23 protein-coding genes and 1 tRNA gene are annotated in these 41,070 nt (G+C 64.5%); 23 read left to right on the top strand and 1 reads right to left on the bottom strand.

Annotated features, from left to right (window positions below):
* From KHY18_RS17970 to KHY18_RS17930, 9 genes are all read left to right on the top strand, one after another.
* The coding region (locus KHY18_RS17970; protein WP_213302903.1) for an alpha/beta fold hydrolase at nucleotides 1–721 on the top strand (721 nt) is incomplete at its 5' end.
* On the top strand, nucleotides 718–2,958 hold the full coding sequence (locus KHY18_RS17965) for a RelA/SpoT family protein (RefSeq protein WP_213302901.1): 2,241 nt from the start codon (nucleotides 718–720) through the stop codon (nucleotides 2,956–2,958). The genes KHY18_RS17970 and KHY18_RS17965, both read left to right, overlap by 4 nt.
* 84 nt (nucleotides 2,959–3,042) lie before the next feature.
* A tRNA-Val gene (locus tag KHY18_RS17960) sits at nucleotides 3,043–3,119 on the top strand.
* Between the two features lie 311 nt (nucleotides 3,120–3,430).
* The gene (locus KHY18_RS17955; RefSeq protein ID WP_213302899.1) at nucleotides 3,431–4,129 is read left to right on the top strand and encodes a hypothetical protein; all 699 of its coding nucleotides are present in this window, start codon (nucleotides 3,431–3,433) and stop codon (nucleotides 4,127–4,129) included.
* Nucleotides 4,130–4,516: 387 nt separating this feature from the next.
* Entirely contained in the window at nucleotides 4,517–5,881 is a 1,365-nt protein-coding gene (locus KHY18_RS17950) for a sigma-70 family RNA polymerase sigma factor (RefSeq protein WP_213302897.1), read from the top strand.
* Nucleotides 5,882–5,967: 86 nt separating this feature from the next.
* Entirely contained in the window at nucleotides 5,968–8,394 is a 2,427-nt protein-coding gene (locus KHY18_RS17945) for a TonB-dependent siderophore receptor (protein WP_213302894.1), read from the top strand.
* Nucleotides 8,395–8,582: 188 nt separating this feature from the next.
* Nucleotides 8,583–9,122, top strand: coding sequence for an RNA polymerase sigma factor (locus tag KHY18_RS17940; RefSeq protein ID WP_213302890.1), 540 nt, complete (start codon nucleotides 8,583–8,585; stop codon nucleotides 9,120–9,122).
* Between the two features lie 75 nt (nucleotides 9,123–9,197).
* Nucleotides 9,198–10,247: a FecR family protein gene (locus KHY18_RS17935; RefSeq protein WP_213302887.1), complete on the top strand. Its 1,050-nt coding sequence runs from the start codon at nucleotides 9,198–9,200 to the stop codon at nucleotides 10,245–10,247.
* A 93-nt stretch (nucleotides 10,248–10,340) separates the two neighbouring features.
* Entirely contained in the window at nucleotides 10,341–12,713 is a 2,373-nt protein-coding gene (locus tag KHY18_RS17930) for a TonB-dependent siderophore receptor (protein WP_213302884.1), read from the top strand.
* A 6-nt stretch (nucleotides 12,714–12,719) separates the two neighbouring features.
* Here the strand turns inward: KHY18_RS17930 and KHY18_RS17925 are convergent, their stop codons facing one another.
* Entirely contained in the window at nucleotides 12,720–13,406 is a 687-nt protein-coding gene (locus tag KHY18_RS17925; protein ID WP_249729207.1) for an extensin-like domain-containing protein, read from the bottom strand.
* Between the two features lie 247 nt (nucleotides 13,407–13,653).
* On the opposite strand from KHY18_RS17925, the gene KHY18_RS17920 reads away from it, so the two are divergent.
* The 14 genes from KHY18_RS17920 to KHY18_RS17855 all read left to right on the top strand — a co-directional run.
* A complete protein-coding gene (locus KHY18_RS17920) occupies nucleotides 13,654–16,962 on the top strand; it encodes a bifunctional diguanylate cyclase/phosphodiesterase (protein ID WP_213302881.1) in 3,309 nt (1,102 codons plus the stop codon).
* A gap of 238 nt (nucleotides 16,963–17,200) precedes the next feature.
* Nucleotides 17,201–17,827: an RNA polymerase sigma factor gene (locus tag KHY18_RS17915; protein WP_213302878.1), complete on the top strand. Its 627-nt coding sequence runs from the start codon at nucleotides 17,201–17,203 to the stop codon at nucleotides 17,825–17,827.
* A complete protein-coding gene (locus tag KHY18_RS17910) occupies nucleotides 17,824–18,837 on the top strand; it encodes a FecR family protein (protein WP_213302875.1) in 1,014 nt (337 codons plus the stop codon). Before KHY18_RS17915 ends, KHY18_RS17910 begins: the two co-directional genes overlap by 4 nt.
* A 229-nt stretch (nucleotides 18,838–19,066) precedes the next feature.
* The gene (locus tag KHY18_RS17905; protein WP_249729206.1) at nucleotides 19,067–21,478 is read left to right on the top strand and encodes a TonB-dependent siderophore receptor; all 2,412 of its coding nucleotides are present in this window, start codon (nucleotides 19,067–19,069) and stop codon (nucleotides 21,476–21,478) included.
* A gap of 107 nt (nucleotides 21,479–21,585) precedes the next feature.
* A complete protein-coding gene (locus KHY18_RS17900; protein WP_213302872.1) occupies nucleotides 21,586–22,095 on the top strand; it encodes a sigma-70 family RNA polymerase sigma factor in 510 nt (169 codons plus the stop codon).
* A complete protein-coding gene (locus KHY18_RS17895; RefSeq protein ID WP_213302869.1) occupies nucleotides 22,092–23,057 on the top strand; it encodes a FecR domain-containing protein in 966 nt (321 codons plus the stop codon). Before KHY18_RS17900 ends, KHY18_RS17895 begins: the two co-directional genes overlap by 4 nt.
* A 124-nt stretch (nucleotides 23,058–23,181) precedes the next feature.
* Nucleotides 23,182–25,692, top strand: coding sequence for a TonB-dependent siderophore receptor (locus KHY18_RS17890; protein ID WP_249729205.1), 2,511 nt, complete (start codon nucleotides 23,182–23,184; stop codon nucleotides 25,690–25,692).
* 136 nt (nucleotides 25,693–25,828) lie between these two features.
* Nucleotides 25,829–26,161: a hypothetical protein gene (locus tag KHY18_RS17885; protein ID WP_213302866.1), complete on the top strand. Its 333-nt coding sequence runs from the start codon at nucleotides 25,829–25,831 to the stop codon at nucleotides 26,159–26,161.
* 936 nt (nucleotides 26,162–27,097) lie between these two features.
* The gene (locus KHY18_RS17880) at nucleotides 27,098–28,630 is read left to right on the top strand and encodes a TolC family outer membrane protein (protein WP_213302863.1); all 1,533 of its coding nucleotides are present in this window, start codon (nucleotides 27,098–27,100) and stop codon (nucleotides 28,628–28,630) included.
* Nucleotides 28,631–28,647: 17 nt separating this feature from the next.
* Entirely contained in the window at nucleotides 28,648–28,881 is a 234-nt protein-coding gene (locus KHY18_RS17875; protein WP_213302860.1) for a hypothetical protein, read from the top strand.
* Nucleotides 28,882–28,895: 14 nt separating this feature from the next.
* Nucleotides 28,896–31,151 (top strand): type I secretion system permease/ATPase, encoded by a 2,256-nt coding sequence (locus KHY18_RS17870; protein ID WP_213302857.1) that lies wholly within the window; start codon nucleotides 28,896–28,898, stop codon nucleotides 31,149–31,151.
* Entirely contained in the window at nucleotides 31,148–32,578 is a 1,431-nt protein-coding gene (locus tag KHY18_RS17865; protein WP_502769153.1) for an HlyD family type I secretion periplasmic adaptor subunit, read from the top strand. Before KHY18_RS17870 ends, KHY18_RS17865 begins: the two co-directional genes overlap by 4 nt.
* A gap of 33 nt (nucleotides 32,579–32,611) precedes the next feature.
* Complete coding sequence (locus KHY18_RS17860; RefSeq protein ID WP_213302854.1) at nucleotides 32,612–33,250, top strand: response regulator transcription factor; 639 nt, start codon at nucleotides 32,612–32,614, stop codon at nucleotides 33,248–33,250.
* Nucleotides 33,251–33,450: 200 nt separating this feature from the next.
* On the top strand, nucleotides 33,451–41,070 hold a 7,620-nt coding region (locus KHY18_RS17855; protein WP_213302851.1), incomplete at its 3' end, for a retention module-containing protein.

Raw genomic sequence — 41,070 nt, 5'->3', positions numbered from 1 at the left:
GGATTACGGCCTGCAGCGCTATGCGACCGACATGCAGACGCTGATCGCGCAACTGCACGCGCGCAGCCCGCTGCAGACGCTCGACTGGGTAGGCACCAGCATGGGCGGCCTGATCGGCATGCTGCTGGCCAGCGAGTCGCCATTCGCTTCGCCCGTGCCCATCCGGCGCCTGGTGCTCAACGATGTCGGCCCGCGCGTGCAATGGCAGGCGCTGCTGCGCATAGGCGAATATCTGGGCCAGCCGCTGGTCTTCACTTCGCTGCCGCAGGCCGCCGAGGCCCTGCGCCTGATTTCCACGGGCTTCGGCCCGCATACCGAACAGCAGTGGCTGGACCTGACCGCGCCCATGCTCAAGCCGCGCCTCGAAGGCGGGCTGCAGCTGCATTACGACCCCGACATCGCCATGCCTTTCCAGGCGATGAATCCCGACATGGCGCTCGCTGGCGAGGCCTTGCTGTGGGCCGCCTATGACAGCATTCGCGCGCAGACGCTGCTGATTCGCGGCGAGCAGTCCGACCTGTTGTCGGTCGAGACCGCGCAGGCCATGGTCGAGCGCGGCCCGCGCGCGCGCTGCGTGACGCTGCCGGGCTACGGCCATGCGCCCACGCTGGTCGCCGCGCCGCAGGTGGCACTGGTCGCAGGCTTTCTGTTGCCCGAATGGACGGACGATCAAGAAGACAAGGCGGCCGAGCCCGCGCTGGACAGCGGAGCACGCCCATGAAAAGCGCATTGACGATTGCCCCCTCGGCCGAAGGCACGCCCGCCGGCGGCATCCCCGAAGCCGTGCCGCAGCTGATCAAGGCCACGGCCAGCACCTTGCCCGAACAGGTCGACGCACTGGCGCGCGCGCGCTCCTTTGCCGAGCCGCTGCTGGCCAATGAATGCATGGCCTCGGGTGAAAACACGCTCGCGCACGCCGATGCGGTCGCCGCCATTCTCAAAGGCATAGGCGGCTCGGAGACGATGCAGGCCGCCTGCTATCTGGTGCATGCAAGCTTTCACCTGAACAAGCCGCAGGAAGTGATCTCCAAGGCGTTCGGCGAAAACTTCGCGACGCTGGCGGTCGAAACCACCAAGCTGATGCGCGTGCAGCAGCAGGCGCGCGACGCCGAAGTCACGTCCCAGCATGTCGACGGCGTGGCGGCGCAGACCGAGACCGTGCGCAAGATGCTGCTGGGCTTTTCGCGCGATCTGCGCGTGGTGCTGCTGCGCCTGGCGTCGCGCCTGCAGACGCTGCGCTACTACGCGGCCAGCAAGCACCCGGTCTCGCCGGGCATTGCGCGCGAAGCACTGCATGTGTTCGCGCCGCTGGCCAACCGCCTGGGCATCTGGCAGATCAAATGGGAACTTGAAGACCTGTCGTTCCGCTTTCTCGAGCCCGACACCTACCGCGAGATCGCGCGCCTGCTCGACGAGAAGCGCACCGAGCGCGAAGTCTTCATGGAGCAGCTGCGCGGTCGGCTGGAGAGCGATCTGCGCGGCTACAGCATCAGCGCCACCGTGCAGGGCCGGCCCAAGCATATCTACAGCATCGTCAAGAAGATGCGCGGCAAGTCGCTCGACTTCGATCAGGTGTTCGACATCCGCGCGCTGCGCGTGGTCGTGCCCACCATCAAGGACTGCTACACCGCGCTGTCCTGGGTGCATGAGCGCTTCACGCCCATCGAAGCCGAGTTCGACGACTACATCGCGCGCCCCAAGGCCAACGGCTACCAGTCGCTGCACACCGTCGTGCGCGACGAGAACGGCCGTGCGATCGAAATCCAGATCCGCACCCAGGCGATGCACGACCACGCCGAGCATGGCGTGGCCGCGCACTGGGCCTATAAAGAGGCTGGCTCCAAAGGCTATGCGGGCGTCACCGCGAGCAGCGAGTACGACGCCAAGATCGCGGTATTGCGCCAACTGCTGGCCTGGGGTAACGACCTCGCGGGCACGCCCACGCACCGCGGCCTTTTCGAAGATCGCATCTATGTACTCACGCCCGACGCGGCCGTGATCGAGTTGCCGCAAGGCGCGACACCCGTCGATTTCGCCTATGCGGTGCACACCAGCCTTGGCCACCGCTGCCGCGGCGCGCGCGTCGATGGCGCGATGGTGCCGTTGAACACGGCGCTGCAAAACGGCCAGACGGTGGAGATCACCACCGTCAAGGAAGGCCGGCCGTCGCGCGACTGGCTCAACGCCGACCTCGGCTACCTGACCAGCCACCGCGCGCGCGCCAAGGTGCGCGCCTGGTTCAACGCCCAGGCCACGCATGAAACCGTGGCGCGCGGACGCGAAGCCGTCGAAAAGCTGATGCAGCGCGAAGGCAAGACCGCGATGAAGCTCGACGACCTCGCGGTGCAGCTGGGCTTCAAGTCGGCCGATGCCTTGTTCGAAGTCGTCGGCAAAGATGAATATTCGCTGCGCAACATCGAAGCCGTGCTGCGCCCGCCCGAGCCGGAAGAAGAGGAAGAGGCGTATTCGCCGGTGCGCAAGGCGCGCGGCAGCGACACCGTGCCCAAGGGCGGGGTGCTGGTGGTGGGCATCGACTCGCTGATGACCCAGCTCGCCAAGTGCTGCAAGCCCGCGCCGCCCGATGACATCCGCGGTTTCGTGACGCGCGGCAAGGGCGTGAGCGTGCACCGCCACGACTGCTCGAACTTCCGCGAAATGGCCGCGCGCAACGGCGAGCGCGTCATTGATGTCGCCTGGGGCACGCCCAAGGCGGCCGTGGGCGCGGCGGTCTATCCCGTCGACGTGTCGGTGGAGGCCACCGACCGCCAGGGCCTGCTGCGCGATATCTCCGATGTGTTCGCGCGCGAGAAGACCAATGTGATCGGCGTGCAGACCCAGTCCGTGAAGGGCACGGCCTGGATGACCTTCACTGTAGAGGTCGCCGATTCCGGCCGGCTCAACAAGGTGCTGGGCATCGTGGCCGGCGTTTCGGGCGTGCGTTCGGCGCGCCGGCGGTGAAGAAAATTGGCGCTTTTCGCAAAAAAGTCATGAAGTTCGGGAAAAGGCATTTTTCCCGGTGCTATACTTTATGAATCGAACAACAGGCGCGTAGCTCAGCTGGTTAGAGCACCACCTTGACATGGTGGGGGTCGTTGGTTCGAGTCCAATCGCGCCTACCAACTAACCATTGGTACAAAACCTCTCAGACTAACGGTCTGGGAGGTTTTTTTTTGCCCGGAGTTTGCGCGCTGCCGAAATATCCGGCAGTCCGGGCTGCGCCTGCGATCCCTGCGTTGCATTGTTCGGCAACCTTGCTCCCACAGGCCTTGCGCCGCACGGGCGAATGGACCTGCGCGGCATGAAGATCATCAATAGTGCAATTGCATCATTGATGCTGCATGTGCCATCGTCGAAAATAAAAAAATGCTCCAAGTGAATTGAAAATTCACAGGCATATCGATTACTCCACCTGAAATCGGACGATATATCCATGCCCACGCTTCATAAAAATCCCTTGATTTTTAAAATGCTCGTCATTTCTTCAGCGGCAATAATAGCCGCCTGCGGAGGGGGTGATGAAGATGATAATAAAAATGCGAGTTCGACGTACATCAGCTTTGCCGGAAACAGCAATGGTGAATCCGTTGTGGATGCAAATAACAGATCCGTGAAATTCAGGACCGCCACCCGCTTGATGGAGGTCGATGGCGTGGTTTCCGATGTCCTGGTCGATAACAACAACAACCTGGTGCGTACAGGTACTCAAAACATCGGGAAAGTCCAGCTGGTGGGAAGCACTTCCGGAAAAGCCATTTCCGGCATGGTCGCCACCGACGGCACAATGCTTGCGGTCGAAAGCAAGACGGGGGGCGGCTTGACCCTAGGAAAAAGCAATGTGGTTCCGGCCGATCCCAATGCCGGGACGGCAACGGGCGGCACGGGCAGCACAGGTGGCTCGGGAAGCGTGAGTGCATGTGGCGGTCTGAAATATCCTGGAGATACATCGGATCCACAGACCTATTTCTTCGACGCGATCGCCCAGTTGGATCAATGTCTCTACCGTGCGACAAAAGACAACCGCTATATCACGGACGGAAACAACCAGTGCCGTTCGCTGGATGGACTGCTGCGCGCCACTATTGGAAACTTCACCCCGCTTTTCTGCAACGGTCCGTCGTTGAAGCTTTGATACGTTATTCAGTGATCGGGGTCTTTGATGAATGGCGTTCATGAATGAACGCGCCGAATGAAAGCGCAATGCCGGCGCCATGACTTTGGTGAAGACATCACTCGCCCGCATTGCAAGTTGCGGGTGAGTGGGGGAAGTGTCAAACGGCCGCGGGCCGGGATGGATGAGTGGCGCTATTCGCTGGTTGCAGCGCCAATGCCTATGACGCGGTCAGCAAGCCGCGCACGGCGTTGGCCTTGCTGGCAATGACGGACATGCGGTCGGGGGAGCTTTGCAGATGAGAATACTTCTCGTTTGCTGTAGACTTGGTTGTTTACGCATGTAACACCTTGAACTACAAGTTGATGCAGCGCGACCTTCCCAGCAACCCCAACTTTCCGACTGCGCATGGCCATAGACGCGCTGCCTTCCCCTTTGCTTGCGAGTTTTCGCGCGAACTATCGCGATCTGCTGCGCTATCTTTCGTTGCGCACCGGCAGCTCGGACGAAGCACGCGATCTCGCGCATGACACCTGGCTGCGCGTCGCCGATCTGGTGCGCGCGGGCCGCGAGCCCGTGCTCAAGACCGATGGCGAGGCGCGCGCCTATCTGTTCGCCACCGGGCGCAATCTGCTGATCGATCAGCGCCGGCATGAAAGCGTGGCCAGGCGCCATGCGCAGGGCGCGCCTGCGAGCGCGCCCCAGACCCTGGCGCCCGATGCGGCCGAAGCCGCGATGTACGGCCAGGCCATCGCCGCCGTCGAAACCGCGCTCGCGGGCCTGCCCGAACGCGCGCGTGAAGTGTTTGTGCGCCATCGCGTGCATGGCGAAGACCAGGGCGCACTCGCGCTGGAATACGGCGTCTCGCGCAACATGATAGAGCGCGACATGATGCAGGCCATGGACCGTGTGCAGGCGGCGCTGGAACGCTGGCATGCGGGCGGCGCCCAGGACGAGTCCGCCGCATTGCGCCGCAGCGGCCGTCGGCGTTCGCTGAGTGCGCTCTTGGGTCTCGCGGGTCTGGGCATGGGCGGCGTGGGCGTGGCCGCGGGCTGGCGCTGGTGGCGTCTTGTCATGCCCGAGTGGCAGCAGATGGCCGCCACCGAGAACGGCCAGCGCCTGCGCCTGCCGCTGCCCGATGGCAGCAGCGTGGTGCTCGATGCGCAAAGCCGCGTGCAGATCGCCTATTACACGGCACGCCGCAGCTTGCAGTTGCTCGCGGGCGCGGCTTTCTTCGATGTCGTTGCCGATACGGCCCGGCCTTTTGTGGTCGACGTGGCCGGCGATGCGCGCGCCGACGGCGCGCATGGCAGCGTGCGCATCACCGTGCTCGGCACGCGTTTCGGCATAGAGCGACTGCCGGGCGGCGCCGTGGACGTTCAGGTCGAGAGCGGCCGCGTGCGTGTCGAGCGGCTCGATGCCGAAGGCGGCCTGCGCTCCACGCACGAACTTGCGACCGGTCAGGCCTGGCGTGGAGCGGCAGACGCCGATGCGGGCGAACCGGTGGTCACGCGACTGGGCCATGCGCGCTCGGTGGCCGGATGGCGGCATGGCGTGCTGGCCTTCGACCGCGCGTCACTGGGCGAGACCATAGAGCGACTGCAGCGCTACCTGCCGCATCCGGTGGACGTGGATGCGGCCGCGGCCGCGCTGCGCCTGTCGGGCCAGCTGCGCATCACCCAGGCCGAAGATTTCTTGCGTGCGCTGCCGGGCATCATCCCCGTGCGCTCGCGCCTGATTCAAGAGCGCTGGCGCATAGAACCCAGGGCCTGAGCCGAAAATTTGCCGCCGCCATTCAGGAAGTCGCGGGGCTGGCACGTTGTAGAGGGAAAGCCGTTTTCTTTCCTTCCAACTCCGATATGTACACAACGCTCCCATCTCCTTTCCGGCGCCATGCACTGGCCGCCGCCTTGCTGGGCGCCTGCCTGCAGGTTGCCGCGCAGACCGCCAACTTCGACATTCCGCCCCAACCCCTGGCCGACGCGCTGCAGCAGTTCGCGCGCCAGGCCGGCGTGCAACTGGTGTTCGCGCCCGACGTGGGCGCGGGCCGCACCAGCCGCGCCGTCTCGGGCACGCACGATGCACGCGCCGCGCTGCGCCAGCTGCTGCAGGGCACGGGGCTGGAGATGCGCGTTGACGGCGCGACCTGGACCGTGGCGCGCGCCGCGCAGGGCACGGCGACACTGGGCGAAGTGCGGGTGACGGCGCAGTCCCAGCCCGCGGCAACCACCGAAGGTACAGGCAGCTACACCACAGCATCGATGAGTACGGCCACCAAGCTGCCTTTGTCCATTCGCGAGACGCCGCAGTCGGTTTCCGTCATCACACAGCAGCGCATTGAAGATCAGGGCCTCACTTCGCTCAGCGACGTGATGCAGGCCGCGCCGGGATTCACAGTAACCAAATGGGGCGGCGAGCGCCACCGCTTCCACTCGCGCGGCTTCCAGGTCAACAACCTGATGGTCGACGGGCTGCCGATCACCTATGAGGAGGCGGCGTTGTCCACAGGCGCGATGTCCCTTTACGACCGGGTGGAGGTGTTGCGCGGCACATCGGGCTTGACCGAGGGGGCGGGCACGCCGGGCGGGTCGATCAACCTAGTGCGCAAGCGCCCGACCCAGACGTTTCAGGGCACGGCCACGCTCGGCGCGGGCAGCTGGAGCAACGCCAGTGGCTCGCTGGATCTGAGCGGGCCGTTGAACGAGGCAGGTACGCTGCGCGGGCGCACGGTGCTGAGCCATCAGGACAAGCAGTCTTTCATCGAGGATTACCGCAACAAGCGCACGCTGCTGTACGGCATCCTTGAAGCCGATGTTCGCCCGGACACCCGGGTGAGCCTGGGCGCTTCCTACAGCAACGAGGACAATCCCGGCGTCGACTGGAATGGCATAGGCACCGCGCCGGACGGGAGCTTTCTGCCGATTGCGCGTTCCACGCGCATGAGCCCGAGCTGGTCGTTCTGGAACAAGCGCAGTACAACCGTGTTCGCTGATCTCGAGCATCGGCTGAACAATGGCTGGACGGCCAAGCTGGCGGCGACGGCCATCGACAGCAAGACCGGCATGCTCGGCACCTATCTGCGCTCAGTGACCATGGACGGCAGCGGCCAGCCGCTGGCCGTGCTGGGCGGCGGGGCCTACGACTACGACCGCACCCAGCGCAGCATCGACGGCATGCTGACCGGCACTTTCGACGCCTGGGGCCGCACGCATGACGTGGTGGTGGGCGCAAGCCATCGCCGCAGCCGCGTGCGCGATGTGGGCGGCGCTGCGACCGTGAATGGCGATTTCGCCATCGGCAGCTTCAATCCGCTGGCCTGGGATCCCGGCAGCATTGCGCGCCCCACGATCGGTGAATTCGGCTCGTGGCAGCGCAACGCCGACACGGAGCAAAGCAGTCTCTACGCCACCACGCGGCTGGCCGTTGCCGATGCCACCCGACTGATCGTGGGCGGCCGGCTGGACTGGTACGAAGGCAACCAGGTGCAGTACGACGGCGACTGGCCCTATGGCGAGACGAAAGACAAGGCCACGCGCAAGTTCACACCTTATGCGGGCCTTGTGCATGAACTCAATGGCACCTATTCGCTGTATGCGAGCTGGACGCGCATCTTCAATCCGCAAAGCTACAACACCGCCAATGGCGGTGCGCTGCCGCCGCAGACCGGCACCAACTTGGAAGCGGGCATCAAGGGAGCCTATTGGGACGGCCGTCTGAATGCCAGCGCAGCGGTGTTCCAGATTGATCTGGACAATCTGCCGGATGCCTTGCCGGCATCCGCATGCGTCTCGGGAATCTCAAGCTGCTTCCAGTCCGCAGGCAAAGTGCGCAGCCGCGGGGTGGAGTTCGAGCTGGGCGGCGAGGTAGCGCGCGGCTGGCAGATGGCCGCCAGCTATACCTATGCCTCGGCCAAACGGGTTGCCGCCTCGTCGGGTTACGACCCCATCGGCAGCTACACTGTCGGCGACCGCTACGCCACCAACATTCCCACGCATCTGTTCAAGCTGGCCACCAGCTACCGTTTGCCGGGCGAACTCCATCGCTGGAAAGTTGGCGGCACGCTGCATTTGCAGAACAATATATACAGTCCCTGGAGCGTGCAGCAGGGCGGGTATGCGATCGCGGGCTTGCAGGCCAGCTATGCGGCCAGCCAGAACTGGGATCTGAGCCTGAACGTGAACAATCTGTTCGATCGTCATTACTACAGCGGCATTGCCGATCCCACAGGCTCGAACTTCATCGGCGACCCGCGCAACGTCCTGCTGACCGCGCGTTACCGGTTCTGAACGCGGGCATCACGGTCGGCAGGTAGCCCGCGGCCGTGATGTTAGGGGCACGGGGCAGTGCGTCTGGCAGCCCTGAATGTGAATCGCGGAATTGCGATCAATTCGCATTTGCATCCTATAATCCTGCGATTCCAGTCACCTCCCGCCACCGTCTGCCTTGGCCACCGCGCGGGCTATGGGTTCGATCCGTGCTTGAGCGCTATTACCGAGAACTGCTGAACTTCCTGTCGCGCAAGGTGGCCGACCGCAGCGTCGCGGCCGACCTGACGCAGGAGGCGTATACGCGCATCTATGCGGCCCAGGCGTCGGGCATGGCCGTCAATGACGGGCGTGCCTTGCTCTACCAGACGGCGCGCAATCTCGTCATTGATCACCACCGCCATGCGAGCGTGCGCGAGGGGGTGGAAATGCCCTCGGCGGACGACGGCGCGGACGATGCCGCGGGCCCTGTGGCACTCGAGCCCGACAAGGCGCTGGCGTCGCAGCAGGGCGTGCTGGCGCTGGTCGCGGCCATCGACCAGCTTCCGCTGCGCTGCCGCGAGGCGTTCATGCTCAACCGCTTCGAAGGCCTGACGTATCCCGAGGTCGCGCTGCGCATGGGAATTTCGGTCAAGGCCGTCGAGCAGCACATCAAGCACGCGCTCGATGCCTGCGAGCGCAGCCGTATCGGCGGCGATGCCGAGCCTGCCGCAGTGCGCAGGAAACTGCATCGGTCCAGGCATGATTGAGCCGCTTGCGTTTCGCGCAGGCAAGCTGGGGTATCCGGTCTTTCGCGCGTCTACCCCTATAAGAGCATTCCTTCCATGAGCCCACTTCCATCACCTGACGTCAATGGTTCGCCAGCGCGCGATCAAGCGCTGGAATGGTTCGTGCGTCGGCGCGACCAGGGCCTGGACGCGCAGGAGGAGCAGCGCTTTCAGGCCTGGCTGGCCGCGGATCCCGCAAACGGCAAGGCCTTCGAGAGTTGGCAGGCCGAATGGGCGGGCTTCGATGCCATCCCGGCCGAAATGAAAGCGCTGCTGCAGCGCAACCTGGCCTATGACCAGGCGATGGCCGCAGCCAGCGCAGCGGGCAGGGCGCGCGCGGCTGCGCCAGCGCACAACCCTGCACGCCGCCGCATTCTGGCGCCGGCGCTGGCCGCGGCCGTGGTGGCTGTCACGGGCGGCGCAGGCTTTCTGGCATGGCAGGCGACGCCGACCTACACCCAGTCGCTGGCCTCGCAGCGCGGCCAGCAGCGCGAAGCGATGCTGCCCGACGGCACGCGGCTGCGCCTGGACACCGCGACGCGTGTCGAAGTGCGCTATTACCGCCAGCGCCGCGAAGTCCGGTTGCTCGAAGGCCAGGCGCTGTTCACCGTGTCGGCCAACCCCGAGCAGCCTTTTGATGTGCTGGCGGGGCACACGCGCGTGACCGTCGTCGGCACGCGTTTTTCCGTGCGCTATACGCCGGAGATCGCCGGGCAGGATGGCGTGCGCGTGGCCGTGGAAGAGGGCCGCGTGCGCGTGGCGCGCGCTGACGCCCAGGACGCGGCCATGCTGTCGGCCGGGCAGCAGGTGGTCAGCGATGGCGCCGGCGTGCCGGGCACGGTCAGGCCTGTTGCAGCCGCCGATGTCGCGCCCTGGCGCAACCAGCGCGTGATTTTCGACGGCATGCGGCTGGACCAGGCTCTGGCCGAGCTGGGCCGCTACCGCGATGTGCCGCTGGTCATTCGCGACCCCGCGGTGGCCGCGCTGCGCGTCACGGGCGTGTTCGATCCGCTCGACATCACGACTTTCCAGCAGGTGCTGCCTTCATCGCTGCCGGTGCGGCTGCAGGCCAGTGGCGCCAAGGACCAGGAAATCCTGCTGCGCTGAGCGCATGAAAATTTTGCGATCGGGCTAGGGTATCCGGCGCGAGCTCCGTCTTCATGAGTAAGAACCATTCGCTTTTACTTTCGGAGAATCCTGATGCCTCTTTTCCCCCTGCGGCCCCTGCCACTGGCCTTGGCGGCCGCAATGGCTCTTGCTGGAGTTTCGCTGCATGCCCAGGAAAGCAGCGCTGCGTTGCCGACGGCCGCCGTGACGTTCAACATTGCCGCCCAGCCGCTGAGCCAGGCGCTGCGCGACTGGGCCTTGCAGACGCGCCAGCAACTGATCGTCCAGCCGGCGCTGGTCGACGGCAAGATGGCGCCCGCGCTGTCGGGCCAACTGACGCCCCAGCAGGCGCTGGACCGCCTGCTGTCGGGCAGCGGCCTGGTGGCGGCGGCCGTCGGCAACGCGATCGTCATCAAGGCCGCGCCCCCGGCTGCAGGCGCCGCGAGTTTGCCGGTCGTGACGGTGGCCGCGGCCGCTTCGGCCGAAAGCCGCGCCACCACCGAAGGCCTGCCTGAATACGCCACGCGTGCGACCACCATCGGTCTGGGCGAGCACTCATTGCGCGAAACACCGAACTCGGTCAGCGTCATCACCCGCCAGCGCATCGACGACCAGAACTTTCTGAACATCGAGGATGCGATGCGGTACTCGACCGCATCGAAAGTGACGACTTACGGCACCAGCCGCTTCCAGGTCGAATCGCGCGGCTACTCGATAGACCGCTATCAGACCGACGGCATCTCGTCTTCATCGCAACTCATCGAAGGCAGTTTCGGTCTGGCGATGGTGGATCGCATCGAAGTCTGGCGCGGCCCGGCGGGGCTGCTGCAGGGCGCGGGCGATCCCGGCGGCACCATCAACTTCGTGCGCAAGCGCGCGCAAAACACCTTCGGCTTCAATGCCAAGGTTGCTGCCGGCACCTGGGACAACTACTACGCCGAGGCCGACCTGACGGGCCCGCTCGACAGCGAAGGCCGGCTGCGCGGGCGGCTGGTCGCGGCCTACCAGGACCGCGACTATTTCACCGACCACACGTTCACGCGCCAACCGCTGTTCTATGGCACGCTCGAATACGACTTCGGCCCCGACACCACGCTGTCGGTAGGCCACAGCGCGCAGCGCACGCGCTACCGGCCGTTCTACGGGCTGCCGGCCTATGCCGCTGGTGGCCTGCCTGACGTGGCGCGCTCCACCTATCTGGGTTCGCTGTGGAGTCTCAATGGCCAGACCATTCAGCGCAGCTTCGCCGAACTCGAGCACCGGCTCGACGGCGGCGGCAAGGCCGTGCTCAGCGCCAGCTACCTGGACCGTGCCAAATGGAGCACGGCCACCTGGGTCAACAGCCGGGTCGATCCCAGTTCGGGCAACGTCACCGTGCGCCCGTATTTCGACACCATAGATGAACAGGAAACCAACCTCCAGGGCGTTCTTACGCTGCCCACGCAATGGAGGGGCTTGCCGCAGGAGTTTGTGCTCGGTGCGAGCTACCAGCGCTTGCGCTGGGAGAACGCCTACAACGCGCCTACGTACGGCCGCAACGACTTCGTGCAGAACGTGTTCGCGCCCAACCCCGACGTGCCTTGGCATGACGAAACGCTGGCGACCACCGGAAAGACCGATACCCGCCAGCAGGCGATTTTCGGCCAGGCGCGCATCCGTCCCTGGCAATCGCTGGTGCTGCTCGCGGGTGCGCGCGCCACATGGTACGAGAACCGCAATCTGCTGGACCGTGCCAACGACAGCGAGATCAACGGCAAGGTCGTGCCCTATGCCGGGGCAATCTATGAACTCACTCCGCAGTGGTCGGTCTACGGCAGCTACAGCAGCATCTTCAACCCGCAGACATCGCGCGACCGCAGCGACGCCTACCTGGAGCCGCGCAAGGGCAACCAGATCGAGGCCGGATTCAAGGGCGAACACCTGGACGGCCGGCTGCAGAGCAGCTTCAGCGTCTATCGCATCGAGGACGTGAACCGCGCGATGATGGACCCCGACTTCCCCGATGCGTCCATTGCCGCCGGCAAGGTGCGCAGCCAGGGCCTGGAAGCGGAAGTCACCGGCCGCCTCTCGCCGCGCTGGAATCTCACCGCGGGCTATGGCTACAACACGACCAAGTATCTGGAGGCAGAGCCCGACATGCAGGGCAAGGCGTTCACCACGTTCTACCCGCGCCACCTGTTCTCGCTGTGGAGCGACTGGCGTTTGGACGGCGGCTGGAGCGTGGGCGCGGGTGCGCGCCTGCGCAGCGCAATCTATGCCGAAAGCGGCGCCGTGCGCTGGACTTCCGGCGGCATGGCCGTCTTTGCCTTGCAGGGCGGTTACCAGATCAACCCCAGGACCAGGCTCACGGTCACGGTCAACAACCTGTTTGACCGCAAGTATTGGGAGCGTGTGCAGGGCGGCTCGCGCCAGAACCACTTCGGCGAGCCGCGCAACGTGCTGGCCACGCTGTCCTATAAGTACTGACGCCGGCTATCGGCAGACGCGATACGGCCCGCTGTCGAAATGGAAGTGGTCGGCGTGCGCCTGGTTGTAGTCGGGGCCCAGCGCGCCGTCGAACAGGCCGCAGGCGCCCTGGTGCACTGCGCGCAGGAAGGTGGCGGCCGCAGCGTCGCCGCTCCATTGGCGCAGTACGCTGATGCGCCGGCCGTCGGCGAGCACAAAGCCCGCGATGTCGAGCGCGTCGGCGGTCGCGTGCTGGCTGCGGCTGCCGGCTTCTCTTCCATACACATTGCGGCAGGCGTAGCTGCCCAGGTGCTCGAGCCGGCGCACTTCGGTGCCCAGCGCTGCCTGCGCCGCGGGCTGCAGCACATGGCGCTCCCACAGGGCCAGTGACGCGGCGGCCGGGCAGCTCAAGGTGAATTGCGCGCCCACGGCCACCGATGTCTGGCGCACCTGGATGGCGTTGCGAAAGCCGCAGTCCGGGCCGGTCTCGCGGTCGGGAACGGCCTCGAAGCGCCAGGGCGTGCTGGACATGAATGCCTGGCAGGCCGCGGGTTCGGACTTGAAGCGCTGCAGTTTGAGGTGCGTGAGCCAGTCGGGTGCGGCTTCATAGGCCAGCGGCGCCCAGGGGTTGAGGTGGTCTGGCAGCGTCCAGTAGCGGCCGTGTGACCAAAAACCGATTCCCAGGAAAAGCAACAAGGCGGCAACAAATTTCATCCGCCCCATCATCCGCGATGCAGCGCCGGCGCGGCGCAGCATGCGGCCCGATCCTACAGCCGGTCTCTCCCGATTTATTTTTTCATGGGCCTGCCCTCTGATGTCGACAAGGCCGCTACTGTATGGATGGCACATCTTGAAGTAAACGCTTGTAACAATTGTGCTAAATGAATGAGAATCCATTGCATGTTGGGTCTTTCTTCAAAGAACAATGCAAAAGCCCGTTGGATCATTCTTTCAAGCCTTGGTGCGAAACGTTGCCAAGCTCGTGCTGGTGGTGAGCGTTGTATCGCTCGCGTGCACCGCATGGCTGGCGATCTCCAACACCCAGGAAGATGCGCGGCACGACCTGCTGCATTCGCTGGATCGATCCGTCGAGCGGCTGCGCATGCTGATCAACGCAACCGAGATGACGGCCGCCTCCGTGGAGCGCATTGCCCGCACCTCGGAAGCGTCCACCGACGCAGCGGCGCTGCGACCCGCGCTGGAGAAGGCGCTGGCGGCATTCGAGCAGCGACCCGAGTTGAGCTATCTCGGGCTGGTGCTGGCCAAGTACGGCGAGTATGGCAACCTGGAGCGCACTGCGGACGGTCGCATCCTGTTGTGGCTGCATCCGGGATCACGGCCCGGCAATGCGCTCACGCAGAACTTTCTGCTGACAGACAAGGGTTTTGCGCCGCACGGGAAGCAGCCCACGGGCGGATATGACGCCAGGCGCAGGCCTTTCTACCAGGCGGCGCTGGAGGGGCCGGAAGAGGGCGTATGGCTGCCTTCCTATCGATGGATATTGCACAACGCCGACAGCACGCCGCTTTGGGGGTTCAGCTACGTCAAGGCCTTGCGTGATCCCCAAGGTCAGTTGCTCGGCGTGCTCGATGTCGACTTCGATCTGCCAGCGCTCAACCGCTTTCTGGGCTCGCTGGCCGCGGAATATGGGGTGCAACTGCAGATTGTCGAGCGCGGCGAGACGCCCCGGCTGATCGGCGGCGCAGGCATGGCCACCGAGCCGCTGGACGTTCCAGAGGCATTGGCTGCGGCGTTGAATCAGGGCAGCGCCGAAGTCCGCAAGCTGCGCTGGTCCGAGTCGGATCATTGGGCGGCGACCCGGACGATGGAGCTCAAGGGCGGGCGGCAATGGACGGTGATCGCCACCCGGCCGGCGCATCTGATCAATGCGCCGCTGCACCACCAGCTGTACCAAATGGCCGGCATGGCGGTGGTCATGGCGCTGGGATTGATGCTGGTCGCGGCGCGGATGGCGCGCCAGATCGGCCGGCCGCTGGCCGAGCTGGAGCAAAGCGTGGAGCGCGCGGGTGAATCTGGTACGGCGCAGGCGCTGGTGCTTGCGCCGTCCTTTGGTCAATACAAGGAAACGCAGCGCCTGGGCGAGGCACTGGTGCGCATGGCGACCGCCATACGCTTGCGCGAAACGCAACTGGCCGCGCAGACCTTGGAGCTGCTGGAGTCCAAGGAGCAGCAGGTCGCGGCGCTGGCGCTGAAAGGCGGAATTTTCGAAGCCACGGAAACGGCGATTGTCAGCTTCGATGCCAGCGACCGCATCATCGAATGGAATGGCGGTGCCGAGCGGCTGTTCGGTTGCGGCCGGCAGCAGGCGCTCGGGCGTGCCCTTCATGAGGTGATCGTCACTCCCGCAGGACCTTTGAGTTGGCAGGGCATTCTTGCCGCCAAGGAGGCATGCCTGCACCCGCTCGAAGGTGCCGCCGGCATCTTCGATGCCGAGATGCGCAGCGTCGTGACCCATCAAAAAGGCCAATTGATCCACACCTTGATCATCAACGATGTGTCGACGCGCCAGCAGGCCAAGCGGCGTCTGCTCCAGGAACGAGACTACGGCGATGCCGTGCTCAACAGCCTGCCCGGCGTCTTCTACCACTGCGATGAGAATGGGCGCCTGCAGCGCTGGAACCGCAATTTCGAACGCATGACCGGAATGAGCGCCGAGCAATTGGCGGGCATAGAGCTGACGCGGCTGATGCCCGTCGATGAACAAGCGCGCACCGCGGCAAAGATTGCCGAAGTGCTGGCCAACGGCATGGCCCACTTTGAAGCCAGCTACGCATTGCCCGGGGGCAAACGCGTGCCGTGCCTGTTCACCGGCGTGCGTTTCGTGCACGAGGGCGTGCGCGGCTTCGTGGGCCTGGGCAGCGACATTTCGCAGCGCAAGCGCGCGGAGCGGCGCCTGCGCCATCTGGCAACGCACGACGCGCTCACCGATCTGCCCAACCGCCACCTGCTGCAGGAAAGACTCAAGCGCTTGATAGCGCAGGCGAAAATCTCCGGCCGGACGATTGCGGTGCTGCTGCTCGACCTGGACCGTTTCAAGGTGGTCAACGATGCCTACGGTCATCCGTTCGGCGATGAAGTCATCAAGGCCATCAGCGCGCGGCTGGTGGCGACGCTGGCCGACGGCCACACCGTGGCGCGCCACGGCGGCGATGAATTCCTGATCCTTCTCGACGACCTGGATGGCGTCAGTCAGGCGCATGCGATCGCGCAGGACATCATTGCCTGCATCCGCCCGCCGCTGCTGCTGCAAGGGCGCGAAATTCACCTCTCGGTCAGCGTCGGCGTGAGCTCATTTCCCCAGGATGGCCTGGACTCGGAGACGCTGATAAAGCACGCCGATCAGGCGATGTACCGCGCCAAGCACAGCGGCCGCAACACCTACGCCAGCTTCGATCCCGAAATGGACGAGCAGATGCAGGAGCGCGTCAACCTGGAAACGCTGTTGCGCCTGGCACCGGCCGCGGGACAGCTGCGCCTGGCCTATCAGCCCAAGGTGAACCTTCACAGCGGCGAAATCATAGGCTGCGAGGCGCTGGTGCGCTGGCACCATCCACAGCTCGGGATCATTCCTCCGGGCAAGTTCATTCCCGTGGCCGAAGAGTCGGGCTTGATCGTGCCGATCAGCGACTGGGTGCTGCGCACGGCCTGCACCCAGGCCAAATTGTGGTCGGACGCGGGCTTTCCGCGCATTCCGGTGGCGGTGAACATTTCCGCCGGCCAGTTGCTGCAGCAGGACCTGTCGGTCTGGGCACTCGACATGCTCGAGGAAACCGGGCTGGCGCCCGATCTGCTGGAGCTGGAGCTGACCGAAAGCCTGATTGCCCAGGATGTGGAACGCATGACCGCGAACTTCGACCGGCTCAAGGCCGCGGGCGTCAAGCTGTCGATCGATGATTTCGGCACCGGCTATTCCAACCTGAGCTATCTGAAGAACTTTCACGTCGACACCTTGAAGATCGATCAGTCCTTCGTGCAGAACATGCTCGACAAGGTGGACGACGAAACCATAGTGCGCGCCGTCATCACGCTGGCGCACAACCTGCGGCTCAAGGTCATCGCGGAAGGCGTGGAAACCGAGGAGCATTGCCGCATGCTGCGCGCGCACCAGTGCGATGAAATCCAGGGCTACTACTTCAGCAAGCCGGTCTCGGCGCAGGAGTTCGAGGAAATCATCCGGCAGGGGCGCAGGCTCAGGATCACAGGCGTGGAGCAGGACGGCATCGCGCTGGTCGATCTCGCGTCGCTCTGACTGATTGCCGTACGGGCGCGCGTTTCTCAACTGCCTTGGCTCGGCATTGCCGCGTGCGCCCAGCCGGTTGCTACAATGCGAACGGTTTTCATTCAGCTGTGTCGTATCAGCCTGCAACCAGGCCCGGCGATCCGCGCCAGGAATGCAACTTTCCTGATCGTTGGCATACCCGTGCGTCCATGCTTATTTCCCCAATTTTCGCTATCGGCAGGTTCGCGATGCTTGTGGCTCCCGAGCCGTGAAACGCGCACCTCACTCCTCGGCGCCGGTCGAGCCCGCACCGCTGACCGCGCTCTACCAACGCTGGCGCAGGCCGCTGGTGCGGCTGCTGCAAGGGCGCTTCGGCACGCGCGCCGATGCCGAGGATGCGACGCAGCAGGTGTTCACGCAGATGGCGGCCTCGGGCAAGCGCCCCGAGGCCGGCAAGGAGCCGGCCTATCTCAGTCGTTCGGCCCGCCACCTGGCCATCGATGATTGGCGCAGAAGCGGCAAGGGCCTGGCCATCGATACGGTGTCCATCGACGCCGCCGATGATGAAGTGGGCGCGCTCGCGGCCGGCGATGAACACGACCCCGCGCTGCGCGCCGAGCACCGCCAGCGCCTGGCGCGGCTCGATGAGGCGCTGAACGAACTGCCCGAGCGCCAGCGCCAGGCGTTCACGCTCAACGTGCTCGACGGCCTGACGCAGCAGGAGGTGGCTGCGCAGATGGACATCTCGCTGCGCATGGTCTCCAAGCACATCAGCCGGGCCTATGCATACTGCGAACTGCGGCTGCAATATGGCAGCCTTGAACAGATGCAGCGCCTGCGCGCCGATGACCCTCACGAAAATGACCGCGCGCCAGACAGCGGCACATCCCCATGAACAAGAGCTTGCCACCCGGCATGGCGCCGGACACTTTGGTCGACCTGCACGAAGCTGCCGCCGACTGGTTCACGCGCCGGCAGGAGCCGACCTGGACCGGCGCCGACGAACGCGCGCTCGACGCCTGGTTGCAGGCCGACGCGCAGCACCGCGCCATCTTCGACAGCATGGGGCGCACGCGCCAGCTGTTCGGGCAGTTGAAGGACTTGCGCACGCAGACCGCGGCCACGGTGTCCGCCACTGCGCCCGCGCCGCGCCGCGGCCGGTGGATCGGCATGGCCCGCAGTCCGGCGTTCGCGCCGGCCCTGGCCGCCATGTTCGCCTTGGTGCTGGGCGGAGGCTGGTATGCCTGGGACCACACTCCGCGCTATCGCCTCGACGTGACCACGGCCCCGGGCGAAACCCGTCTGGTCGATCTGCCCGACGGCACGCGCATTGCGCTCAACTTCGCGACGACCTTGCAAGTGCGCTATTACCCGCGCCGACGCGAAGCGGTGCTGGACCAGGGCGAAGCTTTCTTCCAGGTGGCCGCCGATGCCGCCAAGCCGTTCACCGTTGATTCGGGGGCCAGCCAGGTCAAGGTGGTGGGCACGGCGTTCAACGTGCGCGCCGCGCCGCCGCGGCTGGTCGTGAAAGTGCTTGAAGGCAAGGTGCAGGTGCAGGCCGATCGCGCCCGGCCATCGGTGCTGGCGCTGGGCGCGGGCATGGGCGTCGCCATAGACCCCGCGACGGGGCGCGAGGTTTCCCTCGCCGCGCAGGCCGATACCGTGGGCGACTGGCGCAGCGGCCAGCTGCGTTTCAGGCGCACGCCGCTGGAAGAGGTGGCCCAGGAAGTGGCGCGCTATCTGGGCCAGCCGGTCACGCTGGCGAGTGCCGATCTGGCCGGGCTGCCCGTCTCGGCGTTTTTCGGCACGGCCGCGCCCGAGGCATTTCTGCAGCTGCTGCCCGATCTCGTCGCGGTGCGCGTGCAGCGCCAGCCCGCAGGCGGCTGGGTGATTTCCAGGCGCTGATGCGTCTTGCCGTTGTTTTGTAGCAATTTGTTGCATTTGCGCCCAGCCCTGCGGGTTCGTGTCGCGCGCGAAATCTTCGTCTTCTATCGGTAGGGGCCGAAATTCTTCGGTTGCCCTCGGCTGCCAGCCAGTCGCGCCCAGGCAAATGCCTGGCCCCAGCCAACGGCCGCAACCAGCGGCGCGCCTGCGCGCCGGGCAGTGACATAGGTGTGTGATGCGAACAAGAAAAATGAGAGGCGCCCTCGCGGGCGGGGTGTGGGCAGTGATGGCGGCGGCCCAGGTGGTGCATGCGCAGGAAGCGCAAGTGCAGTTCGACATTGCGGCCCAGCCGCTGGCCAATGCGTTGGGCGCGTTCGGCCAGCAGGCCAGGCAGCAGGTGCTGTTCGACGAAGCCGACGTGGCCGGGCGCAGCGCGCGCGCGGTGCGCGGCAGTCTGAGTCCCCGGCAGGCGCTGGAGCAATTGCTGGCCGGCAGCGGCGTGGCGATCGCTGGCGCCAAGGCCGGCGGCTTCGCGCTCAAGGCCTTGCCGCCCGCGCAGAAGCAGTCGCTGGATCACAGCCTGGAATCGGTGACCGTGACGGCCAATCAGCTCGGCGAAATCACCGAAGGCACGGGCAGCTACACGCCGGGCACGATCGCCACCGCGACGCGGCTGGTGCTGGCGCCGCGCGAGACGCCGCAGTCGATCAGCGTCATCACGCGCCAGGAGATGGATGATTTCAATTTGCGCGCGATCGACGACGTGATGCGACATACGCCGGGCGTCAGCACCGTCACCTACGACACCGAACGCACCGAATACTACGCGCGCGGCTTCTCCATCAACGAGTTCCAGTACGACGGCATTCCGATGACGCGCAATTCGCGCTACTCGGCGGGCAACACCTTGTCTGACATGGCGATCTACGACCGCGTGGAGGTGCTCAAGGGCGCGACCGGACTGCTGACTGGCGCGGGCAATCCGGGCGCCACCATCAATCTGATCCGCAAGAAACCGACCAAGGACTTCCAGGGCCATGCGACGCTGGGCGCGGGCTCCTGGGACAACTACCGCGGTGAACTCGACATCAGCGGCAGCCTCAACACAAGCGGCTCGGTGCGCGCCCGCGCGGTCGCGGCGCACCAGGACAAGAAGTCCTATATGGACCATTACCAGCGCAAGACCGATATGCTGTTCGGCACGCTCGAGGCCGATCTTTCGCCGAATACGCTGCTGACCATTGGAGCGGACTACCAGAACAGCGCGCCCAAGGGCTCGACTTGGGGCGGCATACGGCTGTTCGACAGCGCCGGCAATTTCAACGCGGTGCCGCGCTCATTCAACAATGGGGCCCGCTGGGCACATTGGGACCAGTCGACGAAGACCGCGTTCGCCACGCTGGAGCACCACTTTTCCAACGGCTGGGTGGGCAAGGTGCAGTTCAATCACCAGATCAATGGCTATGACTCCGAACTCGGCTCGCCGAATGGCTACATGATGTACCCGGACCGCGCGACGGGCGCGGGCGTCACCATGGCCGGCTGGATGGGACAGTACCGCGGCGATGTGAAGAGCAATGCGCTGGATGCCTATCTGAGCGGCCCGTTCTCGCTGTTGGGCCGGGAGCATGAACTGGTCGTGGGCGCCAGCGTCTCGCGGCAGGAGCTGGCGGGGGAAAACCATTGGCAGCCCGCGAGCTATGACGTGTCCGTGCCCAACTACTACGCCTGGGACGGCAACATCGCCAAGCCCGACTGGTACCTCGCGCGCCTGGTCAATGAAACCACGCGGCAAAGCGGCGTCTATGGCACGGCGCGCTTCAATCTGCGCGACGATCTGAAGCTGATACTGGGCAGCCGCGTTTCCAATTACGACTACGTCTATACGTATGCAGCCCCGGGTACGGCCGCGGTGCCGACGAACAAGAAGGAGAGCGGCGTTGTCGTTCCCTACATGGGTCTGGTCTACGACCTGAGCTCCCACTGGTCGCTCTATGCGAGCCACACCAGCATCTTCCAGCCGCAAAGCAATGAAGATGCCGGCGGCGCGCGCCTCGACCCGCTCAAGGGCAACAGCTACGAAGTCGGCGCCAAGAGCCAGTTCTTCAATGGCCGGCTGAACACCAGCCTGGCCTATTTCGAGACGCACCAGGACAATTTCGCGCAGCGCACTTCGGGTCGCACACCTTCAGGCGGCGCGGCCTATCGCGCCGTCGATGGCGTGGTGACCAAGGGCGTGGACGCGGAAGTGTCCGGGAAATTGACGGAAAACTGGCAGCTGCATGCGGGCTATACGCACAAAGTCGCGCGCCGCGACGGCGCGAAAGTCACGACCATAGAACCCGAAGACCAGTTCCATCTGTACACCAGCTACCAATGGGGCGGCAGCTTGCGCGGACTGACGACAGGCGCGGGCGCTCGCTGGCAAGGCAAGAGCTGGGACGATGTGAACCATCCGACCAATGGCTATTCGCGCTTCACGATGCCGTCGTACTGGCTGGTCGATCTGATGGCGAGCTACCGCGTCAACAAGAACCTGATGGCCTCGGTCCATATCAACAATGCGTTCGACAAGAAGTACCACACCTTGATGAGCATCTATGACGTCTACAGCTGGGGCGAGCCGCGCAGCGTGAGCGTCAGCATGCGCTACGACTTCTGACCCGCAATTCCCCATCGCCGCTGCGTTGGAGCTGCTGCTGTCGCTCAAAAAACACGCGGCGCCATTCATAATGAGAGTTATTTTCATTTAAAGAATAAGCCGCCGCCATGCTTCCGGCCGACAGCAGCGCCTCGAGCGACATCCTTCGTCTATATACCGACCACCACGCCTGGCTGGTCGGCTGGCTGCGCCGCCGACTTGATCGCAGTTGGCTCGCAGCCGATCTTGCGCAGGACACCTTCGTCAGCATCCTGAGCGCCGCCGACGCGCCGCCGGTGCGCGCGCCGCGGCCTTTTCTCGCGACAATTGCGCGCCGGCTGGTCGCCAACCACTACCGGCGCCAGGCGCTGGAGCAGGACTATCTCGACGCGCTCACGCATCTGCCCGAGGCCTTGCAGCCTTCGCCCGAAGAACAACTGCAGGCCGTACAGGCCTTGCAGGCGCTGGACCGTGGGCTCGCCGGGCTTTCGGCGCGGGCGCGCGAAGCGTTCTTGCTCGCGCATCTCGACGGGCTCGATTACGCCAGCATTGCCCAGCGGCTGGGCGTGACCGTGCATGCGGTCAAGAAATACATGGTGCGTGCCAACCAGGCCTGCTTCTTCGGCGTCGAACCATGAACGCCACCCCGATTCCCGAGCACACGGCGCGCGAAGCCGCCGAATGGCTGGCCACGCTGATGTCCGGCACGGCCGGTGAAGACGACACGCGCCGCTGGCGCCTGTGGCGCGAAGCCGATCCGATCAATGAACGTGCCTGGCGGCGCATAGAGCATCTTTCGGCGGGCCTGCGCCAGCTCCACCCGGGTGCCGCGCGCCAGGCGCTGGCGCCGCCGCATGCGGGGCGACGGCGTGCGCTGCGCACGCTGCTGTGGGCCGGCGCCGCGGGCACCGTGGGCTGGACCAGCCTGCGCTCGCCCAAGGGCCGCGAACTGCTGGCCGACGAGCGCACGGCGACCGGCGAGCGGCGTGAAGTGATGCTGCCCGACGGCACGCGCGTGCTGCTCGACACCGCCAGCGCCGTCGATGTGCGCTTCGACAGCGCCGAGCGCCTGCTGCTGCTGCGCGCGGGCCAGATCCTGGTCACTTCAGGTCATCCGCATGGCGAGTCGCGGCCGCTGATCGTGCAGTCGGCGCAGGGACGCGCGCGCGCGCTGGGCACGCGCTTCAGCGTGCGCCAGGAAGAGGGCGCGACCACGGTTGCCGTGACCGAAGGCGCGGTCGAATTTGCGGGCCGGGGCGGTGTATCGCGGGTACTGGCCGCGGGCGAATGGGCCAGGCTGGGGCCTGCGGGCTTCGATGCCCAGCCGCGCGCGCTCGACGAGGAAACCGCGCTGGCCTGGACCCGCGGCCAGATACTTGCCGACGGCATGCGGCTGGACGCCTTTCTCGCCGAACTCGGGCGCTACCGCCCGGGCCTGCTGCAATGCGACCCAGCAGTCGGCGCGCTGCGCATCTCGGGCGTGTTTCCCGTGGCCGACACCGATACGGTGCTCGCCACCTTGCCGCTGTCGCTGCCCGTGCAGGTGCGCACGCGCACGCGCTGGTGGCTGCGCGTGGAGCCGGCCGGCACTTCGCTGTAGCCCGCGCCAAACAACCGGCAGAAAAATAATTTCATAAAAGCGTACCCGTTTGCGTTTCTCGCGTGACCTCCCTGTAGAGCCATTTGTCTCCACAGCATCCACCCTTGCACGCCAGGAACACCGCATGCCATCGCTTTTCGTTTTTCGCCCGCAGTCGCGGCGCCATCCTCTTGCCCACGCGGCCTTGCTGGCCTGCGCGCTGAGCGCTGCCATGCCCGCGGCCCGGGCGCAGACTTCCACGGCCCAGGCCGCCGAAGCCTCGTCGGCGCGCCACGACTACGACATTCCCGCAGGCCCGCTCGCACCCGCGCTGCGCCGCGCCGCCAGCCAGGCCGGCGTGGTGCTGGGCTTCACGCCCGCCCAGACCGAAGGCAAGACCACGGCGGGCCTGCGCGGCAGCCATACGGTGGGCCAGGCGCTTTCGGCGCTGCTGGCCGGCAGCGGGCTGGCGCTGGTTCGCACCGACAGCGGCAGCTATGTGCTGCAGGCCGCGCCAGTTGCTGCGAACCCCGTGCAGGCCACCACGCTGCGCGAAGTGACCGTGAAGGCCCAGGCCGAGAGCAGCGGTGCGAGCGAAGGCACAGGCAGTTATGTCACTCGGGGCCCGAGCCGCACGGCCACGCCTTTGGGGCTCACGCTCAAGGAGACTCCGCAATCGGTCAGTGTGGTCACGAGCCAGCGTATCGAGGACCAAGGGCTGACGACGATCTCGCAAGTCATGGCCCAGGTCCCGGGCATCACGCAAGGCCAATTGGGCACGGAACGTCGGAGCTTCGCGTCGCGCGGCTATTCGATCGACAACTACCAGCTCGACGGCGTCAACACGCTGTCCCACAACGAAGGGCTGGCGGCGCAGGCGTCGCAAAGCGCGGCGGACATGGCGGTCTATGACCGCATCGAAGTGCTGCGCGGGGCCTCGGGCCTGATGAGCGGTGCGGGCGATCCTTCGGGAACGATCAACATGGTGCGCAAGAAACCCACGGCCGAGTTCCAGGGCTCATTGGAGGGCGGCCTGGGCTCCTGGTCGGACCAGCGCGGCGTGCTTGATCTGTCGGGCCCGCTGAATGCCTCGCGCAGCCTGCGCGGGCGTTTCGTGGCGGCCTTGCAGGACGGCGACAGCTACATCGACCACTACGGCAATCAGAAGAAGATCTTCTACGGCGTGCTGGAAGCGGACCTGACCGACACCACGCGCCTCACGGCGGGCGTGGAGCACCAGCGCCGCGAATCCAAGGGCGCGCTCGCCTACCTGGGCTTTCCGCTGTGGTTCAAGGACGGCACGCGCACCGATCTGCCGCGCTCCTTCAGCCCCGCCAGCCGCGACAATCGCTTCGACAGCCGCGCGACGACGACGTTCGCCACGCTGGAGCAGGAGTTGGAAAGCGACTGGCGTCTCAAGATATCCGCCAACCGCCTGCGCTCGTCGCAGCAGGAAGCAGTGTCTTATCTGGACACCTCGCAAGGCTTCGCCGACGCCTCCACGGGTGATGGCCTGATGCTCAATTCAGAACGTAGGCTGCATCAACTGGCACTCGACAGCCTGGATGTGAACCTGAGTGGGCCGGTCTCGCTGTTCGGTCGGCGCCATGAACTGGTGTTCGGCGCCGATTATCAGAATGTCACCAACCAGACCAAGGGCAGCTTCGATGAAGGCGGTCTGGACTCCACGGCGCGCAATCTCTACAGCTGGGACCGCACGGGGGCCGGTCAGTATGGTGATACGTTCGTCACCTATGACAATCCCCGGCGCCAGAAGAGCCTCTATGGCGCGGGCCGCTTTGCGTTGAGCGATCAACTCAAGCTCATCGCCGGCAGCAAGGTCTTCAGCTACGACGCCAACGCCGTCACGCAGAATGTCGCGGGCTATTACAGCGCGACACCTTCTTCCGAAAGCAGCGTCTGGACGCCTTACGCGGGCCTGGTCTATGACATCGACGGTGCCCACACGGCTTATGCCAGCTACTCGACCATCTACAAACCCCAGTCGGCGCAGGACCGTTACGGTCAGTTGATCGAGCCGCGCGAGGGCACGAACTACGAGCTGGGCCTCAAGAGCGGTTGGTGGGGCGGCACGTTGAACACCGCCATCGCGCTCTACCAGATTCGCCAGGACAACCTCACCGAATCCGATCCCGGCTTCACGGTCCCTGGCACCACCAACGCCGCATCCCGCGCAATCAAGGGCGCGAAGACCCAAGGCCTGGACATCGAGGCGACGGGCGCGCTGACAAAGCGCTGGAACGTGTCCGCCGCCTGGACCTACAGCGAGTCGAAGAACGCGCAGGGCAAGCGCATCACCACCACCTTCCCGCGCCATATGGTCAAGCTCTGGACCACCTACCGCCTGCCTGGCGATTGGAGCCGCCTGACCGTGGGCGGCGGAGTGAACTGGCAAAGCAAGACCTACTCGACGGTCAACGCCTGGCGCATAGGCCGCGATCTGTATTGGGAGCAGAAAGGCTATGCGCTGGCCAGCCTGATGGCGCGCTATGAGTTCAGCGACCAGCTGTCGGCGACCTTGAACGTCAACAATGTCTTTGACAAAAAATACATTTCGTCGGTGTCCGACTGGTGGTACTCGGCCTACAACGGTGCGCCGCGCAGCGTCGCCCTGAACGTGAAGTACAAGTTCTGACCCTTTGCGCATGGACCGACAGCCTTCCAGACCAACGGCCTGGAAGGCTTTTTTGCCTGCGCGTGTGGGCTGGACTGTCATTGGCATACGATCGGCGAAAAATCATTGCCAACCCAACCTGCAGGAACCCGTTTTCATGAGCACACCGTTACCGTCCCGTATCGCGGAGATCATCGACGCACGCGTCTTCACCTTTGCCCAGGGCGCGCAGCGGCATTTCGCCACCAACGATCTGGTCGTGCTGCTGGATTTCAGGGAAGCCAAGCCCGCGCTCGAGGCGGCGCCGCGCAAGCGCCTGGCCGAAGCCGAAGAGCTGCCGCTCGATGTGCGGCTGCAGCTTTCGCAGCCGGCCTCGGCGCTGCTCGATGAGCTGGGCAGCCCCGAGCAGTCGTTCTGGTTTCTCGTGGTGTTCGAGGACGGCGACTTCGAGTACGGAGCGGTCAACGCGGCGATGCTGGACGCGGGCTGACGAAAGCAGGCCAAGCCGCCAGGCGCCGGTGCGCGCGATGGCTTGCATCTGGTCGGGGTATTTGCGCGTGCAGTTCATGCATGCACCTGGCGGCTACGGCCATGCCGGCAACACAGGCCGTTGTGCGCTTCCCTCGAAAAATACCGTGTTCTGGTGAGCCTGGACGCCAGGCGCACGAATTTGCGCGCGCCTTTGGCAAAAGCAATTGATGTTTTCAATCAAATCAATAGATTTAATTGTTTTTCGCGCGATGGAGGCAGGTTGACGGCCATGTCGGCGCAAGTCCATGGCCGCTGCCACAAAGCGCTCATCCCAAGCAGCGTATGGATGCGAAAAGAGGGCATCTCGCAATCCCGGAAATCCGCTGCATTCGTTAGCGAATGTTAATGAATGTTATACGGTGTGGCGTATGCAACTCGCGCCTGTTTTGGAAGCAAATATTAACAATGTGTGTGCTACGCTTGCAGTTGAAACCATCCGGACTGGGTGGTGTGCGAAGGGTAAGACCATCAGCACGGCGACTTCATGTGCAAGGTTATGCGTAAAGAACACCGGTCGGAAGCCGGCGGCTCCGCCTTGCTCGCGTGGAAAGGACATCTCCATATGCGCTGTTTTGTCTAGTCAAAGTCTGTGCCGCAGCTAGTCTGTGTCACCGCGGATTGATTTCTGGCGACTGCCTGTTCAGGCTGGTCGCTCGCTGTGTCTTGGGACCAGCATGGCCGGCGGCCGGGCGCGCGCAGCGCTTGGGCTACCGAAATCGCAGAATTTTTTCGTTGATTTTCTGTTTCGACTGGACGCACGCATTGCGCCGGTCGCATGTAAAAGCAGTTTCCAGCCGGAATGGCGCGCGCGCGTTCCTGCACTCCAATCGGATCTTCCTGTCGTTCGGGAAGCTGCCGTATTGCCCGGTCGGAACCAACCATCAAGGGTATGAAAATGAAGTTCAAGCAGATCGCACAGGCTGTCGCATCTTTGGGTATGGCGTCGTGGGCTGTTTCCGGCATGGCCCAGACAGCACTGACGGCCCAGCAGGCCACTGGCCAAGGCGCGGCGTTGCAGTCGGTCGTGGAAAAAGTGCTGATGACCCACCCCGAGATACAGGTGCGTTTCCAGGATCTGACCTCTTCCCTGGAAGGTCAGAACGTGGCGCGTGGCGCGCTGCGTCCGCAAGTGACGGCCCAGGGCTGGGTCGGCCGCGAATGGCGCAGCAACTCTGAAAATGGCGCGGACACCGACTGGAACCGCCCCGGCTGGAACGTGCAACTGCGCCAGATGATTTTCGACGGTTTCGCGACCAGCAGCGGCGTGCGCCAGCTGGGCTTCGAGAAGCTGTCCAAGTTCTATGACCTGCGCGCCACCACCGAAACCCTGGCCAACGAAGCCGTTGGAGCCTATCTGGATGTGCAGCGCTACCGCGAAATGGAACGCCTGGCGCGCGACAACTTTGCCACGCATCAAGTGACGCTGGGTCAGCTGCGCGAGCGCCAGCAATCGGGCGTGGGCCGTGGCGTCGATCTGGAGCAGTCCAGCGGCCGCGTGTCGCTGGCCCAATCGAACCTGATGACCGAGACCAACAATCTCAATGACGTGATGCAGCGCTATCGCCGTGTGGTGGGTGAGTACCCGCCAGCGGAGATGGCGCCGGTGCCTGAAGTCACCGACCGCCTGATCGTTCCTGCGGTGACGCGCGATTTTGGCGACGCACTGCGCTCCAATCCCCAGCTTCTGTCGAAGCAGGCGCTGCTGCAGGCGGCCGAAGCCGGGCAGAAGGCCGCCAAGGGCGCGAGCCTGCCCAAGGTCGAGTTCGTGGCCTCCACGGGCCGCGATCGCGAACAGTCGACGCCGGCTTTCTGGAACCAGCAGACGTCGCGCGTGCAGGTCATGATGACCTACAACCTGTCGCGCGGCGGTGCCGATGACGCGCGTCTGCGCCAGACCATCGCCCAGGGCTATGCGGCCCACGATGTGCGCGACTACACCTGCCGCAATCTGCTGCAGGAAATGTCCATCACCTGGAACAACATCGCGCGCCTGCGCCAGCAGGCACCGTTCCTGCAGGAACATGTGCTGTCGACGTCGAAGGTGCGCGTCGCTTACCAGCAGCAGTTCAAGATCGGCCAGCGTTCGCTGCTGGATTTGCTCAACACCGAGAACGAGCTGTTCGATGCCGAGCGCGCGCTGGTGAATGCGCAGTACGACCTGAAGAAGGCCGAGTACCAGTGGCTCACGCTGTCGAGCCAGATCCTGCCCGTGCTGGGCCTGGCCCAGCCACATCTGACGAGCCGTCCCGAAGAACAGCAGGCGCTGACGCTGCCTGACGACACGCTGCGCAGCTGCAACGCCGCCGTGCCTGATACTACCAATCTGAACCCGGTGTCCGCGCAGGTCGCGCAGGACGCCGTGCCCGTGCAGAACATGGCGCAAGCCCCGACTGCCTTGCGCATGACGCGCCGCGTCGCGATGCCGTAGCCTGGAAGGCGTACCGTATGGAAAAAAGCAATCTGCCACCTTCCGAAGATTCCCGGCGCGAGCTTTCCGCGCTGGATGCGGACTTCATCCGCGTTCTGGAAGATCTGATCGAGGCCTTGCTGGCCAACGGTACGCTGCGCCTGACCGATTTACCGCCGCGCGCGCTGGAGAAGTTGAGCCAGCGCAAGCGCGTGCGCGAGCGCGTGCGAGGTTCGCTGGATTTGATCGATGATGACGAAGAGCTTTTGTAGTTGGATGGGCGACGATGTCTAAATCGGAATATGAAGCACAGGATCCATTGGCCGCAGCCGCGAGGGCGCAGGCATTGCTGAACGAGGCCGACACCGACGTGGCACAGGTCAGACCGCGCTCCGCCGGCGTTCCACCGTCCCACGAGACCCATTCCGACCCCTTGCTCGACTGTCTGGTGCAGCTCACGCACCTGCATGGCAAGCCCTATACCGCCCAGGCACTGAGCAACGGCCTGCCGCTGGTCGACCAGCGCCTCACGCCGTCGCTGCTGGCACGCGCCGCGGCGCGCGCACATTTCACGACGCGCATCGTGCAGCGCGGTCTCGAAGACCTGCCCGATGGTCTGCTGCCCGCGATTCTGATCCTCAACGGCAACCGTGCCTGTCTGCTGCTCAGGACGCTGCCCGAAGGCCGTTTCCTGCTGCAATACCCCGAGAGCAACAGTCCGGTCGAGGTAGATCGCCAGACCCTGTATCGGGACTACGCCGGCCTGATGTGCTTTGTGCGCCCGCAGTTCCGTTTCGAGCAGCGTTCGGTGCAGGCGGGGCTGGAGCCGCGCAGCGGCCACTGGTTCTGGGCCGTGGTGCTCGACAACCGCCGCCTGTACCGCGATGCGCTGCTGGCCGCGGTGCTGATCAATATCTTCGCGCTGGCCATGCCGCTGTTCAGCATGAACGTCTATGACCGCGTGGTGCCCAACAACGCGGTGGAGACGCTGTGGGTGCTGGCCATAGGCATCTCGCTGGTGCTGATCTTCAATTTCGTGCTGACCACGGCGCGCGCCTATGTCGTCGATTCGGCGAGCAAGCGCGTCGATGTGCAGCTGTCGGCGCAGATCATGGAGCGCGTGCTCGATCTGCGCATGGAAAGCCGCCCGGCGTCGGTGGGCTCGTTCGCGGCCAATCTGCGCTCGTTCGAATCGGTGCGCGACTTCATCGCCTCGGCAAGCCTGACCACGCTGGTCGACTTGCCGTTCGTGCTGCTGTTCCTGCTGGCGCTGGTCTGGATTTCGCCCTGGATGCTGATTCCGCCGCTGGTGGCGATCGCGGCCATCTTGCTGGTGTCGTTCTGGGCCCAGGCGCGCATGGAGAGCCTCACGCTCAAGACCTTCCAGGCGGCCTCGCAGCGCAATGCCTTGCTGGTCGAGTCGCTGACCAACCTCGAAGCCGTCAAGACGCTCAACGCCCAAAGCGGCGTGCAGCGCCTGTGGGAAGGCTCTACCCAATATCTGGCCTACATGGGCGGCAAGATCAAGTTCATTTCGTCGGGGGCGGTGAACTTCGTGCAGACCATGCAGCAACTGGTGAGCGTGGCCGTGGTGATCATCGGCGTGTACCAGGTGCAGGAGTCGGCGCTGTCGATGGGCGGCATCATTGCGGCGTCGATGATTGCCGGGCGCTGCCTCGCGCCGTTCGGCCAGGTCGCGGGGCTGATGATGCAGTTCCACAATGCGCGCACTTCGCTGCATTCGATCGACAACTACATGAAGATGCCTATCGAGCATGGGCCCGAAACCGAGTTCGTCGCGCGGCCAGATTTGCGCGGTGCGATCGAGTTTCGCAACGTCAGTTTCAAGTACCCGGGCAGCGAGCAGGCCAGTCTTTCGGGCGTGAGCTTTTCGGTCAAGGCCGGCGAACGCGTGGGCATCATCGGCCGCATAGGCTCGGGCAAGACCACGCTGGAAAAACTGGTGCTGGGCCTGTACCAGCCCACCGACGGCGCGGTGCTGATCGACGGCGTCGACGCGCGCCAGATCGACCCCGTGGATCTGCGCCGCGCCATCGGCCATGTGCCGCAGGACCCGATGCTGTTCTACGGCAGCCTCAAGTACAACCTGCTGGTGGGCGCGCCGCATGCGGGCGAGCGCGAAATGCTGCATGCCGCGCGTATTGCCGGCGTCGACGAGTTCGCGGCCCAGCACCCCAACGGCTATGCGATGAACATCGGCGAGCGCGGTGAATCGCTTTCGGGCGGCCAGCGCCAGTCGATCGCCGTGGCGCGGGCGCTGATCAACGATCCGCCCATGCTGCTGCTCGACGAGCCGAGCAGCAATCTCGACAACCAGAGCGAAGCCCAGCTCAAGCGCCGCCTGCAGGAAGCCTCCGAAGGCAAGACCATGCTGCTGGTGACCCACCGCACGGCGCTGCTGACGCTGGTCGACCGGCTGATCGTGATCGACGGCGGGCGCATCGTCGCCGATGGCGACAAGGACCAGGTGATCGAAGCCTTGAAGCAGGGCCGCATCGGCGGCACGGGAGGCCGGTCATGAGCGAGAAGAAGCCAATGCAAGACGCGCAGCCGCCGAAGAAGCCCGGCCGATTCAAGTCCGCGCTGCAGTCGCGCGGGCGCCAGCTCGAGCGCTGGATGCTCGACGGCAGCGAGGTCGTGGGCACGCACCAGAGCGACGATCTCAAGGCCGATGCGCAGTGGGCCGCGGGCCAGCAGCAGGCGCGTGGTTCGCGGCTGCTGATCTGGGCGGCGTTGCTGGCGGTGCTGGCACTGCTGGTCTGGGCGGCGTTCGGGCGCATCGACGAAGTGGTGCGCGGCCAGGGCAAGGTCGTGCCGTCGCGCCAGGTGCAGGTGGTGCAAAGCCTTGACGGCGGCATCGTGCAGGAGTTGCTGGTGCGCCCGGGCGAGCGCGTGGAGAAGGACCAGGTGCTGCTGCGCATCGATCCGACACGCTACAGCTCGTCGCTGGGCGAGAACCGTTCCGAACTGCTGTCCCTGCAAGCCAAGGCCGCACGCCTGCAGGCGCTGGCCTCGGGTGAAACCTTCAAGGTTGCCGCGGAGCTGCAGACCGCGGCGCCGCTGGTCGTGGAGCAGGAGCGCCGGCTGTGGGAGACCCGCACGCAGGAAATCAACGCCACCGTGAACATTGCGCGCGACCAGCTGCGCCAACGCCAGCAGGAGCTGCGCGAGAACCAGGCCAACCGCGACCAGTCGGCGTCTAGCTGCAGCCTGACCTCGGAAGAACTTAACGTGACACGGCCCTTGCTCAAGAGCGGCGCGGTGTCGGAAGTCGATCTGCTGCGACTGCAGCGCGATGTCGCGCGCTTTTGCGGCGAGGCGCGCGCGGCCACGGCGCAGATGGGCCGTATCCAGGCCGCCATCCAGGAAGCCGACCGCAAGATCCAGGAAACCGAGCTGACGGCGCGCAATCTGGCGCGCGCGGAATTGTCGGAAACACGCTCCAAGCTGGGCACGCTGGAGCAGGGCCAGGTGGCGCTGGAAAACCGGGTGCGCCTGGCCGAAGTGCGCTCGCCGGTGCGCGGCACCGTCAACACGCTGATGGCCAACACCGTCGGCGGCGTGGTGCAGCCGGGCAAGGACATTCTGGACATCGTGCCGCTGGACGATACGCTGCTGATGGAAGTGCAGATCAATCCGCGCGACATCGGTTTCCTGCACCCGGGCCAGCAGGCCGAGGTCAAGTTCTCGGCCTATGACTTCGCGATTTATGGCGGTCTTCAAGGCAAGCTCGAGCAGATCGGCGCCAACACGATCACCGACGAGAAGGGCAATTCCTTCTATGTGGTGAAGGTGCGTACCGACCGCGCGGATGTGGGCGACAACTCGCGCCCCATCATTCCGGGCATGCAGGCCGAAGTGCACATTCTTACCGGCAAGCGCACGCTGATGCAGTACCTGCTCAAGCCCATTTTGCGCACCAAGTCCAATGCGTTGACCGAGCGGTAGTTCATGCCTAGTTCATCACCAGAAAAAAATCTTATGAATGCACAGCCGGTGCTGATGCTGACCCAGGACGCGACGCTGTGGCAGGGTTGGCAGCAGATCGCAGGCCCGCAATGGCTGCCGGCGCGCGGCCAGAGCCTGGCCGATCTGCAGCGCTGGAAACAGCAGGGCCGCCGCCTGGTCGTGCTCGATGCCGCCTTGCCCCAGCTGCCCGCAAGCAACGACGCCGATTGGAGCCGCCTGCTGCAAGGTGTGCAGGTACTGGTGCTCAGCAACCGTCCCGGCGACGAGGAAGGGCGGCAACTGCTGGCCAAGGGCGCCTGCGGCTATGCGCATGCGCAGTCGAATGCCGAAACGCTTTCGCAAATGCTGCAAAGCCTGTCGGGCGGCAATATCTGGCTGGGTCGCTCGCTGCTGCAGCGCCTGCTGCGCGACGTCGATGCGCGCCTGCCCGAACCCGAAAACCATTGGGCCGATGCGCTGTCGCCGCGCGAACAGGAAGTGGCGCGTTACGCGTCGCTGGGCGAAAGCAATGCCGAGATCGCCGAGCGCATGTCGATAGGCGAGCGCACGGTGCGCGCGCACCTGTCGGCCATCTTTGAAAAGCTGCAGGTCGAAGACCGGCTGATGCTCGCGCTCAAGGTCCACGGAATAGGGCGCAAGCAACCGGCCTGAGCGCGGGGCTGTCGCATAACGAACCCGGGTTCTGCTTTGGCGGAACCCGGGTTTTTTTATGTGGTTCGCGGTGAGGATCATGCGCTTATTGGCCGTGACGCCAATAGCTGTTTTGTCAGCCGACTCCTACTATGTCAGTAGAAATATTGGAGGAAGACCGTCAGGCGCTTCCTCTCCACTGACTGGAGTCTCAGATCATCATGGCAGCGCAAACCCTTCTCGTTACCCAACTCACCGGCCAAGCCTGGATTCGTAACTCCGATGGCAGTTTGACTGCCATCCATGAAGGCATGCGCATCCCGGCGGATGCGTTGATCGTGACTTCGTCGGGCGGCTCGGTGCAGTTGCAGGCCGACGGCCAGCCGCCGTTGATCGTGGGCGAGAACCAGGAAGTGCTGCTCACCGCCGATCTCGTGAGCCCACCCCAGGCCCAGGAAGCCGCGATCGCCGCGCCGCCGGTGACGGAGATCGACCAGATCATCGCCGCGATCAACTCCGGCCAGGATCCGTTCGACACGCTGGACCCCACGGCCGCCACGTTGAGCGGTGGTAGCGATGGCGGCAGCACCTTCGTGCGCCTGGCCCGCATCGTGGAAGCCACGGCCCCGCTGGAACTCGGCTTTGCGCGCAGCGCCTCCGGTACCGACGATGTGCAGTTCCTGAATGCTGGCGCGGTCGCGCCGGCCACGCCCGAGTCGAATGCGGATGTGGGCGCGGTGCTCGAAGACGCGGCCCAGGCGCTGACCGGCAACGTGCTGACCAATGACTCGCTGGGCGACGGCTCGCTGGAGCAGCACACCCTGACCGTGATCGGCGGCGGCCAGGGCCAGTACGGTCAGCTCACGCTGAATTCCGACGGCAGCTACAGCTACCAGCTCGACAACAGCCTGGCATCGGTGCAGGCGCTGGCCGCGGGCGAGACACGCACGGAAACCTTCACCTATGAACTGGTCGACCGCAACGGCGCCAGCTCGACCAGCACGTTGACGATCACGATCACCGGCACCAACGACGCGCCCACGCTTTCGGGCGAGTCGACCGTGACGGTGCTGGAAGACCAGACCACGGCAGTGACCGGTCAACTGGCCGTCGCGGATGTCGATGTCGGCGACAGCCACACCTGGACCGTGAACAACGGCGGCCAGGGCCAGTACGGCAGCTTCAGCGTGGACCAGACGGGCAAGTGGACCTATGTGCCAGGCACGGCCAATCCCGATGTGCAGGGTCTCAAGACGGGCGAACAGCTCACCGACACCATCACGGTCACTGTCACCGACAGCCAGGGCGGCACGGCGACGCAAACCGTCACCATCATCATCCAGGGTGAAGACGATGGCGCGATCATCACTCCCGCAACGCCAGGTGCCGACCAGGGCCGCGTGCAGGAAGATGTGACGCTGACCACGAGCGGCAAGCTCAATGTGATCGACCCGGATGCGGGTCAGGCGGTGTTCTTGGCGCAGACCAATGCGCCCGGCCAGTACGGCAGCTTCAGCGTCGATGCGAACGGCAACTGGAACTTTGCGCTGAACAACGGCGACGACAAGGTGCAGGCCCTGGGCGCAGGCGAGACGCTGACCGAAACTTTCACGGTCACGACCGCCGACGGAACCACGGGCAGCGTGGTCGTCACCATCGTTGGCACGAACGACCAACCCGAACTCTCGGGCGCCTTGACGGGCACCGTGACGGAAAACGGTGTGCAGACAGCCATCGGTCAGCTGATCACCGCCGATGTGGATGCCAAGGACACGCACAGCTACAGCGTCGTGGGCAATTCCAAGGGCACCTATGGCAGCTTCGGCGTGGACGCGAATGGCCGCTGGACCTATCAGCTCGACAACGACGCAGCCCAGCCGCTGCGCGCGGGTGAAACCCGTACCGAAACCTATCAGGTGCAGGTCAGCGACGGCAAGGGCGGCGTGGACACGCAGACCGTCACGATCACCATCAACGGTGCGGATGTCAGTGCAATCATCACGCCGGCTGTTCCTGGCGCAGACCGGGGCGCGGTGACCGAAGATGGTCAGCTGACCGCGGCTGGCAAGCTCAATGTGGTCGACCCTGATGAAGGCCAGGCGGTGTTCGTGCCGGTGAAGGCCCGCGCCGGTCAATACGGCAGCTTCACCATCGACGCCAACGGCAACTGGAACTATGCGCTGAACAACAACAGCCCGCTGGTGCAGGCGCTGGGCACGGGCGAGACGCGCACCGAAACCTTCACGGTCACGACCGCTGACGGAACCACGGGCCGCGTGGTCATCACCATCAATGGCACGAACGACGTTCCCGTTTTGTCGGGCGCATTGACCGGCACAGTAACCGAAGACGGCACGCAGACGGCCACCGGCCAGCTGGCCACCACCGATGTGGACACCCGGGATACGCACAGCTACAGCGTCGTGGGCAGCGGCACCGGCACCTATGGCAGCTTCAGCGTCAACGCCAGCGGCCAATGGTTCTACCAACTCAACAATGCCGCGGCCCAGCCCCTGAACACGGGCGAAACGCGCACCGAGACCTATCAGGTCCAGGTCAGCGACGGCAAGGGCGGCGTGGATGTCAAGGACATCACCATCACCATCAACGGTACCGACGAAGGCCCCGTGATCGTTCCCGTCGAGCCTGGCGACGGCGCCGGCGCGGTGCAGGAAGATGTGACGCTGGCGGCCAGCGGCAAGCTCGAGGCGACGGATCCGGCTGCGGACCCGCTGGTGTTCGTGGCGCAAACCGGTAAGGCCGGCCAGTACGGCAGCTTCAGCGTGAACGCCAATGGCGAATGGACTTTTGCACTGGACAACAGCGCTGGCAAGGTGCAAGCCCTGCGCGAAGGCGAGACGCGCAGCGAGACCTTCACGGTCACGACGACGATCGGAACTTCGGCCAGCGTGGTCATCACCATCACGGGTACCAATGACGCGCCGACGATCACCGGCACGGCCACGGCCACCATCAGTGATACCACGGCCAGCATTTCCGGCGATCTGAACCCCTCCGATGTGGACGTGGGCGACACGCACAGCTGGACCGTAGGCACACCCCAGGGCCAGTACGGCAGCCTGACGGTCGATGCCGACGGCAAATGGACTTATGTGCTGGACAACGCCAAGGTCAAGGATCTGCCCGACGGCCAGTCGGTCACCGACACCATCACCGTGACGGTGACGGATAGCCAGGGCGCGAAGGCCACGCAGGATGTGGTCATCACCATCAATGGCAGCGGCAACAATCTGCCGAGCATTGGCGGCGTTGACCAGGGTAAAGTCACCGAAGACGGTCAGCTGACTGCAGGCGGCAAGCTCGATATCACCGATCCCGACGCAGGCGAAGCGGTGTTCCAGCCGCAGACCGATGCCAGCGGCACCTACGGCAAGTTCAGTGTCGATGCCAATGGCAACTGGACTTACACGCTGACCAACACCAACCCGGCGGTGCAAGCCCTGGGCGTGAATGAAACGCTGGGCGAAGCCTTTACGGTCAAGAGTGCCGACGGCACGACGCATATCGTCAACATCGTGATCAACGGCACGAACGACGTGCCCGTAGTCTCGGGTCCGGTGATCGGTGCGGTCACCGAAGACGGCACGACCACGGCCACCGGCCAGTTGGTTGCCACCGATGTGGACAAGAACGACAAGCTGACCTGGGAAGTGACCGGTTCGGCCACGGGCGCCTACGGAACGATCGCGATCGACCAGACCGGCAAGTGGACTTACACGCTGGACAACGACAAGGCCGAGGCTTTGACGTCCAAGGACAAGCCCGTCGAAACCTTTACCGTCACGGTCAGCGATGGCCATGGCGGTACGGTCACCAAGACCATCGACATCACGGTCAATGGCACCGACACCGGCGCGACCATCACGCCGCACGTTCCCGGCGCCGACAAGGGCGAAGTCACCGAAGACGGTCAGCTGACTGCAGGCGGCAAGCTCGATGTCACCGATCCGGACGCCGGCCAGGCCGTGTTTGTTGCGCAGAACAATGTAGCAACTACCTATGGTCACTTCACCATCGGCACCGATGGCACCTGGTCTTACCAGTTGGACAACAGCAACACGGCGGTACAGGCCCTGGGCGCCGGTCAGACCCTGACCGAAACCCGTACGGTCACCACTGCCGATGGCACGACCTCCAATGTCGTGATCACCATCAACGGCACGAACGACGTTCCCACGCTGGTCGCGGGCGCGGGCGCGGTCACGGAAGATGTGGATGTGGTCGGCGGCAAGCTGGTCTCTTCGGGCGCGGTGACGATCTCGGATATCGATACCGGCGAAAGCAGCTTCAAGGACGGTGCGGTCTTCACGGGTAGCACGGTCGCTGGCGGCGCGCAACTGGGCACGCTGGTGTTCAACACCGATGGCACTTACAGCTACTCGGTCGACAACAGCAAGGTTCAGTTCCTTAAGTCCGGCGATTCGGTCGTTGAGACCTTCACGGTCACGAGCAAGGATGGCTCGGCCAGTACCACCATCAAGATCACCATCCATGGTGCGGATGATGGAGGCATCATCACCGGCAACGACACCGCAGCCCTCAAGGAAGACACCAAGACGGATGCCAGCGGCACTCTGATTGCAACGGGTGCCGATGCAGGCGCGCATCCCTTCGTGGAGCAGCGTGACGTGGCGGTGCAGTATGGCAAGTTCACCATTGAAGCCAACGGCAACTGGTATTACCGTCTGAACAACAACGACCCTGTCATCCAGGCGTTGGGTGAAGGCGTGCAATTGACGGAAACCGTCACCGTGCGCACGGCAGACGGCACGCTGGCAGATATCAAGGTGACCATTACCGGCACCAACGACTTGCCGCAGCTCAGCCAGGCTGACAGGACGATTAACGAAAATCCGAACGCTGCAGGCGGTGTGCTGACAGCGGTCGGCACGCTGACCATTACCGATGCAGATGCGGGCGAAAGCAAGTTCCAGTCGGGCGCGGTGCTGAGCAAGGTGGAAGGCCAGTTCCTGGCGGCCAATACCGCGCTGGGCACGCTGGCGTTCAATGTCGATGGTTCGTACAGCTATTCGGTCGATAACAGCAAGGTCGCCTACCTGAAGAACGGTGAGTCGGTCACGGAAACCTATACGGTGACCAGCCACGACGGAAGCAAGACCAGCACGATCGTGATCCGGATCTACGGCGCTGATTCTGGAGCGGTGGTCACTCCTGCCGAGCCAGGCGCCGACAAGGGCTCGGTCACCGAAGACGTAACGCTGACGACGGGCGGCAAGCTGAACGTCGTCGATCCCGATGCCGGCGAGGCCGTGTTTGTGGCGCAGACCAATGTCACGACCACCTATGGCAAGTTCAGCATCGATGCCAGCGGCAACTGGACCTATGTCCTGACCAACAGCAACGCGGCTGTGCAGGCCCTGGGCGCGGGTCAGACCCTGACCGAAACCCGTGAAGTGGTGACGGCCGACGGCACCAAGTCGAACGTGGTCATCACCATCAACGGCACCAACGACATTCCCACCTTGGGCGCGGGCGTTGCTGCCGTGACCGAAGATGTTGCGGTGACGGACGGCAAGCTGGTGTCTTCGGGCACGGTCTCGATCAGCGATGTCGATGCCGGCGAAAGCAGCTTCAAGGCCGGTGCGACGTTCACCAGCACCACGGGTGCGGCGCAACTGGGCACGCTGGTGTTCAACACCGATGGCTCCTACAGCTACTCGGTCGACAACAGCAAGGTTCAATACCTCAAGACCGGCGAGTCGATCGTTGAGACCTACACGGTCACCAGCAAGGACGGCTCGGCCACCAGTACCATCAACATCACCATCAACGGTGCAAATGATGGCGCGGTGATCACGCCGAATGCTCTGGGTGCGGATAAGGGCTCGGTCACCGAAGACGGAACGCTGACGACGGGCGGCAAGCTGAACGTCGTCGATCCCGATGCCGGCGAGGCCGTGTTTGTGGCGCAGACGAATGTCACGACCACCTACGGCAAGTTCAGCATCGATGCCAACGGCAACTGGACCTATGTGCTGACCAACACCAACGCGGCTGTGCAGGCCCTGGGTGCGGGTCAGACACTGACCGAAACGCGTGAAGTGACGACGGCGGATGGCACCAAGACCAATGTCGTGATCACCATCAACGGCACCAATGACGTTCCCACCTTGGGTACGGGCATTGCTTCCGTGACCGAAGACGTCAATGTGAGCGGCGGCAAGCTGTCGACTTCAGGCACGGTCACGATCAGCGATGTCGATACCGGCGAAAGCAGCTTCAAGGCAGGTGCGGTATTCACCAGCACCACTGGCGCCGCGCAGCTGGGCACGCTGGTGTTCAATACCGATGGCTTCTACAGCTACTCGGTCGACAACAGCAAGGTCCAGTTCCTCAAGGCTGGCGAGAGCATCGTCGAGACCTATACCGTCACCAGCCTGGATGGTTCGAATACGACGCAAGTCGTGATCACCATCCACGGCACCAACGATGCTCCGATCATCAGCGGTGATACGACTGGCGTGGTCACTGAAGACACGGCGGTCACCACTTCTGGTCAGCTGACCAAGACCGATGTCGATTCCATTGACACGCACACATGGAGCGTCAGCAACAACGGTCAGGGCACTTACGGCGTGTTCACGGTCGACGAATCGGGCAAGTGGACCTATGTGCTGAACAACAGCAACAACAATGTGCAATCGCTGGCCCTGGGCCAGCAGGTGACTGACACCATCACCGTGACGGCGAGCAACGGCAATGGCGGAACGGCCACACAAGTGGTGACCGTGACCATCGATGGCAGCAATGACACTCCGACCATCAGCGGCGCGGCGACGGGCGAAGTCACAGAAGACGTGACGACGACGGTCTCCGGTCAGCTGACCAAGACCGATGTCGATACCAACGACACCCACACCTGGAGCATCAGCAATGGCGGCAAGGGCCAGTACGGCACCTTCACACTAGACGCCACGGGCAAATGGACTTACGAGCTGGCCAACAGCAGCAGCCAAGTCCAGGCGCTGGCGGCAGGCGAACAGGTGAAGGACACCATTTACGTGCTCGTGAGCGACACCAATGGCGGCACGGCGATGCAAGAGGTGACCGTGACCATCATCGGCACCGCCGACGCTGCGGTGCTGGGTGCAAGCGAGGTCTCGGTGACGGAGAGCGTAGGCGTGGTTGACGGCAAGCTGTCGACTTCGGGCGCAGTGACGATTTCGGATGCGGATGCTGGCCAGAACAGCTTCAAGCCTGATGCCGTTTTCAACGGCAACGGTGCGCCGCTGGGTACGCTGGTGTTCAACACGAACGGCAGCTACACCTACTCGGTGGACAACAGCAAGGTGCAATACCTCAAGGCCGGTGAGTCCGTGGTCGAGAATTACACGGTCACCAGCGTGGATGGCTCGGCCACCACGACCATCAAGGTCACCATCAACGGCACCAATGATGTGCCTACGCTGGGCGCAAGCACCAGCACCGTGACGGAAGACGTCAATGTGGTCGACGACAAGCTGTCGACTTCGGGAGCGGTCACGATTGTGGACGCCGATGGAGAGAACAGCTTCAAACCCGATGCTGTCTTCGACGGCAACGGTACGCCACTGGGTACGCTGACGTTCAACACGAATGGCAGCTACACCTACTCGGTCGACAACAGCAAGGTGCAGTACCTCAAGGCCGGCGAGTCGGTGGTCGAGAGCTATACGGTCACGAGCATTGACGGCTCGGCCACGACAACCATCAAGGTCACCATCAACGGCACCAACGACATTCCCACCTTGGGCGCGGGCGTGGGCGCGGTGACCGAAGATGTGGCGGTGGCCAACGGCAAGCTGGTGTCTTCGGGCACT

Source organism: Acidovorax sp. CCYZU-2555 (genome assembly GCF_018413525.1).
Classification (GTDB): Bacteria; Pseudomonadota; Gammaproteobacteria; order Burkholderiales; family Burkholderiaceae_C; genus Comamonas.
The sequence above is the reverse complement of the archived record's forward strand: the minus strand, read 5'-3'. Positions and strand labels throughout refer to the sequence as shown.

What these genes read in the sequence shown, in the direction of transcription:
- KHY18_RS17965 (WP_213302901.1), top strand. Translation starts at nt 718, where the DNA reads ATGAAAAGCGCATTGACGATTGCCCCCTCGGCCGAAGGCACGCCCGCC.
- KHY18_RS17955 (WP_213302899.1), top strand. Translation starts at nt 3,431, where the DNA reads ATGCCCACGCTTCATAAAAATCCCTTGATTTTTAAAATGCTCGTCATT.
- KHY18_RS17950 (WP_213302897.1), top strand. Translation starts at nt 4,517, where the DNA reads ATGGCCATAGACGCGCTGCCTTCCCCTTTGCTTGCGAGTTTTCGCGCG.
- KHY18_RS17945 (WP_213302894.1), top strand. Translation starts at nt 5,968, where the DNA reads ATGTACACAACGCTCCCATCTCCTTTCCGGCGCCATGCACTGGCCGCC.
- KHY18_RS17935 (WP_213302887.1), top strand. Translation starts at nt 9,198, where the DNA reads ATGAGCCCACTTCCATCACCTGACGTCAATGGTTCGCCAGCGCGCGAT.
- KHY18_RS17930 (WP_213302884.1), top strand. Translation starts at nt 10,341, where the DNA reads ATGCCTCTTTTCCCCCTGCGGCCCCTGCCACTGGCCTTGGCGGCCGCA.
- KHY18_RS17925 (WP_249729207.1), bottom strand. Translation starts at nt 13,406, where the DNA reads ATGAAATTTGTTGCCGCCTTGTTGCTTTTCCTGGGAATCGGTTTTTGG.
- KHY18_RS17910 (WP_213302875.1), top strand. Translation starts at nt 17,824, where the DNA reads ATGAACAAGAGCTTGCCACCCGGCATGGCGCCGGACACTTTGGTCGAC.
- KHY18_RS17905 (WP_249729206.1), top strand. Translation starts at nt 19,067, where the DNA reads ATGAGAGGCGCCCTCGCGGGCGGGGTGTGGGCAGTGATGGCGGCGGCC.
- KHY18_RS17900 (WP_213302872.1), top strand. Translation starts at nt 21,586, where the DNA reads ATGCTTCCGGCCGACAGCAGCGCCTCGAGCGACATCCTTCGTCTATAT.
- KHY18_RS17895 (WP_213302869.1), top strand. Translation starts at nt 22,092, where the DNA reads ATGAACGCCACCCCGATTCCCGAGCACACGGCGCGCGAAGCCGCCGAA.
- KHY18_RS17890 (WP_249729205.1), top strand. Translation starts at nt 23,182, where the DNA reads ATGCCATCGCTTTTCGTTTTTCGCCCGCAGTCGCGGCGCCATCCTCTT.
- KHY18_RS17885 (WP_213302866.1), top strand. Translation starts at nt 25,829, where the DNA reads ATGAGCACACCGTTACCGTCCCGTATCGCGGAGATCATCGACGCACGC.
- KHY18_RS17880 (WP_213302863.1), top strand. Translation starts at nt 27,098, where the DNA reads ATGAAGTTCAAGCAGATCGCACAGGCTGTCGCATCTTTGGGTATGGCG.
- KHY18_RS17875 (WP_213302860.1), top strand. Translation starts at nt 28,648, where the DNA reads ATGGAAAAAAGCAATCTGCCACCTTCCGAAGATTCCCGGCGCGAGCTT.
- KHY18_RS17870 (WP_213302857.1), top strand. Translation starts at nt 28,896, where the DNA reads ATGTCTAAATCGGAATATGAAGCACAGGATCCATTGGCCGCAGCCGCG.
- KHY18_RS17865 (WP_502769153.1), top strand. Translation starts at nt 31,148, where the DNA reads ATGAGCGAGAAGAAGCCAATGCAAGACGCGCAGCCGCCGAAGAAGCCC.
- KHY18_RS17860 (WP_213302854.1), top strand. Translation starts at nt 32,612, where the DNA reads ATGAATGCACAGCCGGTGCTGATGCTGACCCAGGACGCGACGCTGTGG.